Source organism: Paraherbaspirillum soli, from assembly GCF_042654985.1.
GTDB lineage: Bacteria > Pseudomonadota > Gammaproteobacteria > Burkholderiales > Burkholderiaceae_D > Paraherbaspirillum > Paraherbaspirillum soli.
This window is the reverse complement of the sequence record NZ_JBHSMT010000029.1, coordinates 396,952-454,622: the sequence shown is the minus strand read 5'-3', so window position 1 is coordinate 454,622 and position 57,671 is coordinate 396,952. Positions and strand designations below refer to the sequence as shown.

Annotated in this window: 54 protein-coding genes (2 of these 54 only partly in view); 40 read left to right on the top strand and 14 right to left on the bottom strand. The window is 53.5% G+C overall.

Translation table 11 applies throughout. The annotated features are described in order from the left end of the window. The 4 genes from tgt to secF all read left to right on the top strand — a co-directional run. A protein-coding gene (gene tgt / locus ACFPM8_RS19700; RefSeq protein WP_379000119.1) for a tRNA guanosine(34) transglycosylase Tgt crosses the window boundary here: on the top strand, nt 1-385 show its end. 755 nt of this gene lie to the left of the window's left edge; only the last 385 of its 1,140 coding nucleotides appear in the window; the start codon falls outside the window, past its left edge; the stop codon is at nt 383-385. A 225-nt stretch (nt 386-610) separates the two neighbouring features. Further along, on the top strand, nt 611-961 hold the full coding sequence (yajC, locus tag ACFPM8_RS19695; RefSeq protein WP_379000117.1) for a preprotein translocase subunit YajC: 351 nt from the start codon (nt 611-613) through the stop codon (nt 959-961). A gap of 167 nt (nt 962-1,128) precedes the next feature. Next, nucleotides 1,129-3,000, top strand: coding sequence for a protein translocase subunit SecD (gene secD / locus ACFPM8_RS19690; protein WP_379000114.1), 1,872 nt, complete (start codon nt 1,129-1,131; stop codon nt 2,998-3,000). Nucleotides 3,001-3,133: 133 nt separating this feature from the next. Next, nucleotides 3,134-4,078 carry a protein translocase subunit SecF gene (gene secF, locus ACFPM8_RS19685; RefSeq protein WP_379000112.1) on the top strand — a complete coding sequence of 315 codons (945 nt, stop codon included), beginning with the start codon at nt 3,134-3,136 and terminating at the stop codon, nt 4,076-4,078. A 294-nt stretch (nt 4,079-4,372) separates the two neighbouring features. On the opposite strand, the gene purB is transcribed toward secF, so the two are convergent. Then, the gene (purB, locus tag ACFPM8_RS19680; RefSeq protein WP_379000109.1) at nt 4,373-5,740 is read right to left on the bottom strand and encodes an adenylosuccinate lyase; all 1,368 of its coding nucleotides are present in this window, start codon (nt 5,738-5,740) and stop codon (nt 4,373-4,375) included. A gap of 246 nt (nt 5,741-5,986) precedes the next feature. Between purB and ACFPM8_RS19675 the strand changes: the two genes are divergently transcribed. Continuing rightward, nucleotides 5,987-6,595, top strand: coding sequence for a glutathione S-transferase C-terminal domain-containing protein (locus ACFPM8_RS19675; protein ID WP_379000107.1), 609 nt, complete (start codon nt 5,987-5,989; stop codon nt 6,593-6,595). Nucleotides 6,596-6,776: 181 nt separating this feature from the next. Then, entirely contained in the window at nt 6,777-8,015 is a 1,239-nt protein-coding gene (locus ACFPM8_RS19670) for an MFS transporter (protein ID WP_379000106.1), read from the top strand. Nucleotides 8,016-8,096: 81 nt separating this feature from the next. Here the strand turns inward: ACFPM8_RS19670 and ACFPM8_RS19665 are convergent, their stop codons facing one another. The 10 genes from ACFPM8_RS19665 to ACFPM8_RS19620 all read right to left on the bottom strand — a co-directional run bounded on the left by ACFPM8_RS19665 (nt 8,097) and on the right by ACFPM8_RS19620 (nt 16,407). Beyond that, a complete protein-coding gene (locus ACFPM8_RS19665; RefSeq protein ID WP_379000104.1) occupies nt 8,097-8,636 on the bottom strand; it encodes a peroxiredoxin in 540 nt (179 codons plus the stop codon). Between the two features lie 98 nt (nt 8,637-8,734). After that, nucleotides 8,735-8,956: a hypothetical protein gene (locus ACFPM8_RS19660; protein WP_379000102.1), complete on the bottom strand. Its 222-nt coding sequence runs from the start codon at nt 8,954-8,956 to the stop codon at nt 8,735-8,737. 208 nt (nt 8,957-9,164) lie between these two features. Then, nucleotides 9,165-10,097: a carbohydrate kinase family protein gene (locus ACFPM8_RS19655; protein WP_379000100.1), complete on the bottom strand. Its 933-nt coding sequence runs from the start codon at nt 10,095-10,097 to the stop codon at nt 9,165-9,167. 75 nt (nt 10,098-10,172) lie between these two features. Continuing rightward, nucleotides 10,173-11,621 (bottom strand): DUF3426 domain-containing protein, encoded by a 1,449-nt coding sequence (locus tag ACFPM8_RS19650; RefSeq protein ID WP_379000098.1) that lies wholly within the window; start codon nt 11,619-11,621, stop codon nt 10,173-10,175. A 22-nt stretch (nt 11,622-11,643) separates the two neighbouring features. After that, nucleotides 11,644-12,555 (bottom strand): 50S ribosomal protein L11 methyltransferase, encoded by a 912-nt coding sequence (gene prmA / locus ACFPM8_RS19645; RefSeq protein ID WP_379000097.1) that lies wholly within the window; start codon nt 12,553-12,555, stop codon nt 11,644-11,646. A 17-nt stretch (nt 12,556-12,572) separates the two neighbouring features. Then, nucleotides 12,573-13,955 (bottom strand): acetyl-CoA carboxylase biotin carboxylase subunit, encoded by a 1,383-nt coding sequence (accC, locus tag ACFPM8_RS19640; RefSeq protein ID WP_379000095.1) that lies wholly within the window; start codon nt 13,953-13,955, stop codon nt 12,573-12,575. Between the two features lie 169 nt (nt 13,956-14,124). Further along, complete coding sequence (gene accB / locus ACFPM8_RS19635) at nt 14,125-14,586, bottom strand: acetyl-CoA carboxylase biotin carboxyl carrier protein (RefSeq protein WP_379000093.1); 462 nt, start codon at nt 14,584-14,586, stop codon at nt 14,125-14,127. Nucleotides 14,587-14,736: 150 nt separating this feature from the next. After that, nucleotides 14,737-15,174, bottom strand: a complete 438-nt coding sequence (gene aroQ / locus ACFPM8_RS19630) for a type II 3-dehydroquinate dehydratase (RefSeq protein ID WP_379000092.1) — start codon at nt 15,172-15,174, stop codon at nt 14,737-14,739. Between the two features lie 82 nt (nt 15,175-15,256). Further along, nucleotides 15,257-15,778 (bottom strand): TlpA family protein disulfide reductase, encoded by a 522-nt coding sequence (locus tag ACFPM8_RS19625; RefSeq protein ID WP_379000090.1) that lies wholly within the window; start codon nt 15,776-15,778, stop codon nt 15,257-15,259. After that, on the bottom strand, nt 15,775-16,407 hold the full coding sequence (locus tag ACFPM8_RS19620; protein WP_379000272.1) for a hypothetical protein: 633 nt from the start codon (nt 16,405-16,407) through the stop codon (nt 15,775-15,777). Before ACFPM8_RS19620 ends, ACFPM8_RS19625 begins: the two co-directional genes overlap by 4 nt. A gap of 205 nt (nt 16,408-16,612) precedes the next feature. Here ACFPM8_RS19620 and mpl point away from each other — a divergent pair, with 205 nt between their 5' ends. The 7 genes from mpl (at nt 16,613) to mtgA (ending at nt 23,936) form a co-directional block, all read left to right on the top strand. Beyond that, a complete protein-coding gene (gene mpl, locus ACFPM8_RS19615; RefSeq protein ID WP_379000088.1) occupies nt 16,613-18,010 on the top strand; it encodes a UDP-N-acetylmuramate:L-alanyl-gamma-D-glutamyl-meso-diaminopimelate ligase in 1,398 nt (465 codons plus the stop codon). Then, complete coding sequence (locus ACFPM8_RS19610; RefSeq protein ID WP_379000087.1) at nt 18,007-18,606, top strand: YqiA/YcfP family alpha/beta fold hydrolase; 600 nt, start codon at nt 18,007-18,009, stop codon at nt 18,604-18,606. Before mpl ends, ACFPM8_RS19610 begins: the two co-directional genes overlap by 4 nt. After that, complete coding sequence (locus tag ACFPM8_RS19605) at nt 18,606-19,268, top strand: chorismate--pyruvate lyase family protein (RefSeq protein ID WP_379000085.1); 663 nt, start codon at nt 18,606-18,608, stop codon at nt 19,266-19,268. The genes ACFPM8_RS19610 and ACFPM8_RS19605 overlap by 1 nt, the downstream gene beginning before the upstream one ends. Nucleotides 19,269-19,318: 50 nt before the next feature. Continuing rightward, complete coding sequence (locus ACFPM8_RS19600) at nt 19,319-21,382, top strand: ribonuclease catalytic domain-containing protein (RefSeq protein WP_379000083.1); 2,064 nt, start codon at nt 19,319-19,321, stop codon at nt 21,380-21,382. 111 nt (nt 21,383-21,493) lie between these two features. Beyond that, nucleotides 21,494-22,390 (top strand): TonB C-terminal domain-containing protein, encoded by an 897-nt coding sequence (locus ACFPM8_RS19595; protein ID WP_379000081.1) that lies wholly within the window; start codon nt 21,494-21,496, stop codon nt 22,388-22,390. Further along, nucleotides 22,390-23,238, top strand: coding sequence for a shikimate dehydrogenase (aroE, locus tag ACFPM8_RS19590; RefSeq protein WP_379000079.1), 849 nt, complete (start codon nt 22,390-22,392; stop codon nt 23,236-23,238). Before ACFPM8_RS19595 ends, aroE begins: the two co-directional genes overlap by 1 nt. Nucleotides 23,239-23,240: 2 nt before the next feature. Continuing rightward, nucleotides 23,241-23,936, top strand: coding sequence for a monofunctional biosynthetic peptidoglycan transglycosylase (gene mtgA / locus ACFPM8_RS19585; protein WP_379000270.1), 696 nt, complete (start codon nt 23,241-23,243; stop codon nt 23,934-23,936). Nucleotides 23,937-24,056: 120 nt separating this feature from the next. On the opposite strand, the gene hemL is transcribed toward mtgA, so the two are convergent. Further along, on the bottom strand, nt 24,057-25,340 hold the full coding sequence (gene hemL, locus ACFPM8_RS19580; protein ID WP_379000076.1) for a glutamate-1-semialdehyde 2,1-aminomutase: 1,284 nt from the start codon (nt 25,338-25,340) through the stop codon (nt 24,057-24,059). Between the two features lie 67 nt (nt 25,341-25,407). Further along, nucleotides 25,408-26,262 (bottom strand): bifunctional hydroxymethylpyrimidine kinase/phosphomethylpyrimidine kinase, encoded by an 855-nt coding sequence (gene thiD, locus ACFPM8_RS19575; protein WP_379000074.1) that lies wholly within the window; start codon nt 26,260-26,262, stop codon nt 25,408-25,410. A 110-nt stretch (nt 26,263-26,372) separates the two neighbouring features. Here thiD and ACFPM8_RS19570 point away from each other — a divergent pair, with 110 nt between their 5' ends. The 12 genes from ACFPM8_RS19570 (at nt 26,373) to ACFPM8_RS19515 (ending at nt 41,622) form a co-directional block, all read left to right on the top strand. Beyond that, complete coding sequence (locus ACFPM8_RS19570; protein ID WP_379000268.1) at nt 26,373-26,525, top strand: rubredoxin; 153 nt, start codon at nt 26,373-26,375, stop codon at nt 26,523-26,525. A 171-nt stretch (nt 26,526-26,696) separates the two neighbouring features. Continuing rightward, a complete protein-coding gene (locus ACFPM8_RS19565) occupies nt 26,697-27,113 on the top strand; it encodes a response regulator (RefSeq protein ID WP_379000072.1) in 417 nt (138 codons plus the stop codon). A gap of 44 nt (nt 27,114-27,157) precedes the next feature. Continuing rightward, nucleotides 27,158-27,523, top strand: a complete 366-nt coding sequence (locus tag ACFPM8_RS19560) for a response regulator (RefSeq protein WP_379000071.1) — start codon at nt 27,158-27,160, stop codon at nt 27,521-27,523. A 30-nt stretch (nt 27,524-27,553) separates the two neighbouring features. Further along, entirely contained in the window at nt 27,554-28,162 is a 609-nt protein-coding gene (locus ACFPM8_RS19555; protein ID WP_379000069.1) for a chemotaxis protein CheW, read from the top strand. 66 nt (nt 28,163-28,228) lie between these two features. Then, nucleotides 28,229-30,616: a methyl-accepting chemotaxis protein gene (locus ACFPM8_RS19550; protein ID WP_379000067.1), complete on the top strand. Its 2,388-nt coding sequence runs from the start codon at nt 28,229-28,231 to the stop codon at nt 30,614-30,616. Between the two features lie 212 nt (nt 30,617-30,828). Continuing rightward, entirely contained in the window at nt 30,829-36,750 is a 5,922-nt protein-coding gene (locus ACFPM8_RS19545; RefSeq protein ID WP_379000064.1) for an Hpt domain-containing protein, read from the top strand. A gap of 152 nt (nt 36,751-36,902) precedes the next feature. Continuing rightward, nucleotides 36,903-37,568, top strand: coding sequence for a YqgE/AlgH family protein (locus ACFPM8_RS19540; protein WP_379000266.1), 666 nt, complete (start codon nt 36,903-36,905; stop codon nt 37,566-37,568). A gap of 51 nt (nt 37,569-37,619) precedes the next feature. Next, a complete protein-coding gene (gene ruvX / locus ACFPM8_RS19535; RefSeq protein ID WP_379000062.1) occupies nt 37,620-38,006 on the top strand; it encodes a Holliday junction resolvase RuvX in 387 nt (128 codons plus the stop codon). Nucleotides 38,007-38,035: 29 nt separating this feature from the next. Next, nucleotides 38,036-38,557, top strand: a complete 522-nt coding sequence (gene pyrR, locus ACFPM8_RS19530; protein WP_379000060.1) for a bifunctional pyr operon transcriptional regulator/uracil phosphoribosyltransferase PyrR — start codon at nt 38,036-38,038, stop codon at nt 38,555-38,557. Next, a complete protein-coding gene (locus tag ACFPM8_RS19525) occupies nt 38,550-39,509 on the top strand; it encodes an aspartate carbamoyltransferase catalytic subunit (protein WP_379000058.1) in 960 nt (319 codons plus the stop codon). The genes pyrR and ACFPM8_RS19525 overlap by 8 nt, the downstream gene beginning before the upstream one ends. Before the next feature lie 74 nt (nt 39,510-39,583). Next, nucleotides 39,584-40,873 (top strand): dihydroorotase, encoded by a 1,290-nt coding sequence (locus tag ACFPM8_RS19520; RefSeq protein ID WP_379000056.1) that lies wholly within the window; start codon nt 39,584-39,586, stop codon nt 40,871-40,873. Beyond that, complete coding sequence (locus ACFPM8_RS19515) at nt 40,870-41,622, top strand: lysophospholipid acyltransferase family protein (protein WP_379000054.1); 753 nt, start codon at nt 40,870-40,872, stop codon at nt 41,620-41,622. Before ACFPM8_RS19520 ends, ACFPM8_RS19515 begins: the two co-directional genes overlap by 4 nt. 32 nt (nt 41,623-41,654) lie before the next feature. On the opposite strand, the gene ACFPM8_RS19510 is transcribed toward ACFPM8_RS19515, so the two are convergent. Then, nucleotides 41,655-42,488: a symmetrical bis(5'-nucleosyl)-tetraphosphatase gene (locus ACFPM8_RS19510; protein ID WP_379000052.1), complete on the bottom strand. Its 834-nt coding sequence runs from the start codon at nt 42,486-42,488 to the stop codon at nt 41,655-41,657. 453 nt (nt 42,489-42,941) lie between these two features. Here ACFPM8_RS19510 and rfbB point away from each other — a divergent pair, with 453 nt between their 5' ends. From rfbB to ACFPM8_RS19435, 15 genes are all read left to right on the top strand, one after another. Beyond that, nucleotides 42,942-44,024: a dTDP-glucose 4,6-dehydratase gene (gene rfbB, locus ACFPM8_RS19505; protein WP_379000050.1), complete on the top strand. Its 1,083-nt coding sequence runs from the start codon at nt 42,942-42,944 to the stop codon at nt 44,022-44,024. After that, nucleotides 44,021-44,923, top strand: coding sequence for a glucose-1-phosphate thymidylyltransferase RfbA (gene rfbA, locus ACFPM8_RS19500; protein WP_379000049.1), 903 nt, complete (start codon nt 44,021-44,023; stop codon nt 44,921-44,923). The genes rfbB and rfbA overlap by 4 nt, the downstream gene beginning before the upstream one ends. After that, on the top strand, nt 44,920-45,465 hold the full coding sequence (rfbC, locus tag ACFPM8_RS19495; protein ID WP_379000047.1) for a dTDP-4-dehydrorhamnose 3,5-epimerase: 546 nt from the start codon (nt 44,920-44,922) through the stop codon (nt 45,463-45,465). Before rfbA ends, rfbC begins: the two co-directional genes overlap by 4 nt. Next, nucleotides 45,462-46,328: a dTDP-4-dehydrorhamnose reductase gene (gene rfbD, locus ACFPM8_RS19490; RefSeq protein WP_379000045.1), complete on the top strand. Its 867-nt coding sequence runs from the start codon at nt 45,462-45,464 to the stop codon at nt 46,326-46,328. Before rfbC ends, rfbD begins: the two co-directional genes overlap by 4 nt. A 51-nt stretch (nt 46,329-46,379) precedes the next feature. After that, nucleotides 46,380-47,105, top strand: a complete 726-nt coding sequence (locus ACFPM8_RS19485) for a GNAT family N-acetyltransferase (RefSeq protein WP_379000044.1) — start codon at nt 46,380-46,382, stop codon at nt 47,103-47,105. Then, complete coding sequence (rffA, locus tag ACFPM8_RS19480) at nt 47,105-48,244, top strand: dTDP-4-amino-4,6-dideoxygalactose transaminase (RefSeq protein ID WP_379000042.1); 1,140 nt, start codon at nt 47,105-47,107, stop codon at nt 48,242-48,244. The genes ACFPM8_RS19485 and rffA overlap by 1 nt, the downstream gene beginning before the upstream one ends. Further along, complete coding sequence (locus tag ACFPM8_RS19475) at nt 48,232-49,491, top strand: O-antigen translocase (RefSeq protein ID WP_379000040.1); 1,260 nt, start codon at nt 48,232-48,234, stop codon at nt 49,489-49,491. The genes rffA and ACFPM8_RS19475 overlap by 13 nt, the downstream gene beginning before the upstream one ends. Before the next feature lie 292 nt (nt 49,492-49,783). Further along, on the top strand, nt 49,784-51,022 hold the full coding sequence (locus ACFPM8_RS19470) for a glycosyltransferase family 4 protein (protein ID WP_379000039.1): 1,239 nt from the start codon (nt 49,784-49,786) through the stop codon (nt 51,020-51,022). A 9-nt stretch (nt 51,023-51,031) separates the two neighbouring features. Beyond that, entirely contained in the window at nt 51,032-52,117 is a 1,086-nt protein-coding gene (locus ACFPM8_RS19465) for an EpsG family protein (protein ID WP_379000037.1), read from the top strand. Between the two features lie 81 nt (nt 52,118-52,198). Further along, entirely contained in the window at nt 52,199-53,428 is a 1,230-nt protein-coding gene (locus tag ACFPM8_RS19460) for a glycosyltransferase family 4 protein (protein ID WP_379000035.1), read from the top strand. 69 nt (nt 53,429-53,497) lie between these two features. Continuing rightward, nucleotides 53,498-54,352 (top strand): dTDP-4-dehydrorhamnose reductase family protein, encoded by an 855-nt coding sequence (locus ACFPM8_RS19455; RefSeq protein ID WP_379000033.1) that lies wholly within the window; start codon nt 53,498-53,500, stop codon nt 54,350-54,352. Between the two features lie 14 nt (nt 54,353-54,366). Next, a complete protein-coding gene (locus ACFPM8_RS19450; protein ID WP_379000032.1) occupies nt 54,367-55,377 on the top strand; it encodes a polysaccharide biosynthesis protein in 1,011 nt (336 codons plus the stop codon). After that, nucleotides 55,370-56,494, top strand: a complete 1,125-nt coding sequence (gene wecB, locus ACFPM8_RS19445) for a non-hydrolyzing UDP-N-acetylglucosamine 2-epimerase (RefSeq protein ID WP_379000030.1) — start codon at nt 55,370-55,372, stop codon at nt 56,492-56,494. The genes ACFPM8_RS19450 and wecB overlap by 8 nt, the downstream gene beginning before the upstream one ends. Before the next feature lie 60 nt (nt 56,495-56,554). Then, entirely contained in the window at nt 56,555-57,493 is a 939-nt protein-coding gene (locus tag ACFPM8_RS19440; protein WP_379000028.1) for a UDP-glucose 4-epimerase family protein, read from the top strand. Nucleotides 57,494-57,504: 11 nt separating this feature from the next. Then, on the top strand, nt 57,505-57,671 hold the 5' end (the start) of the coding sequence (locus ACFPM8_RS19435) for a sugar transferase (RefSeq protein ID WP_379000026.1). Its footprint extends 394 nt past the window's final position; 167 of the gene's 561 nt are visible here — the first part of the coding sequence; the start codon lies at nt 57,505-57,507; its stop codon lies off the right edge, out of view.

Below are 57,671 nucleotides of genomic sequence, written 5' to 3'. Positions count from 1 at the left end.
CCTGATGGGCGTCGGCACTCCGGAAGACCTGGTGGCCGGGGTTGAAAGCGGCATCGACATGTTCGACTGCGTGATGCCGACCCGCAATGCGCGCAATGGCTGGTTGTTTACCCGTTTCGGCGATCTGAAAATCAAGAATGCGCGCTACAAGGAAGATGAAAAGCCGCTGGACGAAACCTGCGGCTGTTATGCCTGCCGCAATTTCTCGCGCGCTTACTTGCATCATTTGCATCGCACCGGCGAAATTCTCGGCGCGCGGCTGAACACCATCCACAACTTGCATTACTACCTGGATTTGATGAAAAATATCCGGGCCGCGCTGGATGTGGGGCAATTCGCTGCGTTTGTGGTGCAATTCCATGCGGAGCGCGCGCGCGGCGTGTAGGACATAGTCGGCAATTTTAAAATCGTTGAGAATCGGTGCTTTTTTACAATCAATGCGGTGTAATGTCGCCGTTGTCCGTCGGATAAGGCCGCGCAGTAGGTTGTTAGAAATATCCAACAGCCTGGCTTTCCGGCAATAAATAGCAACGGCCGGCAAGCGTGGCGGTTGTATGCGCCTACCCAATGCTAGAATGCTGGGCAATTTTCAAACTACCTGGAGCATCAAGTGTTCATTACCAATGCATATGCGCAAGTTGCGCCTGCCGCTACCGGCGCCGCCGGCCCACTCGGCTTGGGCGGCAATCTGTCCAGTTTCCTGCCGATTATCTTGATGTTCGTGGTGTTGTACTTCTTGATGATTCGTCCGCAAATGAAGCGTCAAAAAGAACAAAAATCCATGATGGAAGCGCTGGGCAAGGGCGACGAAGTGGTTACCGCCGGCGGCATGCTGGGCAAGATCACCAAAGTTACCGACGCTTACGTGACCCTGGAAATCGCCAGCGGCACCGAAGTCGTGGTGCAAAAAGGTTCGGTCACCACCTTGCTGCCAAAGGGCACAATCAAGACGGCACAGTAAGCTCCCTGTGCTTGAGCGAACCAGGGCATCCTCGCGGACGCTCTCTTCAAATGTGCATGCTGCCAATCGGAGCCCTGAGCCAGAAGCAATCAAGGCATCGGCAGTCTCAACTTACAGAAGCATGAGCCTCGCGCAAGAATGAGGCCAACTCAGAACGCTGAATCACTATGAATCGTTACCCCCTCTGGAAATATATTCTCATCGCCATCGCGCTGCTGTTCGGCGTGCTGTACACCCTGCCGAATTTCTTTGGCGAATCGCCTGCGGTGCAGGTCAGCAGCGACAAATCGACCTTGAAAGTGGACCGGTCCCTGGCCGATCGCGTTGAACAGGTCCTGCAGCAAGGCAATTTGAAGGCGGACAGCGTCGTGTTCGAAAACGCCGGCACGCAAGGTACGGTGCGCGCACGTTTCCACGATACCGACAGCCAGTTCAAGGCAAAGGCGCTGCTGGAGCAGACCCTGAATACCGATCCTAGCGATCCGAGCTATGTGCTTGCCTTTAACCTGGTGCCGAATACGCCGCACTGGTTGCAAAGCCTGCACGCATTCCCGATGTATCTGGGTCTCGATTTGCGCGGCGGCGTGCATTTCCTGATGCAGGTCGATACCAAGGCCGTGGTCAACAAGCGCCTGCAAGGTTTGCAAGCCAGCGTCCGCACTACGTTGAAAGACAAAGAGATTCGCTATAGCGGGCTGAGCCGCAACGGCGATGCGATCGACATCAGTTTCCGCGATCAGGACACCTTGACCAAGGCCCGCGATTTGCTGGTCTCGCAATTGCCGGAATTGCTGATCCAGGCCACGCCTGCAGGCGCCGGTGCGGAGGCGGAAGCAGCGCTGCATGCGACCTTGAAGCCGGAATCGCTGAAGCAGATTATCGATAACGGCGTTCAACAAAACATTACGACGCTGGCGAAACGGGTCAATGAATTAGGCGTCTCCGAGCCGGTCATTCAACGTCAGGGCGCGGACCGGATCGTGGTTCAGTTGCCTGGCGTGCAGGATGTCTCGCGCGCCAAAAATATCATCGGTCGTACCGCCACCCTGGAAGTGCGGATGGTGGACGAGTCGGTGACCCGCGGCACCGAAGCCACCGCGGCGGTGCCGTTCGGCTCCGAACTGTTCAAGGTCGGCAAGAACGCGCCGGTGATATTGATTAAAGAACCGGTGCTGACCGGCGACTATATTTCCAACGCCGCAGTCAGTTTTGACCAGAACCAGAATCCGGCAGTCAGCATCGACCTCAACGGCGACGGCGGCCGCAAGATGCGCGAAGCTACCCGCACCAAGGTCGGCAAGGCGATGGCGATCGTGCTGTTCGAAAAGGGCAAGGGCGAAGTATTGACGGTAGCGACGATCCAAAGCGAACTGGGCTCGCGCTTCCAGATCACCGGCATGGGTTCGGCTGAGAACGCGGCCGATTTGGCATTGCTGCTGCGCGCCGGTTCGCTGGCGGCGCCGATGGAGATCATCGAAGAGCGCACTATCGGGCCGCAACTGGGGGCCGACAATATCAAGAAGGGTTTCGACTCGACCATGTACGGCTTTGCCGTGATTGCGGTGTTCATGATCGCGTATTACATGCTGTTCGGTTTGTTCAGCGTGCTGGCCTTGTCGGTCAACCTGCTGCTGCTGGTGGCTGTGTTGTCGACTCTTCAGGCGACCCTGACCTTGCCGGGTATCGCGGCGATCGCGCTGACCCTGGGTATTGCGATCGACGCCAACGTGTTGGTCAACGAGCGCATCCGCGAAGAACTGCGTAACGGCAATTCGCCGCAAGCGGCGATTGCGATCGGCTTCGATCGTGCCTGGGCTACCATTCTCGACTCCAACGTGACGACGCTGATTGCCGGTCTGGCATTGCTGATTTTCGGCTCCGGTGCGATTCGCGGTTTTGCGGTGGTGCATTGCCTCGGCATCCTGACCTCGATTTTCTCGGCGGTATTCGTGTCGCGCGGCTTCGCCAACCTGTGGTACGGCCGCAAGAAGAAACTGACCAGCCTGTCGATCGGCCAGATCTGGAAGCCGGCCGACTGAGTGCCTGAATCTGCGGATGCAAAGCTTCGCAGCATGTGTAACTCAAGCAGGTATTGATATAACGTTGTGGCCGCGGCAGGCATCGAGTGATGCCAACACCGCGACCACACAGGTGTGAACCGAAAGGGATGTGATGGAGCTTTTCCGTATCAAAAGAGATATTCCGTTCATGCGCCATGCATTGATCTTCAATGCAATCTCGGCGCTGACGTTTGTGGCAGCAGTGTTTTTCCTGTTCTCGAAAGGCCTGCATTTTTCGATTGAATTCACCGGTGGTACGGTGGTTGAAGTCGCGTACAGCAAACCGGCCAATATCGAGAGTATTCGCAAGACGGTCGAGGGCCTCGGCTATACCGATAATCAAGTGACCAACTTCGGTACGGCGCAAGACGTGATGATTCGCCTGCCGGCCAAGAAGGGCGTCAATTCGAATCAGCAAAGTGCGCTGGTGCTTGAAGCACTGCAGAAGCAGGATGCCGACGTTCAGTTGAAGCGCACCGAGTTCGTCGGGCCGCAGGTCGGCGACGAACTGGCGCATGACGGCTTGATGGCGCTGCTGTTCGTGGTGATCGGCATCATGATTTACCTGGCCATCCGCTTCGAATGGAAATATGCGGTGGCGGCGATCATCGCCAACTTGCATGACGTGGTGATCATCCTGGGTTTCTTCGCCTTCTTCCAATGGGAATTCTCGCTGACGGTATTGGCGGCGATTCTGGCGGTATTGGGTTATTCGGTGAACGAATCGGTAGTGGTGTTCGATCGGGTGCGCGAGACTTTCCGTGATCGCCGCTTCGGCAAAATGGCGGTGTCGGATGTGATGAACCATGCGATCACCAGCACTATTTCACGCACCATCATTACCCACGGCAGCACGGAAATCATGGTGCTGTCGATGTTTGTATTCGGCGGCCCGGCGCTGCACTATTTTGCGCTGGCGCTGACCATCGGTATCTTGTTCGGTATTTATTCGTCGGTGTTTGTGGCCGCTGCGGTAGCGATGTGGCTGGGCGTCAAACGCGAAGACTTGATCAAGCCGGTCAAGGAAAAAGATGAGGCTGACGGCGCTGTGGTGTAAGCGTCTTCGGTAACAAAAAAACCAGCCTTCGGGCTGGTTTTTTGTTTTGTAGGGCGGATGAGCGCAGCGTTATCCGCCGATTGATGTGCCACCTGCGTTCGAGGCATCCGAGACGGCGGAAGAGTGAAGCAGGGGTTTCGGATGGCATGCCATCCGCCTGCTGAACGGTATCCGCCTGCCAGCGGATACGCACCCTGCAAGGGCTTCGCTTTTCCGCCCTACGTCGCTTCGGATTATTCAGGCGAAAAAAATGGCCGCCAAAACTGGCGGCCATTTTTTTGATTTGTCGCTTGCTCAGATTTCTTTCGCCAGACGCGCAGCATGCCCAATGTAATTGGACGGCGTCATCGCCAGCAAGTGATCCTTGGCTTCTTGCGGGATCGCCAGTTTGACGATGAACTCGCGCAGCGCATCTTTCGAGATGCCCTTGCCGCGCGTCAGCTCTTTCAATTGCTCGTAAGGGTTCTCGATGCCGTAGCGGCGCATCACGGTTTGCACCGGCTCGGCCAATACTTCCCAAGTTGCATCGAGGTCTTCCGCCAGCCGCACCGGATTGACTTCCAGTTTGTTCAGGCCGCGCAGGCAGCTATCGTAGGCCAGCACCGCGTAACCGAGGCCGACGCCGATGTTGCGCAGCACGGTCGAGTCGGTCAGGTCGCGCTGCCAGCGCGACAGCGGCAACTTTTCCGACATGTGCTTGAGCACGGCATTGGCCATGCCCAGATTGCCTTCGGAGTTTTCGAAATCAATCGGGTTGACCTTGTGCGGCATGGTCGAGGAACCGATTTCTCCGGCCTTGGTGCGCTGCTTGAAATAACCGAGCGAAATGTAGCCCCAGATATCGCGGTTAAGATCGAGCAAAATCGTGTTGCTGCGGCTGATCGCATCGAACAGTTCTGCCATGTAATCGTGCGGCTCGATCTGGATCGTGTACGGGTTGAAGCTCAGGCCCAGGCGCTGTTCGATCACATTCTTGGAGAAGGTTTCCCAATCGAAGTCGGGATAGGCCGACAGGTGCGCATTGTAATTGCCGACCGCGCCATTCATTTTGCCGAGGATTTCGACCGCGGCGATGCGCTTGGTCGCGCGTTGCAGACGTGCCACGACGTTGGCGATTTCCTTGCCTAGCGTGGTCGGGCTGGCCGGCTGGCCGTGGGTGCGCGACATCATCGGCAGTTCGGCATTGGCGTGCGCCAGCTCGGTCAGCTTGGCGATCACTTGCTGCAAGGCCGGCAGCAATACATTGTCGCGCGCCGCTTTCAGCATCATGCCGTGCGAGGTGTTGTTGATGTCTTCCGAGGTGCAGGCGAAGTGGATGAATTCGGAAGCGGCGATCAGTTCAGGCACGTCTTTGACCTGTTCCTTGAGCCAGTATTCGACCGCTTTGACGTCGTGATTGGTGACGGCTTCAATCGCTTTGATGCGCTCGGCGTCGGCTTCGCTGAATTCGGCGGCCAGTTTGTCCAGCAGTGCGGTGGCCGCGGCGGAGAACGGCTTGATTTCGGCAAAGCCGGCATTCGACAGCGCTTGCAGCCAGGCGATTTCGACCTTGACCCGATGGTGCATGAAACCGGCTTCGGACAGGATAGGGCGCAATTTGTCGGTTTTGGCGGCGTAGCGGCCATCCAGCGGGGACAGGGCGGAAAGCGTAGAAAGGGACATGGTCGTGATGATGGCTATAGGAGTGAGTGAAGATAAAACTAGCGTAAAGCTAATGCAGGCATAGCGATTATTTCTGCGCGGGAATTGCGCTTCGCATCAGTCTGCGGAGAAAACAGAATTTTACCATTTGCGCAGTGGGGGGAATCTGTTGCATATGCTGCTTTCTGCGCAACAGGCAGATTTTGATGCTTAAAGTCGGCTAGGCCGAATGCTATAATCAAGCACAATTTTTACTATAAATTACATATGAAACTGATCGGTTCCCTGGCTAGCCCCTTTGTTCGCAAAGTACGCATCGTGATGGCGGAAAAGAAGCTCGATTACGACTTCGTGCTGGACGATGTCTGGGCTCCGGACTCGACGATTCAGGCTTCCAATCCGCTGGCTAAAGTGCCCTGCCTGGTGATGGAAGATGGCGCTGCCATGTTTGATTCGCACGTGATCGTCGAGTATCTCGATACGCTGACGCCGGTCGGCAAATTGATCCCAAGTAATAGCCGTGAGCGGTCCGAAGTGAAGTGCTGGGAAGCGCTGGCCGATGGCGTGCTCGATGCCGGCGTATTGATTCGCCTGGAGCACACCCAGCGTCCGCCAGAGCTGCGTAGCCAGGCCTGGATCGACCGGCAGCAACGCAAGGTCGATGCCGGGTTGAAAGCGATGGCGGCCGGCTTGGGCGACAAGACATTTTGCAGCGGCAACCACTATTCGCTGGCCGATGTTGCGGTTGGCTGCGCATTGGGCTGGCTCAACTTCCGGTTCCCGGAAATCCAATGGCGCGAAGATTATCCTGCGCTGGCCAAATTATTCGAAAAGCTGTCCGAGCGTCCTTCGTTCAAGGACACCGTGCCGCAGTAAGGGCTTGTTCCATCCGATGAAAGCGCGATCGACGTCATGTCCATCGCGCTTTTTTCATGTCGATGATGGTGGCGATGCCCAATCCACGGGGCGAAATGGGCGGTGCTAAGACAGTTCAAACACAAAGGACTAAAATTAGCCTCCCGCCGTTTCCAATTGCTTTCTATCATCTCCGCTCGCCATGCAAACCGCCATTAATCAAGTTTCTCCTGCACTCCCCCAACAAGATGCTGAAAAAACCGGATTCCGCGTATTAGGCGCGATCAGTTTTGCGCACTTCCTGAACGACATGATTCAGTCGCTGCTGTTGTCGATTTATCCGCTGCTGAAAGGCAATTTCAGCCTCAGCTTTGTCCAGATCGGCTTGATTACACTGACCTATCAAATCACCGCATCGATTTTGCAGCCGGTGGTCGGCTTTTATACCGATAAACATCCGAAACCGTATTCGCTGGCGGTGGGAATGGGATTCACCTTGATTGGATTGTTGACCTTGTCGATGGCGCCCAGCTACGGCATGTTGCTATTCGCGGCGGCGCTGGTCGGTACCGGATCGTCGATCTTTCATCCCGAGTCGTCGCGGGTGGCGCGGATGGCATCGGGTGGGCGGCATGGGCTGGCGCAGTCGATTTTCCAGGTTGGCGGCAACGCCGGCAGTTCGGTGGGGCCGCTATTGGCTGCGTGGATCGTGATTCCGCATGGCCAATCCAGCATTGCCTGGTTTTCATTGGCGGCGTTGCTGGCGATTGCCGTGTTGTGGCAGATTGGCAATTGGTACAAGCGCAAGCGCATCGAGGCCAAAGGCAAGCCGGCCAAGGCTCGTCATACCTATCTGGACTTGCCGCGCAAGAAAGTCCTGTTTTCGATAGCCATCCTGCTGACGCTGATTTTCTCGAAATATTTTTACCTGGCCAGCCTCAGCAGCTACTTCACGTTTTATCTGATGAATAAATTCCAGTTGTCGGTGCAGTCGGCGCAGGTGCATTTGTTCGTCTTCCTGTTTGCGGTGGCTGCCGGCACCGTGTTGGGCGGTCCGATCGGCGACCGCGTCGGCCGTAAAGTCGTGATCTGGATATCGATCCTCGGCGTGGCCCCATTCACCTTGATGTTGCCCTACGCGAATCTGTTCTGGACTGGCGTGCTGTCGGTGATTATCGGCATGATCCTGGCCTCTGCATTCTCCGCGATCCTGGTGTATGCGCAAGAACTGGTGCCGGGCAAAGTCGGTACCGTGTCCGGTCTGTTTTTCGGATTCGCTTTCGGCATGGGCGGGATTGGGGCGGCTGCATTGGGCAAGCTGGCCGACATGACGGATATCAACTTCGTCTATCACGTGTGTTCATTCCTGCCGCTGATTGGATTGCTGGCGATATTCCTGCCTAGTCTCGATGCCCATCGACGCCAGGTTGCGGCCGCTTGATCAAGCCGAATCGCTAGCCGAAAAAAAGCCCGAATTCACGAAAGTGATTCGGGCTTTTTGCTGAGCCGGCGGTTTACCGCCTTATTTCTTTTGCCTGGCTTTCCATTGTTCCAATGCTTGCAGTGTGTTTTCGACATGCTGGTCGGGATTCATGCTGCTGTATTCGTAGATGATGTTGCCATTCGGCGCGATCACGTATGAAACGCGGTCGGCGTAATCAGTCTTGGACAGCAGTACCGAGTCATACGATTTCATGATGCTTTGATTGGTGTCGGCGGCGACCGCAAATTTGCTGCGGCACTCGCTGACGGAAAATTTGTTGAGCGTGTCGATATTGTCGTTCGAGACACCGATGACGGTGGCCCCGAGCGCCTTGTACTTGTCGATGGCCTCGGCAAACAAATGCGCCTCAATGGTGCAGCCTTTGGTGAACGCTGCCGGATAAAAATACAGGATGACCGGACCCTTTTTCAGTTCGTCGGCCAGGGAGTAAGTAAACACCTTGCCGCCCAGCGATGCCTGCGTTGTAAAAGCGGGGGCTTGGTCTCCGGCCTTGAGGGCAGCCAAGGCCGGCGCCGTGATCGATGCACAAACTATCAGAGTGGCAAGCAGTCGTTTCATGTGGGCTCCTTTAAAAGATACCCGTCATCATGCGTCGAGACGACTGACTTGTCCAATGGCATGTTTTCATGGTTGATGAGCGCTACCTGCTGTTTTTCTTAATGACCGCCATGCCAGCCTCTGCCGCCGCCCCAGCCGCGATGACCATAGCTGTAGTAACTAAAGCCCACGCCGACACTTGGTCCCACATAGTATGGCGCAGCTCCGTAATAGCCTGGCGCGCCATAATAGCCGCCGTAGTAAGGATCGCCGCCATACGGCACGGCAACGCAGCCACCGAGCAGCAAGGTTGCGCCTATTAGTAATAACAGCTTTTTCATGACGCTTTCTCCATCCGTTGATTCGATGAAAATTGGATGCAGGTGTATTTGAGAAGTTCAGGCCGGGGGAAGCCGATATGTATCGTCGTAGATACAGAGGGAACAGTGGGAGTATGTCTTAAAGGTCCAGGAATCCTGGGCGGGATTTGGAGTTTTTCTCCATACCCCGCCCAGTACCTTGGCTATACAGCGATTTCAGGCAAAGCTCTTACAATCGGTAACCAAATTCCTGATGGAAGCGCTCGTCGATTTCAGCGCGGCTTGGCGCATGGTTTTGCGGGCCTTGATGGGCGATCTTGATGCTGCCCATCAAGCTGGACAGGCGGCCAGTGGTGGCCCAGTCCATGCCATTGGTCAAGCCGTATAACATCCCGGCGCGGAACGCGTCGCCGCAGCCGGTCGGATCCAGCACGCGTTCGGCCTTGACGCAGGGGATATCGATTTTGCCGCCGGCGGTAAAAATCTCGGCACCGAGTTCGCCGCGCGTCACTACCAGCGCCGCTACCCGCTCGGCAATCTGCGCCAGGGTCAGACCGGTGCGCGCAGCCAGCATCTCTGCTTCGTAGTCATTCACGGCGATGTAAGTGGCCAGCTCGATAAAATGCTGCAACTCGGCGCCATTGAACATGGGCATGCCTTGGCCCGGATCAAAGATCAACGGAATATCGTGTGCGACGCAATCCTCCGCGTGCTGCAACATGCCGTCGCGGCCGTCCGGCGCCACGATGGCCAGTTTCACCGGGCCGGCGTCGGCCACCTTGTTTTCGTGCGAATAGGTCATTGCGCCCGGATGGAAGGCGGTGATCTGGTTGTTGTCGGCGTCGGTGGTGATGAAGCATTGCGCGGTGTAGATCGACTCTATGGTGCGGATGGTCCGGCGTGAAATTCCCAGTTGTTCGAGCCGATCCAGGTAAGTGGCGCCATCGTGACCGATGGTCGCCATGATCTGCGGATCGCCGCCCAACAGTTTCAGGTTGTAGCCGATATTGCCGGCGCATCCGCCAAAGTCGCGACGCATGGTCGGCACCAGGAATGAGACGCTGATTTTATGCAATTGATCGGCTAGCAGCGACTCCGAGAAACGCCCCGGGAATTGCATGATGACATCGTATGCCAGCGAACCGCAGATGAGAGAGCTCATGTTTGCCTTAGTGAATGAGTTAAATGGGGCGCTAGTTTGCAGTGCTTGAGACCGTGAAAAACGGTCGACTTATTGTCATGGATAAAACAGATACACCCGATAACCGGAGGCCTTCAACTGCAGCAACTCAAACGTCAGCTTGACCGCTTGTTCCTGGTCGCTGGCGAAGCCCTGGCCGACGTTGCTGGCAGCCGGCAAATAATCGTGCGGGGTAAACACGCGACGCACAAGCGCTTTGTCGCCGGCATCGTTCAAAGTCAATTCAACGCTAGGCCAAGCTTGTACCGTGTCGCTGCGATTACGCATCAACAGATTTAACGCAAAAATATTGTGTGCCGGATCGACTGTCTGCAATTCATTGGCATCGATCGAAATAGTCTCGATTTTCATTGGCAAGTCGACGCTGCATCCGATTTTTGCGCAAGCGCCGACCAGAATGGGTTTCAGTTGCGGCAAGCGCACCGCCAGTTGATCCCGGAACATATAGGTCGATTGTCCGACCAGTCCGATCATCAGCAGCAGGCTGCCGGCCCACATGCCGCCGCGCAGTAAGCCGCCCAGGCGCTGCTGGCGCCGCGCGGCGAGCACGAAGCCGGGTTCGTCGGTCGCTGCCGGTTCCGGCTCCTCGACTGTTTTTTTGCTTTTTTTCTTACCCTGGTTTTCAGTGAGGTCTATCGGGCTGGACGACGCATCCGGCGCGACGCTTTTTTTCACGCGCCATGGCTTGCGCTGCAATTCATCGATCAAACGATCCAGCTCATCGTCGTCGGGTGCCGCAGGCTGGTCGTCCGCGGCGGCGTTCGAATCGGTCTCGGACGTTGCGTAGTCTTGTCCGGCAACGTGCATCAAGGTCATGCGCGCCATCGGATTGGCGTCATCGTCGTCGGCGTGGCGATGCCACACATTCGGTGCCGCTTGCTTGCTTGAGTCTATGTGGTGCTCGCCGAGCGTCGCGTCGAATGGCTCGGCAGGTGTGGATGCAATGTTGAATTCGGACGCGAGGTCGGGTGTATCGGCGTGATCGGATAGCGCCGCCTGAGCAGCCTCTTCCTCGATGCGCAGATCCTCTTCAAAGCCGTCGATGGCTGCTTCGACCCGATCCGATACCGATGCTGTCGTTGCGGGCGCCGGCGCCTGGGGCAGTGAGATTAGCTCAATAGCTTCGATAGGCGGGAACAGATGCTCAGCAGCTGGCACCGCTACAGGATCCGGTTTGAGTTCCTGTTCTTCTTGTTCGAGGGGCACCGGCGGCACGGCAGCAATATGATTCTGCGCCGCCGGTGCGGAGTCGTCGTGGATTTCCGCGAGATGATTTTCAGGGGCAGGTGAGCTGACCAGATCGGCTGCCGCTGCCGCGGTTGGCTCAGGCGCTGGCGCCACCCGGTTCGGCCGCACCAGGTGTTCAATGCCGTTGAACACTTCGCGGCAACTGCCGCAGCGCACCAGGCCCGCACGCAGTTTCAGCTGGTCATTGGCGACCCGGAAGATGGTCTGACAATACGGACATTGAGTCGCTAGCGCCATGATGGAGTGATGGTGGTAATGGTTAGGCGCTTAATTTTCCGGACAGCGCAACCCAGCCATCCTGTTCTGCCCACACTGTCAGCGGGATCCATTGCGCATAGGCTGCGATCACGTCTTGCGCTTGTTCCGCCAGCACGCCCGACAAGGTCAGACTGCCGCCGGCGGCGATACGGGCGCACAACATGGGTGCCATTGATTGCAGTGGACCGGACAGGATGTTGGCCACTACGAAATCGAATACGCCGTCAGCGGTATGACTGACGAAGTCTTGCGGCAGGTAGTAGTCAATGCTGCAATGATTGCGTTCGCTGTTGCTGCGTGCCGACTCGATCGCTTGCGGATCGATATCGACGCCGACCACGCTGGCGGCTCCCAGCTTCTTGGCGACCATCGCGAGTATCCCTGAGCCACAGCCATAGTCGAGTACCGACTGCGGCTTTTGCAGCGGCACATTGAGCTCCAGCCACTCCATGCAGAGTCGCGTGGTCGGATGACTGCCGGTGCCGAAAGCCAGGCCTGGATCGAGTTCCAGAATCAAGCCATTGGCATCCGGGGCGTCGTGCCAGCTCGGCACGACCCAGATGTTCTTGCCGATATGAATCGGCTCGAATTGCGATTGCGTCAGCCGCACCCAGTCCTGATTGGCAACCGTGCGCAGGGAATAGGGCGGGGTGGCGATGCCACAGGCCTTGGCCGCAGCCGTCACGATGGCGGCAAAATCCGCATCGACGTCGGCCAAAGCCACTACCCGGCTGCGTTCCCATGCCGCTTCTTTCGGCTCCATGCCCGGCTCGCCGAACAACGGTTGTTCGGCGTCCGTGCCCAGGTCCGCATCTTCGACCGAGACCGACAGCGCGCCAGCATCCATCAACGCGTCGGATAAAGCCTCGGCGTGCGTCAGTGCTACTTCAACAACAATTTCGGTCCAGCTCATGGGGGCGTTGCCTCGTGTTATTTCTTGATTACCTTGTTCAGCTCTTTTGACAGATCTGGTCGTTCAGCGAGTTTGTTTTCCAGGTAATGGATGTTGGTGCCGCCTTCGATAAAGCGGGCATCGATCATCAATTCGCGGTGCAGCGGGATATTGGTCTGGATACCTTCGACCACCATCTCGGACAGCGCAATCTGCATCCGCTTGATTGCCTGTTCGCGGGTGGCGCCGTAGGAAATCACCTTGCCCACCATCGAATCGTAATGCGGCGGCACAAAGTAGCCGGCGTACGCATGCGAGTCGACCCGGATGCCAGGACCGCCGGGGGCATGCCACGACAGGATTTTGCCGGGAGATGGCGTAAATTTGAATGGATCTTCAGCGTTGATGCGGCATTCGATCGCATGCCCGGTGAGCTGGATATCGCGCTGGCGGAAGCGCAGTTTTTCACCGGCAGCAATCCGAATCTGTTCCTGGACGATGTCGATGCCGGTGATCATTTCGGTGATCGGATGTTCAACCTGGACCCGGGTATTCATTTCGATGAAGTAAAACTCACCGTTTTCATACAGGAATTCAAAGGTGCCCGCGCCGCGATAATCCATCTTGCGGCAGGCTTCGGCGCAACGATCGCCGATTTTTTCAATGATCTTGCGCGGGATACCCGGTGCCGGTGCTTCTTCCACCACCTTCTGGTGACGGCGCTGCATCGAGCAATCGCGCTCGCCCAGCCAGACGGCGTTTTTGAACTGGTCGGCCAGGATCTGGATTTCCACGTGACGCGGATTTTCCAGGTATTTCTCCATATAGACTTCCGGATTGCCGAAAGCGGCGCCGGCTTCGGTCTTGGTCATGACCACCGCATTGGCCAAGGCTGCTTCGGTATGCACCACGCGCATGCCGCGTCCGCCGCCGCCACCGGCCGCCTTGATAATGACCGGATAGCCGATTTTGCGGGCAATCTTGATGATTTCCTTTGGATCTTCCGGCAGAGCGCCTTCCGAACCCGGCACGCACGGCACGCCGGCGCGGATCATCGCCTGTTTGGCCGATACTTTGTCGCCCATCAGGCGGATATTGGCCGGCCGCGGGCCGATGAAGACGAAACCGGATTGTTCGACCCGTTCAGCGAAGTCCGCGTTTTCGGACAGAAAGCCGTAGCCGGGATGAATCGCCTCGGCATCGGTCACTTCTGCTGCGCTGATGATGGCGGGCATGTTGAGGTAGCTCAGGCTGGATGGGGCCGGGCCGATGCAGACCGATTCGTCTGCCAGCTTTACGTACTTGGCGTCGCGATCCGCTTCGGAATGGACCACCACGGTTTTGATGCCCATTTCACGGCAGGCGCGTTGAATGCGCAAGGCAATTTCGCCGCGATTGGCGATAAGGATTTTTTCAAACATAGTAAATGGTATGTGCGTCGCTAAGAGTCAGACGTTATCAAGCATTGGGCCGGCAATGCGGGCAAGCTGCGGTCGCGCTGGTGTGAGTCGTTGCAACCGAACCGGATGGCCTCGCATTGGCAACCAGAATGGAGATGTCCGAGCGGGCCGGACATCTCGTGGTGATTTGTTAGCCAATAATAAATAATGGCTGGCCGAATTCGACCGGCTGGCCGTTTTCAACCAGGATCTTCTTGACCACGCCGGATACTTCAGCGTCGATTTCATTCAGCAATTTCATTGCTTCGATTATGCAAAGCGTGCCGCCTTCCTTGATTTCCGAGCCGACTTCCACGAACGGCGGAGTGCCAGGCGCGGAAGAGCGGTAGAAGGTGCCGACCATAGGCGATTTGACGACATGGCCTTCCGGTACGGCCGGTGCTGCTGCCACCGGAGCTGCGGCGGCGACCGGCGCGGCCACCTGGATCGGCGCCGGCTGTTGTGCCTGTTGCGGCATCATGACAACCTGATGCTGCTGCGACGCCGAAGATTTGACGATACGGACCTTGCTCTCGCCTTCGGTCACTTCCAGCTCTTCGATATCCGATTCAGCGACCAGGTCGATCAGCGTTTTGAGTTTTCTCAAATCCATATGCAATCCTTCAATATATTTGTGTTCAACGAATGAAAATAACTGCCATTTTTGTTCTTTGGTTGGCAGATCAACGAAATAACGGTGAATTTATTTACTGCTTATTTACTTGATTATTGCTGGCTTATTGTTATTGCAATAAGGCCTTATTTATAGTTTTCTAAGAGCAAAATCGATTGCGGCGCGATAACCATCGACACCCAGGCCGCAAATGACGCCAACAGCGATATCCGATAAATAAGAATGATGACGGAATTGTTCACGCTGGTGGATATTCGAGATATGAACTTCCACAAAACGGATGGCGACGCCAGCCAGCGCATCGCGCAATGCGACGCTGGTATGCGTTAGCCCGCCGGGGTTGATCACAATCGCGTCGACGCCTTCTGTTTTGGCCGCATGGATGCGGTCTATCAGTGCGCCTTCATGATTGCTTTGGAAACATTCCAGCCGGGTGCCGGCAGCCGCTGCCTGTGCCTTGGCGGCTTGCTCGACATCGGCCAGCGTGGTCGATCCGTAGACTTCCGGCTCTCGTGTACCCAGCAAATTCAGGTTGGGTCCATTGAGTAGAAGTATATTTTTTGCCATGGAGATGGTGCTCCGTTTGACGACGATGGGCGCATTTTGCCGTCAAATGATATTGACTGGCAAGGAAAAATTGTTTCCGTGCTTATAGCAAGTCCATGTCTTTACGCAATTCATCAAATTTAATGCTGCCTAGATACAGTTTTTTTACAGCACCGTCGCGCCCGATCAAGACCGTGAAAGGCAGGCCGCCGGCTTGATTGCCGAATTGCCGCAGCAAGGCCGTCGCGCCGCTGCCGGCAACATATAGCGGATAGGCGATTTTGTATTTCTGCGCAAATTGGGCGATGTTGTCGTGGGAATCAATACCGATACCGATAATTTGAATCTTCTTGGCGGCGATCTCTGCTTGTAGCGCGTTCAGCTCCGGCATTTCCTCCACGCAAGGGGCGCACCAGGTTGCCCAGAAGTTAACGATCAAGGGTTTGCCCTTCCATTGCGACAAGGATTCTGTTTTGCCACTGGCTTCAGGCATGGCCTGTGTAAATAAATTGGCAACGGCAAGGTTTTCCGGGGTGGCCGGAGTATGCCGCTGGATGCCGAAATAAATGCCGATCGCGCAAAATAGGGCCGCGATCGGTATAAATAGTAATAATTTTCTTTTCATTGATTTTCTTCTTCAGTCATCAATAGTCGGACGGCGGATAAATCGGCCCGTTCCATTCGCTTGCCGGACGCGGTCCTGATACTACCGCGCAAGTCGTCGGTTTCATATAGCGTTAAATGGATCCCCTCTTTTCGATACATAAAACTCACGACTTCTACCGGATCGTTATTGCCGCGCTTATTAAGAGGGGAGCCTTCGGACAATTCAAATTGGACATTCTTGTTAAGAAGGTAAATTTCAACGTCTTTCGGGCTGTCGACAAACAGATGCAAATGAATGTCCGAGTGCTCGCCGGCCGTGCCATTCAGCACCGCCCCGGTCAGATGGGGATTGAATTGCGCCAATTCTTCCATCATATGCAGCGCCAGTTGCCGCAAATGCAAAAGTCTGGCCGGTTGCGTGTCGCCGAAGAACAGATCGTTATATATCCGCACTTCATCTTCGATTTGAGCGTTATCCGGCATGAATTCGCCGCGGATGCGTTTGTTGCCCAGGCATTGCTTTGCGGCTTTTTGTTTCGCGGTGCCATAATCGGCGCCGTCTTCCGCGATCATGCGGGCAGCGATTGCCGCAATTTCTGCGCGCAATTGGTCCAGTTCGGAGGAGGTGTTGGTTGCCATGGTCGGCATCATATGTTGATTTCGGGTGAACGCCAAATTACCACTAATAAGATAAATGCTGAGGATGTACTTCTTTTATGGATGTTAACCTTGCAACAACATCGCTCCGACCCCGGATCATTCGCAGCGGTTTTTAGCGGAGAGCTTGTGTGGCCTCGTCGCTGGCTCGGGTAAAATCGCGGTATTCCTTCTTCAAGAAATTAGAAACTCCAGCATGCATATTCATATTCTCGGCATTTGCGGCACCTTTATGGGCGGTTTGGCGGTGCTGGCCAAACAGGCCGGGCATAAAGTCACCGGCTGCGATGCCAACGTCTACCCACCGATGAGTACCCAGCTTGAGGCGCAAGGAATCGAACTGATCCAGGGCTTCGGCGCCGAGCAATTGGCATTGAAGCCGGATTTGTTTGTCATCGGCAACGTCGTGGTGCGCGGCAATCCCCTGATGGAAGAAATCCTGAACCGCGGCTTGCCCTATACCTCGGGCCCGCAATGGATAGGCGAGCACATCCTGCGTGATAAATGGGTGCTGGCGGTAGCGGGTACTCACGGCAAGACGACGACTTCGGCCATGCTGGCCTGGATCCTGGAGGACGCCGGCTACGATCCGGGTTTCCTGATCGGCGGCGTGCCGATGAATTTCGGCATCTCTGCGCGCCTGTCCGGCAAGGGCGCTGGGGCGGCGGCTTCTTCATTCTTCGTCATCGAGGCGGACGAGTATGACACCGCATTTTTCGACAAGCGCAGCAAGTTTGTCCATTACCACGCCAAAACCGCCATCCTGAATAACCTGGAATACGATCACGCCGATATTTTCCCGGATCTGGCGGCGATCGAAACCCAATTCCATCATTTGGTGCGTACCGTGCCGGGTGTCGGCCGCCTGGTCGTCAATGGCCGCGAACCCGCGTTGCAGCGGGTTCTGGAGCGTGGCTGCTGGAGCGAAAAGGAATTGTTCGGCACCGATCAGCATGGCTGGTCGCTGACCACGCATGCGGACGACAGCTTTGACGTGCGTTTTAACGGCGAGCTGCAAGGCACGGTGCATTGGTCCTTGAGCGGCGAGCACAACCGCATGAACGGATTGGCCGCGATTGCCGCCGCCCGTCACGTCGGCGTACCGCCGGCACAGGCGATTGCCGCTTTGGCCAGATTTGAAAACGTCAAGCGGCGCATGGAGTTGCGCGGCACGGTCAATCAGATCTCGGTATTTGACGATTTCGCCCATCACCCGACCGCGATTGCCACCACCGTCGCCGGCTTGCGCAAGAAAGTCGGCGACGCTCGCATCCTGGCCGTGCTGGAACCGCGCTCGAATACGATGAAGCTGGGCACCATGAAAGGCGCGTTGCCGGGCAGTCTGCACGAGGCGGACCTGGTGTTCGGCTACGGCGCCAAAGGCAGCGGCAAGGACGCGCTGGGCTGGAATCTGGCCGAGGCGCTGGCGCCCATGGGCAGCAAAGCGCGCACCTTCGATGAACTCGAATTATTGGTGGCAGCCATCGTGCAGGCGGCGCGGCCGGGGGATCAGGTGCTGGTGATGAGCAATGGCGGCTTCGGCGGCGTTCATCAAAAAATCCTGGCCGCATTGTCAGGACTGTTGCCGCCATGATTTTGTATTTGCACGGCTTTCGTTCCTCGCCGCAATCGTTCAAGGCGCGCTTGCTGGCCGAGCGCATGCAGCAATTGGGACGCGCCGCCGAATACCTGTGCCCGCAATTGCCGGCCTCGCCGGCGGCGGCCATTCGCCTGGCGCAAGACTGCCTGCGGACCTATGACGCAGCCGACATCACGCTGATCGGATCGTCGCTCGGCGGTTACTACGCCACCTGGCTGGCGGAACGGATCGGCTGCCGCGCGGTGCTGCTGAACCCGGCGGTCAAGCCGCCACGCGATCTGGAACAATATGTCGGCGTCAGCACCCAATACCATTCCGATGCGCCGTTTGAATTCAAGCGGGAATACATCGCCGAGCTGCAAGCATTGGCGATAGAAAAGATCACCCGTCCGGAACGTTATTTCCTGATTGCCGCCACCGGCGACGAAGTGCTCGATTGGCAAGAAATGGTGGGGCATTACCCGCAAGCCAAGCAGCTGGTGATAGCTGGCAGCGATCATGGGATCAGTGAATTTGCCGATTATGCCGATGCGGTCCTGGCATTTTGCGGCGTGGCTCCCGCTGCTAGCCAACCAGGATCGGGCGCGTAATGTCGCGTTCGCCTGCCTGCGCTCATTGGTTCGACCATGCGAACGGCGTGCAGCCGTCCGCTGCGATGCGCGACTGGTTGACCGACCGCGCATCGTTGACCTATAAATTGATGGCGCACTGTAATCAATTCCGGGTGCAGCGCCTGCGTCAGCAACGGGCCAGGTGCCTGGCTGAAGAGTGGGCTGTGATTGGCTTGCCGCGCCGCCTTCAGGTGCAGGAGCGCGATGTACTGCTGCGCTGCGACGAGCGTCCGATGGTGCTGGGGCATACCGTGCTGGCGCTGGATGCGACCGCTTCCGAGTGGCCGTTCTTCGGGACCCTGGGCGAGCGTTCGCTGGGGACCACTTTATTTGGCGACCCGCTGGTGGCGCGCGGACAGCTGCAATTTGCGCGTTTATATGGCAGTCATCCGCTGGTGCGGCGCATGTGTGCGGCGACCGGCGTCGAGGCTTTCCCTTATCCCTTATTTGCACGACGCTCGACTTTTCGTCGTAAAAGCGGCGTGATGTTGGTCACCGAGGTTTTTTTTCCGGCAATTGATGAACTGCGACGCTTAATGCCTGACAAAAGAACACCTGATAAAAACAAGGTAATTCCTTTTCCTATTGTTTCTCCCGCCGCTCACCTCGCCGCGCCCCTTATTATTAGCGCCGCAAAATAAATGCCAGCATTGGCCGCGGCATCACCAGAAATTCACACGTAAAGCATGCAATGAATCTATTTTTTGAAGAATCCGGCGACTTTAAAGCAGGCGTCGTGTTATCGCAGCAAGGTGAGGCCTATCAGGTCGAACTGCCATCGGGCAAACGCAGCAAAGTCAAATCCAAGGACGTGCTGGTGCAGTTCGCGGCGCCCGCACCGCAACAGCTACTGGAAGATGCTCAGCGAGTGGCGCAAGAGATCGAACTCGATTTCTTATGGGAAGTCGCCGGCCAGGAAGAATTCGGCTTTGCCGATCTCGGCATCGAATATTTCGGCCATGCGCCGCTGCCGACGGAAGCCGCCGGGTTGCTGCTATGCCTGCATACGGCGCCGATTTATTTCTACAAAAAAGGCCGGGGCCGCTACAAGGCCGCACCCGAGGCCTCATTGAAAGCGGCGCTGGCCGGGATTGAAAAGAAGAAGCAGCAAGCGCTGATTCAGGCGCAATACGTTGCACAGTTGACGGCCGGTCAACTGCCGGATGCGATGAAGCCGCTGGCCTTGCAATTGCTGTTCAAGCCGGACAAAAACAGTATCGAATACAAAGCATTGGAAACCGCCTGCAACGACCTGCACACGTCGCCGCAACGCTTGATGCTGGCGGTTGGCGGCATTGCGTCGCCGAAGGAGTTGCATCTTTCCAAATTCCTGTTCGAGTTTTTCCCGAAAGGCAGCGGCTTCCCGGCGATTACGCTGCCGTCGGTGGCGACTTTGCCGCTGGCCCAGGTGCAGGCATTTTCAATCGACGACGTGACCACCACTGAAATCGACGATGCCTTGTCGGTGCAGACGCTGGCGGATGGCAATGTGCGCATCGGCATCCACATTGCAGCACCGGGCTTGGGCATCAAGCGCGGTGATGCGCTGGATGCGATCGCGCGCCAGCGGATGTCGACCGTGTATATGCCGGGCGACAAGATCACCATGCTGCCGGACGAGCTGGTCGAAGAGTTCACCTTGGCCGAAGGCAAAAATTGTCCGGCGCTGTCGCTGTACGCGATCTTGAATCCACAGGACTGGAGCTTGATCGGTACCGAAACCAAAGCCGAGCTGGTGCCGATCGCGGCCAATTTGCGCCACAACACGCTGGATGAGCTGGTCACCGAAGAAAATCTCGCCAGCGATGCCGGCGATTATCCGCACAAGGCCGATATCGCGCTGCTATGGAAATGGGCGCAAGTGCTGGAGCAAGGGCGGATGGCCAAGCGCGAAAGTTTCGGTCTGCGGCCGGAGCAAGGTAATCGGGTCGATTTCAATTTTTATGTCGACGACGATATCGTCACCATCGCCCGCCGCAAGCGCGGCGCGCCGCTCGACAAGATCGTGGCTGAGCTGATGATTTTCGCCAACAGCAGCTGGGGCAAGTTGATGGCGGATCACGGCGTGCCCGGCATCTATCGGGCGCAGGGCGGCGGCAACGGCGGCTGGGCCGCAAAGATGCAGGTGCGGATGGTGACCCATGCCGCGCCGCATCAGGGCTTGGGCGTCGATCAATATGCGTGGAGCACCTCGCCGTTGCGGCGCTATACCGACCTGGTCAATCAATGGCAGATCCTGGCCTGCGTCGAAGGCGGCGTCGCCGCGCCGCTGGTGGCGCCGTTCAAGCCGCGCGATGCCGACCTGTATGCGATTGTGTCCGGCTTCGACGCCGCCTATTCCGGCTACGGCGATTTCCAGTCGAATATGGAACGCTACTGGTGCTTGCGCTGGCTGGGGCAGGAGCAGGCCAAGCAAGTCGATGCAGCGGTATTGAAAGACGAGATTTTGCGCTTGATGGAGATTCCGCTGGTCATCAAGCTGCCCGGCATGCAGCCACTGGCGCGCGGCACCCAGGTCAAGCTGGACGTGATCCGCTGGGATGAGGTCGAACTGACGGTGGAGGCGCGCTTGCTGGAAGTGTCTGCCGCGCCGGTGCCGGAGGCGGAGCAGATTGAGGAACCGGAAGACGACGAAGTGATCGAGGAGCTGGATGCGGCGATGGATATGCCGCACGAGGCGCCGGACGCCGCGGCCCCGGAGTCGACCGCCGATCCTGAAAATACCGATCAGGTGCCGACGCCGGACGCAGCATAAGGCCAAAAATAACGCCAGAAATAACGCTACATACAGGCGGATGCAAAATTACTCGTGCGCATCCCGCTTTGTCGTAGAATCCCTCTTTTTTACAACGACTGTTAGCTTACGTTGAAATCCTTTTTACAAAATCGCATCCTGGTCAGCGCTATCGCGGCCTCGGTAGTGGCGCATGCCGGATTGCTGGCGGTACGCTTTGCGGCGCCAGAAACCTTCAAGCTGAAGCCGACTGACCCCATGTTGGAAGTCATCCTGGTCAACGCCAAACACAACACCCGACCGGTGAAAGCCGAGGCCCTGGCGCAAGCGAATCTGGATGGCGGCGGCAACGCCGATGCCGGCCGCGCCAAGTCACCGTTGCCGGACATGCACCGATCCGAGGACGGCGACAGTGTGTTGGCCACCAAGCGCCGGATTGTCGAGTTGGAGCAGCAGCAGCAACAGATGCTGAGCCAGATGCGCAAGGACACGCCATTTACGGCGGCGACCATGCGGCCTCAGGACAAGCCGACCGATGCGACGCCGCAGTCGACCGGTACCGACGCAATGGAGAGCGCGAAAGCAATGGCGCGCAGGGAAGCTGAAATCGCCAAGAATATCGACGATTACAACAAGCGGCCAAAGAAGACGCAAATCACGCCGAGCACCCGCGCAGTCGGCTACGCCGCCTATTACAAGACCTTCCAGGACCGCGTCGAAAAATTGGGAACACTGAATTTCCCGAAACGGAATGGACAGAATCTGTATGGCAAGTTGGTGGTCTACATCCCGATTTATCAAGACGGTTCGCTCTACGTCAAAGAAGGCGGGCCACGGGTTGAACGTTCTTCCGGCAATGCCGATCTGGATAGCGCGACCTTGAAAATCATCGCGAACGCGGCGCCGTTCGGGCACTTCCCCGACAATATGCGGTCGCGCGGCAAGGATGATGTTTGGGAAGTGATCGCGACATTCGAATTTACCCGCGAAGGTCAGCTGCAGGCGCAGCTAACAGGCGGCAATAACTGATGAGCACAGCCGTGCAAGCCGCTCAATATGCGGTGATCGGCAACCCGGTCGCGCATAGCAAATCGCCCGAGATCCATGCGCGATTTGCGGCCGAGACCGCGCAGGATATGCAATATGCGCGTCTGCTGGCACCGCTCGATGGTTTCGCGGCGACGGTGCAAGAATTCATCGCCCAGGGCGGCAAAGGCGCCAACGTCACAGTGCCGTTCAAGCTGGAAGCGGTTGCGCTGGCCACGGCACTAACGGCGCGCGCCAAGGCGGCCGGTGCGGTGAACACTTTGAAGTTTGATGCGGCCGGGATTCTCGGCGATAACACCGATGGCGTCGGCCTGGTGACCGATATCGTACGCAACGCCGGGTTCGATCCGGGTGGGAAAAAAATCCTGCTGTTGGGCGCCGGCGGTGCCGCCCGTGGCGTGTTGCTGCCGCTGCTGGAATGCCGGCCGGCGCAACTGGTGATCGCCAACCGGACCCCGCTTAAGGCTGTGGAACTGGCGCAGCAATTCCAGCCCTACCTCGACGCTTCTTGCGAATTGGCCGGCTGTGGTTTCAGCGACGTGCAACAGCCGTTCGATCTCGTCATCAATGCCACCTCGGCCAGTTTGCAAGCCGAATTGCCGCCGATTGCCGCAAGTGTTTTCGGTCCGGCGACGCTGGCTTACGACATGATGTACGGCAAACAGGCGACCGTCTTCATGCAGTTCGCCGCGGCTCACGGTGCGCTGGTGCGCGACGGTTTGGGCATGCTGGTCGAGCAGGCCGCCGAATCGTTCTTCGTCTGGCGCGGAGTGCGCCCTAACACCGAGTCTGTGTTCGCCGCATTGCGCGCGCAACTTTTATCTGGATGAGAATCAAGTTCGTGGGCAAGCTATTGTTGCGTTTATTCATGCTGCTGATTGCCGCGATCCTGCTGCTGCAGTTGTATTTCTTTGTGCAGATCTGGTGGTGGGTCGACCACAATCCAGACTCGACCAGTTTCATGCGGCAACAGCTGTCGGTGCTGCAGGAAACCCATCCAAACGCCCAGTTGCAATTCAAGTGGGTGCCTTATGCGCGCATCTCCAGTAATCTGAAACGCGCGATTATCGCTTCCGAAGATGCCAACTTCTCCGAGCATGACGGCATCGACTGGAATGCGCTGGAAAAAGCCTACGAGAAAAATACCAAAAAGGGCAAAGTGGTTCGCGGCGGTTCAACCATCACTCAGCAACTGGCGAAGAATTTATTCCTGTCGGGAGAGCGCAGTTATCTGCGCAAAGGTCAGGAATTCATCATCACTTACATGCTTGAATTCTGGATGGATAAAGAGCGGATATTTGAAATTTACTTGAACGTGGTGGAGTGGGGCAATGGCGTGTTCGGCGCCGAAGCCGCCGCCCAGCATTACTACAGAACCTCGGCCGCCAATCTCGGCGCCAGCCAGGCCGCCCGGCTCGCGGTGATGCTGCCGCGACCGCGCTTTTACGACAAAAATCGCGGCTCCGGCTATTTGTCGCAACGCACCGCTTTGATTTTGCGGCGCATGGGGTCGGCTGAGTTGCCTTGAGGGCACCTCGAAAAACCTACTGCGCGGTCCAATCTCGGGCCGCTCGCTACGGTTTTTCGAGGTGCCCTTGAGTTCACGGGCGGATCAGTCGAAAGCTTGATCCGCCGTAGGTGCTCGGGATTAGCCTAGGGCCGCAAATGCGGTGCGTGCCGCCGCGATAGTCGCTTCTATCACCGCATCGTCATGCCGTGCCGAGACAAATCCTGCTTCAAACGCCGATGGCGCCAGATAGACGCCGGCGTCCAGCATCGCGTGGAAAAACTGGTTGAAACGGTTTTTGTCGGATGCCATCACTGCAGCAAAAGTGGTCGGAATCGCAGCCGCGAAATACACGCCGAACATGCCGCCGATGGCGTCGCCGCAGAAAGTCACGCCAGCCTCTTGCGCCGCGCTGCTCAAGCCCGTGACCAGCTTGCTGGTTTGCGCGCTGAGTGCGGCGTAGAAGCCGGGTTCTTGGATCAGTTTCAGGGTGGCCATGCCGGCCGCGACTGCGACTGGATTGCCGGACAGGGTACCGGCCTGATACACCGATCCCAGTGGCGCCATGTGGCTCATCAAATCAGCGCGGCCGCCGAACGCCGCCACCGGCAAGCCGCCGCCGATCACCTTGCCCAGCGCGGTGAGGTCCGGCGTGATGCCGTACAGCGCCTGGGCGCCGCCCAGGGCCACGCGGAAACCGCACATCACCTCGTCGAAAATCAGCACGGCGCCGTATTGCGTGCACAGGCGGCGCATGGTTTGCAGGAATTCCGGCGTGGCGCGCACCAGGTTCATGTTGCCGGCCACCGGCTCGACGATCACGCAGGCGATTTGATCGCCCATGTTTTTGAATGCGTCTTCCAGTTGCTGCGTGTTGTTGTAGTCGAGCACCAGCGTGTGCTTGACGAAATCTTCGGGCACCCCGGCTGAAGTCGGATTGCCGAAGGTCAGCAGGCCGCTGCCGGCCTTGACCAGCAGCGAATCGGCGTGACCGTGATAGCAGCCCTCAAACTTGACGATTTTGTCGCGTCCGGTGGCGCCGCGCGCCAGGCGCAGCGCGCTCATGGTGGCTTCGGTGCCGCTGGAGACCAGCCGTACCTGTTCGATCGACGGCAGCAGCTTGCAAATTTCTTCCGCAATCTCGACTTCTCCCTGGGTTGGCGCGCCGAAGCTGAGGCCGCGCGCGGCGGCGTCCTGCACCGCCTTGACCACGGTCGGGTGGGCGTGCCCCACAATCGCGGGACCCCAGGAGCCGATGTAATCGATGTAGCGGCGGTCGTCGGCATCCCAGAAATAAGGGCCTTCGGCGCGGGTAATAAAGCGTGGCGTGCCGCCCACCGAGCGGAACGCGCGTACCGGCGAATTGACGCCGCCTGGCGTGGTCAGTTGGGCGCGGGCAAACAGAGTGTCGTTGTTTGAGGTCATGTTGGTTTTCTTGGTGTCAAAAATATGTCTGATTTTGCAGCCGATTACTTCTAAGCCCGACAGGCTCCTAGGCAGATCCCGCATCGCCATCTTCCGGGAACGGCTCCAAACCCTCTTCCCTGGCCCAGAAATACCGATCGGGCACCAGTTTTCCCATGCCCAGCCGTTGGGCCGCGGAAACTGCCGCCAACGTGAATTCCTGCGCTTCCGAGACCGCCTCGGGTACATCCAGGCCGTTTGCCAGCATCGCTGCGATCGCGGCCGACAGCGTGCTGCCGGCGCCGTTAAACGAGCCGGAAATGCGCGGCCAGCTGTCTTGCCGCAGCACGCCGGTTTCGTCGAACAGCGTGTTGCTGACTTCCATCGTTGCGCCGGGAGTGCCGGTAACCAGCAGGTATTCGCAGCCGAGTTCGATCACGCGCATGGCATCGACGCTCAGCATGTCTTCTGTCGATGGTTCGCGCCAGGTTTCCGCCAGCCGCGATAATTCCACCGCCGACAGCAGCATGACGGTGGTTTGCGGGATCAGCAGTTCGCGGATGGCGGTCAGCAAGTCTTCACTGTCCTGGCCTTGATCCGGCATGGCGGACAGGAAAGGATCCAGGATCAGCGGGACTTCGGGGTAATCCGAAATGATCTCGGCGATCACCGACACGCTTTCGATGCTGCCGACGGCGCCGACTTTGAACGCCGCTACCGGCATGTCTTCCAGCAGCACGCGGGCTTGATCGGCGACCCAGTCGGCATCAATTTGCTGGGTGTCTTCGATGCGCGCAGTGTCGCTGATCAGGATAGAAGTGATGACCGACAGGCCATGACAGCCCATCGAGGAAAATGTGGCAAGGTCGGCTTGAATGCCGGTGGCGCCGACTGGGTCGGCCACGCCGAAGGTCAATATGAGAGGAGAAGTTTGGTTTTGCACGGCGGGTAGATTAAGATATCCGACTTTGCATTTTACTTGATTGAAGGATCGCCGCCGTGAGCAATAACGTAACCTCTAACGAAACAGCCAAGACTGCATTCAAAACCTGGATGTGCCTGATTTGCGGTTGGGTCTATGACGAAGAAGCCGGTTTGCCGGAAGAAGGCATCGCGCCGGGAACCCTGTGGGATGACGTGCCGATGAATTGGACTTGCCCGGAATGCGGCGCGCGCAAGGAAGACTTCGAAATGGTGGTAATTTAATTCCCGGTGTTAAATTTGTTGCTTGAATGTTAACGCCTGTTGGGAAGTTACAAAAAAAAGAGTGCATAAGTGACGTATTCTTGAGTGCCCCCTATGAAACATTGTTCTAAAGAATGTGTTTCTTTGTTACAGTGACGCCGTAGATTTATTCGGATTGAATGGGGTAGCTTCATGACAAACTCACTTGGTAACGTCAACCTGAAAGTAATGGTGATTGACGACAGCAGCACAATACGGCGTTCGGCAGAGATTTTCCTGACTCAAGCCGGTTATCAGGTGGTACTTGCAGAGGATGGTTTCGACGCTCTGGCGAAAGTCAACGATCACAAGCCGGCACTGATTTTTTGCGACATCCTGATGCCACGCCTGGACGGATATCAAACCTGTGCGCTGATTAAAAAGAGCGCCAAATTCCATGCCACACCGGTCATCATGTTGTCCTCCAAGGATGGCTTGTTCGACCGCGCGCGCGGCACGATGGTCGGCTCTGATGAATATCTGACAAAGCCATTTACCAAGGACAGTCTGTTGAAGACGGTGCGTCAGCACACCCAGGTGGCTGAAGCCGCTGGCACGATTCCTGCGTAGAAGATTTATTGAAGTAAATAATTTGAAGTAATTAAAGGTTGAAAATGGCCATACAAAAGATTCTTATCGTTGACGACTCGCCTACCGAGCGTTATTTCCTGACCGATATTCTGGTAAAGGCCGGCTATTCCGTGTCGACTTGCGAAAACGGCGAAGAGGCATTCACCAAGATCAAGGCCGACAAGCCGCAATTGATCCTGATGGACGTTGTTATGCCTGGTCAAAACGGTTTTCAGGTAACTCGGTCGATTACGAAGGACGACGAGACAAAGGACATCCCGATCATTATCTGCAGCAGCAAAGGGCTGGAAACCGACCGTATCTGGGGTTTGCGGCAAGGTGCGCGCGACTATCTGGTCAAGCCTATCGATCCGAAGGAATTGCTGGCCAAAATCGCCGCACTCGGTTAATCGAGTGCGAGATCTCATCGTCCAATCCATATGACCCAATCGACTTCGCATTTGACGGCCGAGCCGTCGTCGCTGTTACCACTGCAGCCTGTCAATAAAGGCGGCACCGATGCAGATTCTCGTCGCAATCGTCTGCGCGAATTTCAGTCGCACTTGTTGGAGCGGATGCAGGCCGCCCGCAGCGGTACCGAGGCGCAAGAGAGTCAGCTTGGACTCTTGATCGGGCACACGCGGTGGCTGCTCAATTTGCAGGAGGCCGGTGAGATCGTGGCGGTGGATAATATTGCCCGGGTGCCGTTGACGCATGATTGGTATCTGGGCTTGAGCAACATCCGCGGTTCCTTGGTCAGCGTGATCGACTTTGCCCGTTTTCAGGGGCAAGGATTGACGCAAATTGACAAGGAATGTCGGATTGTCGCGTTTGCGCCGACATTTTCTTTCAATAGCGGCTTATTGGTTTCGCGCGTGCTCGGCTTGCGCAACGTCGCGCAAATGACGTTGCAGCCGCAGGCAGAGACTTCCGCAGCTGTTGATGAGCTGCCGGCCAAGCGTTATCTCGATAGCGATTCCCAGGTTTGGACCGAGCTGAGCATGGCCCAAATCCTGCGGAATCCGCGGTTTTTACAAGTAGGTTTATGAGTCCCGGGTATTAGCGCGCAGCGCTAGTACCTGGCGGCAGCGAATGTGCAATTAGGAGATTCTGAAATGACGTTCAAACTACCGTCCTTATCCAAGGCGGCGAAGGAAGAGCAGGGCGAAGCAGGTGATCAGTTCGTACTGGAAGCATTAATGTCACACGACCCTGAACAAACTGTCATGGAAGAGCGTTTTGCGCCTGAGCCGGCCTACGTGCCGCCTGCCGCGCCTCCAGTGAGCATTATGCCGAAGCCTGCATATACTGCTCCATCAACGCCGGAACCAGCGCGGGAAATCCCGAAACCTGCTGCTGCCAGCCCTGCTGCCTTTGCTGCGCCTGCCAGTGTTGCGGTCGGTCCTGAAGCGCGGCCGTTGCCATTTATCGGCAAGCTGCCGCAGCAAAAGCAGATCCGGATTCTGCTGATCGTTCTGGGCGCGGCATTGTTCCTGACGGTCCTGTTCCTGTGGCTGAGCGCGAAGAGTTCTGCGCTGAGCTCGACCCAGACCCAGATCGCCGGCGATGCGCTGATGCACTCGCAGCGTATTGGTAAAGCGACGCCGAATGCGATTCAGGGTAATGCAGAGGCATTCAAACAATTGTCGGATAGCCGCACCGAATTCAATCACGACCTCAGCACCTTGATGAAAGGCGGCGACTATAAAGGCCGCGACATTTCTTCGCCAAGCGGTCAAATGAATTCAATGCTGCAAGATGTCAGCAAAGTCTGGTCGAATACCGACAAGGCTGCCGAGACGGTCCTGAAGCTGCAAAAGCAATTGACCAACTTTGGTGTGACTTTGCAAAAGTTGAATGGTATTTCGCCGACCTTGCTCGATCTGTCGGAACAGATTGCAACACTGAAAACCCAAGCCGGCGCGACCCCGCGCGAAATCGCAGCGTCCTCGCAGCTGGTCATGTTGACCCAACGTCTGGGCCGTAGCGCGAATGAATTCTTGACCTCGGAAGGTGTGAATCCGGAAACCGCGTTCTTGCTTGGTAAGGACACGAATACTTTCCGCGATATCGTCAGCGGCTTTTTGAACGGTAGCGATGTGCTGCGTTTGCCAGCCAGTAAAAACGAAGAAGAACGCAGCAAACTGGTTGAGCTGGAAAAGAGCTTTGCCGAATACCAGGAATCGGTCGCATCGATTCTGGGCAATATGCAGAATTTCGTTTCGGCGAAACAATCGGAACAGCTGATCTTTACCGAGAACGAATTGCTCAAGCAACGTCTGACCGGTTTGGAAGATGCCTATCGTAGCGCGCAAGATACGCAAAGCATCGCGTTCTGGCTGATGTTGTTGTCGGCGTTTGCCGCACTGCTGGCATCGGCAGGAATTGCCTGGGTGCAGGTGCAAGACGGTCGTCGCCGTACCCACGAAGCGGATGTGCGTCGTCTCGAAGCGGAAGAACAGCGCTTGCAGGCGATCAAGCTGGAAGAAGAAGCGAACAACGCGAATGACCAGAACCAGGCCGCGATTTTGCGCTTGATGAATGAATTGCAGGAAGTTGCGGACGGTGACTTGACCGTGCAGGCGACGGTGTCGGAAGACATTACCGGTGCGATTGCCGACTCGGTGAACTACACCGTGGAAGAGTTGCGCGGACTGGTCGGACGGGTTACCGCAACGGCGCAGCAGGTGACCATTGCATCCGATCAGGCGCAAAGCATCTCGATCGAACTGCTGGCCGCATCGCAAAGACAGTCGCGCGATATTCAGGAAACCACGCAAGCGGTTCTGGACATGGCGACGCAGATTACCAATGTTTCCAAGTCAGCCAATGAATCGGCCGAGGTGGCGCGGCAGTCGGTTAGCGCGGCTGAAGACGGCTCCAAGGCGGTGGAAAACGCGATTTCAGGCATGAACGAAATTCGCGAACACATCCAGGAAACTTCCAAGCGGATCAAGCGACTGGGTGAATCTTCACAAGAGATTGGTGAAATCACCGAACTGATTTCCGACATTACCGAACAGACCAACGTGCTGGCGCTGAACGCGGCGATTCAGGCGGCATCGGCCGGTGAAGCGGGACGCGGATTCTCGGTGGTTGCGGAAGAAGTTCAGCGGCTGGCGGAACGTTCCGGCGCCGCGACCAAGCAGATCGGTGCGCTGGTTCGTACCATTCAGACCGATACGCACGACGCGGTGGTCGCGATGGAACGCTCGACGCAAGGGGTGGTTGAAGGTGCAAAACTGTCCGATGCGGCCGGTGCTGCGCTGTCCGATATCCGACGCGTTTCGAACCGACTGGCGGAACTGATTCAAAGTATTTCCTCCACTACCGAGCAGCAAGCGAACTCGGCAAATGGCGTTGCTACCAACATTCAGAACATTCTTTCAGTGACTGAAAAGACCCGGGAAGGTACGCGTCAGACAGCGTTGTCGATTCGCGAACTCTCCAAGCTGGCAGAAGATCTGAAAAGTTCGGTATCACGTTTCCGCGTATCCAATTGAACCACTGCTGCCAACCTGACTGCGCTTCAGATTTCTTGAAGGCCGGCCGGGTTGGCGTTAGCTTATTTGGCAAGCTTATTTACCAAGCTTATTTGCCAAGCTTATTTGTCAAGATTAAGCGCCAAGATAAATGTGCGCCGAGTCCGTTCGGCCCAATTTTGACGCATCGTGGTCGATTTCGATTGACCACTATTTGAACCCATGAGGCTGTCATGACCACCGATTTTTCCAGCACCGCTGAAGCCACGCGGGCGCATCTTGATACCGGACCATTGTCATGGGTAATGAACGAAATCCGCGAGGCGCTAGGCCAATCCGGCGCGGCTTTGTTGCAGGCGGCAGAGCAAGCCGCCGACTCCCAAAATGAAGAACACCTGACCGCCATCCGGCATGCCAAAACCTATTTGCATCAGGCGCACGGCGCGTTGCAGATGGTGGACATCGACGGCGTCACCATCATCACCGAAACGGTTGAGGATTTACTGGAGCGTGCCGAATCGGGGCAGGCTCAACTGACTGCGCAGCATGCGCAGATCATCAAGAATGCCTACCAGGCATTGATCGAATATCTGGACGAGTTGTTGGCCGGCAGTGCGCATCAACCGGTCCGCTTATTCCCGTATTACCAGGCGCTGCTGGAAATCCGCGGCGCGGAAAGAATCCATCCGGCCGACCTGTTCTTCCCCGACCTGACGATACGCCCGCACTTTCCTGCAGCAGACAATGCAGCGCCGGTTGAGGTAGATGCCTATCTGCCGTTGCGCAAACGATTTGAGCGCGCGTTGCTGCCATTCCTAAAAAACGCCGACAAGGCGGCCGAACTGGAAAATGCATCTGCCATGCAAGCGGTCGTGGCGGAAGTCGAGCAGATGCAGCGCAACCAGCAAGCCAGGGGATTCTGGTGGGTGATGCACGGCCTCGCCGAAGCGGTGGCCACTGCGCAGGTGCCGAACGAGCTGTACGTCAAACAATTATTCGCCCGCATCAATTTGCAACTGCGGCGCCTGAGCCAGGGATCGTCAAGCATCTCCGAGCGCCTGTTGCGCGACGCCTTGTTTTTTATTGCCGGGGTTTCTCAAGCATCGGCGGAAGTCTCCAAACGCATCGTCCAGATCCGTGCGGCTTATCGCCTGAACGGCGTGGTGCCGACCGACTACAGCACGCGCCACTACGGGCAGATCAGCCTGGACGCGCTGAGTGCGGCCAAAGAGCGGCTGACGCAAGCAAAAAATATGTGGGATCGACTGGCTGGCGGCGACGCCGGGCCGGCATCTGCATTCGAACAGGAAATGCACGGCTTGAGCGAAGCGGGTGCTCAGCTGAACGCGCCTTCGCTATCGAAGTTGCTGCGCGAGCTGAACGGCATTGCGCGCCACGCGGCGCATTCGCGGCCGGGCGATGCTATCAGCATGGAAATCGCGACCAGCCTGCTGTTTGTTGAAAATACCCTGAACCATATCAATCGCTTGCCGGAGAATTTTTCCGAGCGGGCGGATGCGATGACGGCGCGTCTGCTGTCTGTCGTCTCGGGCGAGACGCTGAACAAGCCGGCGCAATGGATCGACGATATTTATCGCGAAGCGCAGCAGCGTCAAACAGTCAAAATGCTGGCTTCGGAAATGTTGTCGAGCTTGCGCCAGGTCGAAAAAATGCTGGACGAGTTCTTTAGCGACCCATCCCGGCGTGAAGTGCTGGCGCAGATCGAGCAAGTGCTGTATCAGATCCAGGGCGCATTGGCGATTCAGGATCAGACCGATGCCTTGCGCGTGGTCGAACATACGCGCGCCACGTTGCAGCGCTTTACCGCTGCCGAACAAGCGGAAGAGCCGGAGCAGAAAGACTTCGAACGCATCGCGCAGAACATCGGCGCGTTGAGCTTCTTCATCGAAACCTTGCAGCACCAGTCGGACACGCAAAACAACCACTTTACTTTCGACGAGGAGTCGGGCGTATTCCGCGTCAATTTGCTGGAGCGCCGCGCCTTGACGCCGGCGCCGCAGCCTGATCCGGTGGTGCAACCGCTCGATTCGGATGTCAGCATTGTTGCAAGTGCAGCCGACGGCGACAGCTTGCCGTCTTTTCCCGAGCTGGCAACAGTCGAAGATGAGTTGCTGCAGCATCAGCAGGAAGCCACCGAACTCGCACTGTCCTTGACCGCGCAGCCGCACAATCCGGCCTTGCAGGAACAACTGAAAGAGTCGCTGGCGCAGATGCGTGTCGATGCTGCATTGAGCGATGACCGGGCCGCAACCGATCGTGCGCAGGCAGCGATCGACATTCTGAATCACCCCGATTTCTCCGCTTCGCAGCAATCGCTGGCGGAAATCGTGACCAAGATCGTACCTGTTCACACCGAAGAAGTAGCGTCAATCGCGACGCCGTCGGTGACGGATGAAGAAGCCGACGCCGAATTGCGCGAGATTTTTCTGTCCGAGGCCGAGGAGGTATTGACGACCGCTCGCCAGACCATGCCGCAATTGCGCGATGCGGCAGGCAAGCAAGAACCCCTGACCGTGTTGCGCCGCGCCTTCCATACCTTGAAGGGCAGCAGCCGGATGATAGGCCTGAATGCTTTCGGCGAAGCGGCCTGGAGCATTGAGCAGGTACTCAATCTGTGGTTGTCGGAGTCGCGTGCGGTCAGCGCCGACCTGACTGCTTTGCTGGATCATGCGGTCACGCTGCTGGATGCATGGGTCCAAGAAATTCAGGTCAACGGGCAATCGCAACGGACGCCGCAAGGATTGACCGAGAGCGCCGAGCGCGTGAGGAACGGCGGGGCATTTGTCGCGCCGGTGTCGGCCCCTGAAGCCGAAGCGAATAATGTTGCAGCAGCCGTAGAGTTGACGGAATTGCCTGAGCTGCCTCCAGTGCAGGCTCAAGCCGAAGAAATACAATTGTCGGATAGCGATCTGGCCCTGTTCGGCGATAGCCACGAGTTTCAATCGTTCTCCGCTACTGAGACGGCGACGCTCGACGCAGAACCCGAGGTAGAAGCACCGCACCTTGCCGAGCCGGTACCCGCGGTCGACGCCGAGGTAATCGCGTTCCCGGGCATGCAGGAAATACGGCATGACGATAGCACCAAGCAAGTCGGCGATCTGGTGATCGGCCTGCCGCTTTACAACATCTATCTGGCCGAGACCGATCAACTGGTGCGCCATTTGTCGCACGACTTTGCCGAGTGGCGGCACGAGCCGGAGCGTCAGGTAACGACGCAGTCGGTACATGCCGCGCATTCTCTGGCAGGCAGCTCCGCCACGGTAGGCTTTAAATCATTGCAAGAAGTGGCGCATGCGATGGAAATGGCCTTGCAGCGCATCGCGTTGCAACCAGCGCCATTGCGGGCGCAGGATTTCGAGATATTGCAACAGGGCGTAGAGCGCGCCAAGTGGATGCTGCAACAGTTCACGCAGGGCGACATGCCTTATTACGAACCGGCATTGGTCAGCGCCCTGGACAGCTTGTGGCAAGGACAAGAGCCGCGTGCCGTCGAGGTCGTTGAGGCAGCTGCATTAGCTGAGCCGCTTGATGCTGGCGACGCCGTCGAATCCATCGAACCGATTGCAGCAGTCGAAGCGATAGAAGCGATCGAAGAACTCCCAGTGGTCGAGCCGGTTGTCGTGGCGTCGGATGCATGGGATGAGGCGCCGGCAGCGGCGCCCGAGCCGGTGGCTTTCGAAGCGCCCGCAGCGCCGTCGGAACTGTCGCTGGTAGCGCCGGTGATGGTGGAGACGCCTCATTTGTTCGAATCGACCGCGGCCGAAATCGATCCATCACTGGTGCTCAGGGACGACCTGGATGCCGACCTGTTGCCGGTGTTCCTGGAAGAAGGTCGCGACATGTTGCCGCAAATCGGCAGCGCGTTGCGCACTTGGCAGCAAAGCCCGGCCGATGCGACTGCTTCGCAGTCTATCCTGCGTCATTTGCACACCATCAAGGGCAGTGCCCGCATGGCCGGTGCGATGGTGCTCGGCCAGCACATGCACGAGATGGAAAGTCATATCGAGACGATTCTGCACACTGGTGGGGCTTCGCGTCACACCATTGACGAATTGCTCGCGCATTACGACCACGGCGTGCAGATGTTCGAGAACTTGCAAAATCCGACTGCGCCAAAACCAGTGGATCAAGCAACGCCTGCTGTCGTCGATGCGGTGCAGCCGCAAGCGCTGAACAATCCTCCAAGCGTGAGGCCAGCGCCGGCTGCGGCGACGCTGGCGCCAGCACCGGCGAACGCGGCAACGCAGGTGCAGGTAGCGCAAGTGCGCGTCAATGCGGACATTCTGGATCGCCTGGTGAATCAGGCCGGTGAAGTTTCCATCGCCCGTTCACGGTTGGAAGCCGGGGTCGGCACCTTGCAGCAGTCTTTGGGCGAGTTGACGGAAAACATTGATCGTCTCCGCAGTCAGCTGCGCGAAATCGAAATTCAGGCAGAAGCGCAAATCAGCTCGCGGATGACATTGGCCGGCGAGCGTGAATTCGACCCGTTGGAGTTCGACCGTTTTACCCGACTGCAAGAGTTGACGCGGATGATGGCGGAGAGCGTCAATGACGTCGCCTCGCTGCAAAAGAATCTGACCAGCACGGTGGAGGATGCCAACGTCGACTTGGCGACCCAAGGTCGTTTGACCCGCGATTTGCAGCAAGATCTGATGCATGTGCGGATGGTGCAGTTCGCCAGCGTTGCGGAACGTTTGTACCGGCTGACGCGTCAGGTTTCCAAAGAGCTCGACAAGCGGGTCAATCTGGATATTCTCGGCAGCCATGTCGAAATCGATCGCGGCGTACTGGAAAAGATGGTCGGTCCGTTTGAGCACTTGCTGCGTAACGCCATCGTGCACGGCATCGAGTCGCGTGAGGCGCGTCGCGCTGCCGGCAAGAGCGAGACCGGCGAACTGAAGATTGAAATCCGCCAGGACGGCAATGAAGTGCTGATCCAATTGTCGGACGACGGCCAAGGCTTGAATCTGTCCAGAATTCGCGACAAGGCGCGCAGCGTCGGCCTGCTGGAAAGTGATCAGGAAATCTCCGATGTTGAGACCACCGACCTGATTTTCCGGCCCGGCTTTTCTACCAGCGCGGAAGTAACCGAACTGGCCGGCCGTGGCGTCGGCATGGACGTGGTGCGCTCCGAGGCAGCATCGCTGGGGGGCCGTGTTGCGGTCGCCAGCGATCCGGGCCAGGGCACCCGCTTTACGATTCACTTGCCGTTGACGCTGGCGGTGACGCAGGTAGTGCTCCTGACGACCGGCGGCAATACTTATGCGGTGCCCTCGGCGCTGGTGGAGCAGGTGCAGCAGCTGAAGTCGACTGCGCTGGCCAGCGCCTACAACGACGGCGTGCTGATGTTGCAAGGACAGCCGGTACCGCTGCAGTATCTGTCGACACTGCTGGGCGATACCCATTCGACCCCGGTAGCGCAGCAATATTCGCCAGTGATGATCTTGAGAAGCGGCAATGATCGCGTCGCGCTGCACGTCGATGAGATTGTCGGCAATCGAGAAGTCGTGGTTAAAAATATCGGCCCGCAGTTATCGCGGATGATCGGGGTGGCCGGCGCCACGGTGCTGGGTTCCGGCGATATCGTTCTGATCCTGAATCCGGTGCCGCTGGTGCTGCGTTTTGGACACGAACAGCGGGCTCCGCTGCTCACACCGTTGGCTACCCACGATGTGATGGGGGCGGTCGCAGAAATGACGGCTACCGACATCAGCGTGAAACCGCCGGCGCAGACAGTGCAAGGCCTGCGTACGCAAAATATCGTGATGGTGGTCGACGATTCGCTGACAGTGCGCCGGGTCACCCAGCGTCTGTTGTCGCGCGAAGGCTATCAGGTGGTATTGGCCAAGGACGGTGTCGATGCGCTGGAACAGATGCAGGCAATCACACCGGACGTGATGCTGGTCGATATTGAAATGCCGCGTATGGATGGCTTCGACCTGGCGCGCAATATTCGCAATGACGACCGGACCCGCCATATTCCGATCATCATGATTACTTCGCGCACCGCCGCCAAACACCGTAGCTATGCGATGGAGTTGGGCGTCAACGAATATTTCGGCAAGCCATATCAGGAAGACCAATTGATCAGCGCAATTGCATCTTTCGTCCCCAGGGCATCCGCCCTCCAGTAAGCGCCATTAGCAACAGCTGCCGACATATAACTCGCTTGATTTATATGTCGGCATTTTTTTTGCGCTAGCCCATTTTCATCGTGGTTTGGCAAGACATTTGCCAGAGGCAAACCTCTTCTCAAAGCCGGATTGCCAGATTCAAAACTGATAAAATGTCGGGCATGGCCAAGCAAGACACCCCCCCTGAAGATCCCGCCTCGCGTAAAAGCACTGCCGGCGCATCGAAAGACTCAGATTTCTCATCGTTGAATCTGACTAATCATTTCCTTATCGCAATGCCATCCATGCTGGATCCCATATTCGGCGGGGCCGTAGTCTATTTGTGTGAACACAATGCCAATGGCGCACTCGGCGTGGTGATCAATAAGCCGACCGACATGACGATGCAAGTGCTATTCGACCGCATCGATCTCAAGCTTGAAATCAGTCCCGAACTCCACTCTGCGGTCCCGATGGCCGAGCGCCCTGTCATGTTCGGCGGGCCGGTGCAGGTCGAGCGCGGCTTTGTGCTGCATTCCCCGATCAAAGACTATTCCTCCAGTCTGAAAGTGACCGAATTGATTGCCATGACCACGTCCAAGGATGTGCTGGAAGAGGTTGCACTAGGGACCGGCCCGCAGCAAATATTGGTCAGTCTAGGTTGCTCCGGCTGGGGCGCTGGTCAATTGGAAGATGAAATTGCCCGCAACGGCTGGCTGACGGTTGCTGCCGAACCGTCGATTATTTTCGAATTGCCGATTGAGGAACGGTTCGCCGCTGCCCTCAACTTGCTGGGGATTTCCCCGTTCATGCTGACCACGGAATCCGGTCGTGCGTGAATTTTTTATTGACTGTGGCATGGATAATGCTTTTGGGACCGGAGCAGCCTGATGGAAACAGTATTGGGTTTCGATTTCGGTCTCAAGCGGGTCGGCGTTGCCGTTGGCAACACCATGCTGAAGCAGGCCCAGCCATTGCTGGTGATCAGCGCCGCCACCAACGATGCCAAATTCGCCGAGATTTCCACCTTGATGCAGGAATGGCAGCCAACCCGCTGCGTGGTCGGCTTGCCCTTGCATCCGGACGGCGCGACGCATGAAATGAGCGTCCGCTGCCGACGTTTCGCGAATCAGCTGCATGGCCGCTACGGCGTTGTCACGGTATTGGTCGATGAACGCTATTCATCTGCCGTGATCAAGCATCAGCGCGGTGAAGTTATAGACGACCAAGCTGCGGCAATCATATTGCAGCAATATTTTGACGATCTATCCGAATGATTTTGTATTGATTTTGCGATGAAGATGTAATGACTACAACCACGCCACAATTCGATGCCGAAGCGCTGTACGCAGCGCTCGAGGCACAAGTAAAAGCAGGTCTGGCGCAAGCCGAAAACGTTGCCGTGATCGGTATTTATTCCGGCGGCGCATGGGTCGCCGAGCGTCTGGCCGCCGCGCTGCAGCTGACCGAGAGTAATCGCCTGGGCTTTGTCGACGTGTCGTTCTACCGGGACGATTTTTCCAAAAAAGGCTTGCGTGCCGAGGTCAAGCCCACGCACATTCCGTTTGACGTCAACGGCGCGACGATCCTGCTGGTGGATGACGTGCTCTACACCGGCCGCACCACGCGCGCCGCAATCAACGAGCTGTTCGACTACGGCCGTCCGGCCAAAGTCATGCTGGCGGCGCTGGTCGATCGTGAAGAGCGGGAACTGCCGATCGTCGCCGACTTCGTCGCGGATGTGGCCGCGCTTGGTGCGGATCAGACCCTGCAACTCGAACGCGCTGACGACGGCCGATTTACCCTGACGGTACTCCACAATGCATAACCCACAACTCAATAAAAACGGCGAACTGCAACACCTGTTGACCATCGAAGGATTGCCGACTTCGGTAGTGACGCATATCCTGGACACCGCGTCATCGTTTGTCGGCGTCAGCGACCGCGAGGTGAAAAAGGTGCCGCTGATGCGCGGTAAAAGCGTGTTCAACCTGTTCTTCGAAAACTCCACCCGTACCCGCACCACCTTCGAAATCGCATCGAAGCGTTTGTCGGCAGATGTGATCAACCTGAACATTTCGGCCTCCAGCGCCAGCAAGGGCGAATCGCTGCTGGATACGATCGACAATCTGTCGGCGATGCACGCCGATATGTTCGTGGTGCGTCATGCCCAGTCCGGTGCGCCGTATCTGATCGCCAAGCACCTGACCGACACCCAGCAGTCGCATGTCCATGTGGTGAATGCCGGCGACGGCCGCCATGCGCACCCGACCCAGGGTTTGCTCGACATGTACACGATTCGCCATTACAAAAAAGACTTCACCAATTTGACGGTGGCGATCGTCGGCGACATCCTGCATAGCCGAGTTGCGCGCTCGGACATCCATGGCTTGACCACGCTGGGCGTGCCGGAAGTACGTGCGATCGGTCCGCGCACCCTGCTGCCGAGCGGGTTGGAACAGATGGGTGTGCGGGTCTTCACCGATATGAATGAAGGCCTGAAAGGTGTCGACGTGATCATCATGTTGCGCTTGCAAAACGAGCGCATGAGCGGCGCGTTGCTGCCATCGGCGCAGGAGTTTTTCAAGAGCTACGGCCTGACGCCGGAGCGCCTGGCGCTGGCCAAGCCGGACGCGATCGTGATGCATCCGGGGCCGATGAATCGCGGCGTGGAAATCGACTCCGCAGTGGCTGACGGCGCGCAGGCGGTGATCCTGCCGCAGGTGACTTTCGGCATCGCGGTGCGGATGGCGGTCATGAGCATCCTGGCTGGGAATTGAGTTTTCCGACGGAATCGCTGCCTGAGTCGTCCAGAGAATATTGAATATAGAATCGCCCCAGAAAAAATTAACAGATGAAACTTCACATCAAAAATGGTCGCTTGATCGATCCGGCAAACGGCATCGACGGCCAGCAAGATCTGTATGTCGCCGCGGGCAAGATCGTTGGCATCGGCCAGCCGCCCGCCGACTTTTCCGCCAGCAAGACCATCGACGCCAGCGGGCTGGTAGTGATGCCGGGATTGGTTGACCTGAGCGCGCGTTTGCGTGAGCCGGGCTACGAATATAAGGCGACGCTGGAATCCGAAATGCAGGCGGCAATGCAGGGCGGCGTCACCAGCCTGGTATGCCCGCCCGATACCGATCCGGTGCTGGATGAACCCGGCCTGGTACAGATGCTGAAACATCGGGCCAAGGGCTTGAATCAAGCGCATGTCTATCCGCTGGGTGCATTGACAGTCGGCCTCAAGGGGCAAGAGCTGACCGAAATGGCGCAGTTGACCGATGCCGGCTGCATCGGATTTGCGCAAGCGGAACAGCCGATCCTGGATACCACGGTGTTGCTGCGCGCGCTGCAATACGCGCGGACCTTTGAATACACCGTCTGGTTGCATCCGCAGGATCCGTATCTGGGGCGCGGCGGGATTGCTCATAGCGGACCGGTAGCATCGCGCCTGGGTTTGTCCGGTGTGCCGACCATGGCCGAAACCATCCGCTTGCACACGATTTTCGAATTGGTGCGTGCCACCGGTGCGCGCGTGCATTTGTGCCGGATCTCCTCCGCTGCCGGTCTGGAGTTGGTGCGGGCTGCCAAGAAAGAAGGCTTGCCTATCACTTGCGACGTCGGCGCCCACCACATCCATATGACCGATGTCGATATCGGCTTTTTTGATTCCAATGCGCGGATGACGCCGCCGTTCCGTTCGCAACGTGATCGCGATGCGATTCGGCAGGGACTGCTGGACGGCACTATCGATGCGATTTGCTCGGACCATACGCCGGTCGACGATGATGAAAAATTGCTGCCGTTTGGCGAAGCAACGCCAGGCGCTACGGGTCTCGAACTGCTGCTGTCGCTGGCGCTGAAGTGGGCCGACGAGTGCGTCGATCCGGATCAGCAACCGTTCAGCCGTGCGATCGCAAAAATTTCCAGCGATGCGGCCCGCGTGGCCGGCCTGCCGGCCGGTCAATTGTCTGTCGGCAGCACTGCCGATATTTGCCTGTTCGATCCCGCCGTGCGCTGGAAGGTGGAAGCGAAAGCCTTGGCCAGCCAGGGCAAGCACACGCCGTTTCTCGGATACGAGCTGGGCGGACGTGTCAGGACGACGATAGTGGCCGGTCAAATCGCTTTTGAGCGGGCATGATCGCCTATCGATTGTTGCGCGTGTTCGTGCACCTGTTTGTCGGGTTGTGGACTTGCGCCTTCGTGTTTCCGCTGACCGACGCGGCTGGCCGCCAACGGCGTATTCGGCAATGGTCGATCAAATTGCTGGTCATTTGCCGGGTCCGACTTGAACTCAGGAATCCATCGGGAGCAGAGGCCGCGGCGCGCGCATTGATCGTGGCCAATCATGTGTCGTGGCTGGATATCTTTGTCATCAACTCGTTGCAGTCGTGCCGGTTTGTGGCGAAATCGGATATCCGGGATTGGCCGCTGGTCGGCTGGCTGTGCGAAAAGAGCGGCACGATTTTTATCGCGCGTGGCAAGCAACGCGATGTGCGGCGGATTTTTCAAGGGCTGGTAACCAGTATCCAGGCCGGTGAACGTGTCGCCTTCTTCCCGGAAGGGACGACTGCGGCGCAGGGAGGCGTCCTTCCTTTTCACGCCAATCTGTTTGAGGCGGCGCTGGATGCCAAGGTGCCGGTGCAGCCCTATGCGCTGCGCTACCTGGATGCCGATGGCGCCCTACATCCCGCCGCGGATTTTATCGGCGACATGACTTTTGCTCAAAGCATGATTGCCATTCTGAAAGCACGCCCGATGATTGCCGAGCTGATTCAGTTGGCGCCGATTGAAACTGCCGGCGTGCATCGACGCGCATTGGCGGTCACTACGCGAGCGGCGATTGCAGGTGCGTTGGGACAGACTCAGTCAGTCGTCGCTTCCGAGTAAGATCCCGGCGTTCTTGTCAGCCCAGGCATGTTCTATCCGGGACGTTGCGACTGCGGGCATTCGACCTGAAACAAGGCGCGATCCGACAGGCGTACAGCGGTTAATTTTCCGCCCCAGACACAACCGGTATCCAGCCCAATCAGATGTGGCCGAAGGGTCAATCCCAATGTCGACCAATGACCGAACACAACGGTCACATCGGCGGTCTGCCGTTGCGGGACGTCGAACCACGGCAGGTAGCCGGGCAGGGAAGTGCCGGCACTTTCTTTGGCGGTAAATTCCATCGTGCCGTCTTCGGTGCAAAAGCGCACTCGGGTCAGCGCATTGACGATGCAGCGCAAGCGGTCGTTGCCTTGCAAGGTGTCTTCCCAGCGCGCCGGTTGATTGCCGTACATCGAGCGTAAGAAATCGACCCAGTGCGGACCGCGCAGCGCTTCTTCAACTTCGTGGGCCAGTGCCAGCGTTTTGACGGCCGACCATTGCGGCACTACGCCAGCATGCACCAGCAAATGACTGTCTTCCATCAGCGCCAGCGGACAGCGCCGCAGCCAGTTCAGCAATTCATCGCAATCAGGCGCATCCAGCACTTGGTCGAGCGTGTCGCTGCGATGCAGTTTGCGGATGCTATGCGCTGCCGCTAATAAATGTAGATCGTGATTGCCGAGCACTGCTTGCGCACGATCGCCGAGTGAGCGAATCAGCCTTAAAGTCGTCAGCGAATTTGGCCCCCTATTTACCAAGTCCCCAACAAAAATCAATCGGGCGTCGGGAGTTTCTGCATCAATCTTTGCGAGCAGCGCCTGCAGACTTTGATGGCAGCCTTGCAAATCGCCGATGGCATATACGTTAGAACTAACAGGCATCATGGGAGCTTGTGGCCGGGTAAACTAGAATTCTCTATTCTAGTGGACTGTAACAATAGATTCGATAGCGCCTGTCGCGCATCCGAATCTATTGCTACAGTCCACCAGACGGCAAGCGATGTTTCCGAGAGAATGATATTGGGAAGCGGCGATATCGGGTATCAAATTATTGCCGTCATTCATTTAACTTTGATTTAATTTGATCGTTGTCGCACTTTAACAATCCACGATGGTCTGACCTCGTCATTCCGAGAAACGCGTGGCTTTATAACAAAATGTTACATTGCTTACCATTTAAGCTCTTGATAAAGAACGACAATTGCAATGTTGATCATTTATTTGTGCCGACAATAGAGGATAATCTAAGGTTAGTCGTAAATTTAGTGTGTTAAGTAAGCGGGTAATCTTTAACGCTCGCGCCACACTCTTTTTCGGAACTGCATCTAGGACAATCATATGATTTTTATTACAGGCGGAGCCGGGTTTATTGGTTCTAATTTCGTACTGGACTGGTTGGCGCAACATGATGAACCGGTAATTAACTTCGATAAGCTCACTTACGCAGGTAATATCAACAACCTGGCGAGTCTCACCCATGATCCTCGTCATATTTTTGTCCAGGGCGATATTGGCGATACTGCGCAAGTCGCAGCTTTGCTGGAGCAATACAAACCGCGCGCGATCGTCCACTTTGCCGCAGAAAGTCACGTTGATCGCTCGATCCTGGGGCCTGCCGCATTCGTGCAGACCAACGTAAATGGCACTTTTGGTTTGCTGGAAGCGACACGTGCGTTCTGGAGCAATTTACCTGAATCCGAAAAAGCGGCTTTCCGCTTCCTGCATGTGTCGACCGACGAGGTGTACGGCACTCTCGGTCCAAATGACGCACCGTTTACTGAAACCACACAATATGCGCCGAACAGCCCATATTCGGCATCCAAGGCCGCTTCAGACCACCTGGTTCGCTCCTATCACCACACCTACGGTTTGCCAACCCTGACAACCAATTGTTCAAATAACTACGGTCCATATCACTTCCCGGAAAAGCTGATCCCATTAATGATTACCAATGCCCGAGCTGGCAAGCCATTACCGATTTATGGCGATGGACAGCAAGTGCGCGACTGGCTGTACGTAAGTGACCACTGCGCGGCAATTCGCCGTACGCTGGAAGCCGGCGTGCCGGGTGAGGTCTATAACATCGGTGGCTGGAATGAGAAAGCCAACCTTGAAGTTGTGCATGCTCTTTGCGACATACTGGATAAGCTCGATCCAAAGAGCAGCGGAAGTTATCGCGACCAGATCGCCTACGTTACCGATCGCCCTGGTCATGACCGGCGCTATGCGATCGACGCCCGCAAGATTGAGCGGGAGCTGGGATGGAAGCCGGCCGAGACCTTTGAAACAGGTATTCGCAAGACAGTTCAGTGGTATCTGGATCATCAAGATTGGGTGAGTAATGTCCAGTCCGGCGATTACCTGAAATGGGTGGAACAGAACTATAGCCAGCGCCAGACCCCGGCGGGAGTGCAGCAATGAACGGATCATCTTCAGCGCGCAAAGGCATCATCCTGGCAGGCGGCTCAGGTACACGTCTTTATCCGGTGACAATGGCGGTTTCCAAGCAATTGCTGCCGGTATACGACAAGCCGATGATTTATTACCCGCTGACGACTTTGATGTTGGCAGGTATTCGCGAGATATTGATTATTTCGACGCCGCAGGACACGCCGCGCTTTAAAGAATTACTGGGTGATGGTCGGCAGTGGGGCATTGAGCTGACTTACGCCGTGCAGCCGACCCCCGATGGGCTGGCCCAGGCGTTCATCATTGGCCGTGATTTTGTCGGCGACGCGCCGTCTGCCTTGATTTTGGGCGACAACATTTTTTACGGCAGTAATTTTGAACAGAGTTTGCTGAAGGCATCCGCAAGAACGTCTGGCGCAACTGTTTTTGCCTATCACGTACAGGACCCTGAGCGTTATGGGGTGGTTGAATTTGACGCCAAGCGACAGGTTTTGTCGCTTGAAGAAAAGCCAGTCAAGCCAAAGTCGAATTATGCGGTCACCGGCCTTTATTTTTATGATGCGGCTGTAGTCGACATTGCTGCCGAGGTCAAACCATCGGCCCGAGGTGAGCTTGAAATCACCGACGTCAATCGGGAGTATCTATTCCGGGGCGCTTTAAATGTAGAGTTAATGGGTCGCGGAATGGCTTGGCTCGATACCGGGACGCATGAATCCTTGTTGGACGCGGCGCAATTTATTGCGACTATTGAAAAACGACAAGGATTGAAAGTCGCCTGCCCGGAAGAAATTGCATATCGCCGAGGTTATATCGATGCGCAGCAATTGGAAAAACTTGCGCAGCCATTAATAAAAAATGAATATGGCCAATATCTCTTACGCTTGCTGTCGGAGCAGGTTTTTAAGCCATGAAGGCTGTTGCAACAGATATCCCGGAAGTACTGATTTTTCAACCTCAAATTTTCAGCGACGCACGTGGGTTGTTCTGGGAAAGTTTCAATGAGCGTCGATTTTTTGAATTAACAGGGATAAAGACCGCCTTCGTTCAGGATAATCACACCAAATCGGTGAAAGATTCGTTGCGCGGTCTACATTATCAATTGCATCAACCGCAAGGTAAGCTGGTCCGCGTGGTTAGCGGAGAGATATTCGATGTGGCGGTCGATTTGCGCAAAAGTTCTCCAACCTTTGGGCGCTGGGTTGGCGCAGTCCTATCCGCCGAGAATAGACAGCAGATGTGGGTACCTGCCGGATTTGCTCATGGCTTTGTTGTGCAAAGCGAATCCGCCGAAATTTTGTACAAAGTGACCGATTTTTACGCGCCGGAATACGAGCGCACCATTCGCTGGAATGACCCGAGTATCGGCATTGAATGGCCCATTGGAATATCTCCGTTGTTGTCCGCTAAGGATCAAGCCGCAGGCTCGCTGACTAATGCTGAAGTTTTTGCATGAAGATCTTATTAACCGGAAAAAATGGCCAGGTTGGTTACGAGCTTGAGCGTAGCCTGCAAGGACTGGGTCAAGTCATGGCCGTGGATCGCACGCAAATGGATCTTGCCGATTTGATGCAGGTACGGGATGTTATCCGTACCCTTAAGCCCGATCTGATTGTGAATGCTGCGGCTTATACCGCGGTGGATAAGGCTGAAAGTGAGCCTGCACTTGCCATGCGTATCAATGCGGATGCCCCGGGGGTGATGGCAGAAGAGGCTAAAAGGCTCGGTGCAATCATGATTCATTACTCAAGTGATTATGTATTCGACGGCAGCAAAGACACGCCATATGTCGAGAGTGACCAGCCATGCCCTTTAAATGTCTATGGCACCACCAAATTGATGGGGGAGCGCGCTATTCAAGCAGTCGGCATTCCGCATTTAATCTTGCGTACCAGTTGGGTGTATGGAATGAGGGGACGGAATTTTTTACTGTCAATCTTGCATCAAGCGGAAATTAATGCCGAGTTGCGTGTCGTTACCGATCAACATGGTGCGCCGACTTGGTGTAGAACAATTGCGGATGCCACAGCAAGAATAGTGAAGAAAAATCCAACCCGTGATAGTGAATGGAAGCAAAAAACCGGCGTATATCATCTTGCGGCGCAAGGACAGACAACTTGGTACGACTTCGCCAAAGCGATATTGACGCAGTCCTATGTCGAAAGCCAGCCCGTCATCACAGCAATACATACAGAAGACAGGGTGAGTCTTGCCCGCCGTCCGCACAATTCAATGATGTCATGCAATAAATTTATTCAAGGTTTTTTCGAGTTGCCACAATGGGATAGTGAATTAATGCACTGCTTCAGTTGTAAATAGCAGTATTGTTTTAATATATTGTCTAATATCCATTTCAAATTTCAATGAAACATGAAAATTGCTCTATCCGAACTAGATCGAATCAGATTTGGTATCACAGTGGCCAAAGCGGCTTTGGATGCTAAAGACGATGTTGATGCCATTATGAAATGGTGTGGCGATAACAAAGTGAAAATGTTAATCGCACGTTGTGCTTGCGAAGATATCCAGATTACCCAGAAATTGGAAGCATTCAATAGCTATCTTATGGATACTCTTGTCTACTTTCAGAACAAAAGGATAGTTGCAGCTGAAAATCTTCTTGATGGCCGATATAGTTGGCGAATTGCAACCGAGAGCGATGCAGATATGGTCGAAGAATTAGCTGGGGAGGTATTTGAAGGATATTCCGGGCATTATCACGCAGATTCAAGATTGAACAAAAAAGATTCTGATCTGGTCTATTCATCCTGGGCGAAGAATTCATGTTATGGAGGATCTTTCTCCGATGTGGTATTTCTAATTTTATATGATGAGAAAATTGTAGGATTTCTTACTGTGAAAAAACAGGATCCGACAAGCTGTGAAATCATATTAAACGGTGTCTCCCCTCGTCATCAAAATAATGGACTGTATTCATTTCTTGTTTCTTTGACCAAAAATTGGGCATTGAATCAAAAAATAAAAACTGTAACTATTTCAACACAAATAACAAACATTGCCGTACAGAAAGTATGGTGCCGGCAAGGTTTTGAGCCTCTTAAGAGTTATTACACTTTTCATAAATGGTTTAACTAATGATCCCATTCAATCGCCCATATCTAACCGGTAACGAGAAAGATAATATCGCTGAAGCACTTGCTAGTCGAAAGCTTGCAGGTGACGGTATGTTTACTAAAAAGTGTCATGCATGGTTTGAAAAAAAATATGGCTTCAAGAAAGCATTATTGACGACCTCGTGCACAGATGCCTTAGAAATGTGTGCTTTGCTGCTGGATATTAAAGTTGGCGATGAGGTTATTATTCCCTCTTATACTTTTGTTTCAACCGCTAATGCGTTTGCATTGCGCGGGGCAACAATAAAGTTCGCAGATAGCCAAGCTGATAATCCGAATATTGATCCGGCGGAGATAGAACGCTTAATTACCACCCGAACACGAGCTATTGTTGTCGTTCATTATGCGGGTGTGGCATGCGATATGGATCGTATTCTGGCACTTGCAAGCATGCATAATCTTGTCGTTGTCGAAGATGCCGCCCAAGCCATTGATTCTTACCACAACGGACTTCCGCTGGGTTCATTAGGCGCATTATCGGCCTTTTCATTTCATGAAACCAAGAATATTATCTGCGGTGAAGGCGGCTTACTTGCTATTAACGACCAAAGATATGTTGTGCGAGCAGAAATTATTAGGGAAAAAGGGACAAATCGCTCCTCTTTCTTCCGCGGCGAGGTGGATAAATATGGCTGGGTAGATGTAGGATCGTCTTTTTTACCCTCAGATATGCTTGCGGCTTTCCTTTATGCGCAAATCGAATCACTTGATCAAATACAAAATGAGCGGCGACGTGTTTGGGACCGATATTATCAAAATCTTGTAGATGGAGCTAAGCGAGGGTGGTTCGATATTCCCTTTATTCCTCAATATGCAACTAATAATGCACATATGTTTTATCTCGTTTGCCGAAATATCGATGAGCGAACCAAATTGATAGATACGTTGAAGTTGAATGGTATATCTGCAGTATTTCATTATCTTTCGTTACATAGTAGCCCTTATTTTTCCAAAGTGCACGATGGGCAAAAATTAGCGAATAGTGATCGATATACAGATTGCCTAGTTCGATTGCCTCTATTCTCTGAACTTGCTGATAATCAGGTTGATATGATATCTGACCTCATTATGACTTTATATTCAAAAGCATGCATTTCCTGAAGGTTGGCCTGTTATTTTCTGCTTCCACTCTGAGTAAACTTCTGGCGGGATTGATAGTTGTAAAGATCATCGCTGTTTATATTGGCGCTAGCGGGTTAGGTAGACTTGGTCAATTCATGAGCCTGACGTCAATGGTTGCCATCATGGCGGGTGGTGGTATTACAACTGGTGTTGTCAAATATGTTGCAGAATTTAAAGATAATGGTCAGGAACTGAAAGAGTATCTGGCCGCAGCAAGCCTAGTGACGATTTTGGCCTCACTGCTTCTTGGTGCCGTTTTGATACTTTTAGCCCCAGTTATTTCAGAGTGGCTTCTCAAAACATCGGCTTATGCTGATGTAATTCGAGTGTTGGCAGTAGCCCAATTCTCAATTGCTTGCACTAATCTGCTAATGGGTTTAGTTAATGGCCATAAGAGAGTTAATGCATTTGCAATTATTAATACACTCGGGGTGGCAATAGGAGCTGCAGGGGTGGCAATCGGATGCACTTTTTATGGGATCAAGGGTGCAATGTACGGCCTGATCTGGATGCCTGCCTGTCCCATTTTATTACTGCTGCCTTGGTACAGATTAGGTTTGCAGTTTGAATGGCGCTGGCTATTACCTGTATGGGATCGGGGGAAAGTCAGGAAATTCATGGGCTTTTCGTTGATGTTGCTAGTGACCGTGTTCTCCATGCAAATGGCTCAAATTGTGATTCGATACATTATTGAAGCGCGAAATAGCTGGGTTGAAGTTGGATATTGGCAAGCTGTAACCAGGATATCTGAGGCATATCTGCAATTCATTACTGTCGTACTTGCAAACTATTATTTGCCGAGACTTGCTGAATTACGGCAGCGGAGTGAAATCAAAAAAGAAGTCAATTTGGTTTATAAATACGCAATGCCTGTATTAGTGCTAATGGGGAGTTTAGTTTTCTTCTGCCGCGATTGGATAATTTTATTGTTATTCTCTCGTGAGTTTTTACCGATGAAAGAATTTTTTACTTGGCAGCTAGTCGGAGACGCGTTCAAGGTTGCAGCTTATATTGGGGCCTATGTTGCTGTGGCCAGAGCAAAGACCGTAATCTATATAACTGCCGAGATCTACCAGGCTGGAATGTTAGTGTCACTTTGCTATTTCTTGGTTGGCAAGTACGGCGCAGTAGGTGCGACCTATGCATACTGTATTAATTATATTCTGTATTTTGTTATTGTTCAGTTAGTGCTTCGCACTTATTTACACAAAGCTGATAACGTCTGAATTACTTCAATATTAAATCTGTCCGCAATTGCATTTCCCATTGAATAATTCAAGTTTGGCTTTTCATATGTCAATGTGAGCTAGAAATCATAATTTTCTTTATGGGTCTTGTTTGATGTTTGATGCATAGAATCATTGATAAGATAAGTTTTTTAGTGCTGAATGCCATCAACCATATGTGAGACATAAAATATGTCAATAAAAATTCATAACTCTCATTCTTGCTGCAACTATTTGAAGTGTGTTTGGTGAAATTTCAAATATATTCCAGAAATTTTAATTAGGTATAGATGTGAAAAAGAGATGTCTTATTGTATTGTGCGGTTTGAAAATTGGCGGCGTGGAAACGTACGTTTGCCGATTGTCGAAAGCCTTAGCGAATAATAATATTGAACCAACTGTTTTAATATTGTCACGTAAGAGTGATCAATCTATAGTTTCAAATTTGGAAGGTTATGCCAATCTAGTCTGGATTGATGAAGTGCAAAAAATTCGAGGTTATACCAGTTGGCTAAATGCCTTTATTCCTCTTAAGGATAATTTCAGAGCAGATCTCAATGAATTTTTTGACTACGTACATGTAGTAGATAGCCTTAGTCTTCATTTCTTCGTTTTGAATAGAAATAAATTCAACTTTGGTAAAGTTACTATTGGCGCATATCATGAGCAAGAATTCTTTTGGTGGAGAAATGATAATGTTCTTTTTAGAGAAGAGCAAATTTCTATCGCAAAACTGAATGCAACATCAATATTGTTTCCGAATGAAATTATGAGGGATCATTTTGCATTAGCTAATAATATGACTGCTGAGTCATTGCCTCTTTTGCCTCTCGGAGTTGATATGCCAGAATATCAAATAATGGCAAATAAAAGGACATTGAAAATTGTTTCTATTGGTCGATTGGTTGATTTTAAAACATACAATGAAGGCGTTATTTCTGTGTTGCCTGCTTTAAGAATGATTGCCGATTTTCGATATGAAATCTATGGTTCTGGACCGCTGGAAAAGAAATTGAAGACTATGGTTTCTGATTTGAAACTGGATGGAATTGTCACATTTAAAGGAAATGTGGCACCGGAATCGCTAGGAAACGTCCTTAATGAGGCTTTTTGTTTTGTCGGAAGTGGTACCACAATAATTACGTCAGCGTCGTACGGAGTACCTTCAATCGTTGGAATAGAGTCAAATTTAGATACAACGTGCGGGGGGCTATTTTGTGATGTTCCAGGCTACTCATATAATGAGTCTAGTTGTCATGACCATAAGATATCAATATACGATTCGATTGTAGATCTTCACAAAAAATCTGATGTTGAATATCAGCATGTTTGTGAATTACATATTAAGAAGGCAAACGAATTTAATATAAAAAACACAATTAATGTTTTTTTGAATTATTTTACTTCTTCAATTAAAGTACCTGCGAAGTTGCATACAAGATTAAGGTGTGCTTTTTCAGCTATATGTTCTCTTATACCAATAGTTGGGCCGGGAATTTTCAGCTTTAAGAGTCGTTATTACAAAAAGTAATAAAATTCTATGGGTGATTACTTTAATTTTTACATCATATATTTTTTCGTTGCAGTAATGGCGATTTTGGATGCATTTTTTTTATCATTGAATAAAGCAAGAGTAGTTTGTTTTTTTTTAGTGCTATGTCTGTTTGTAGTAATAGGATTCAGGGGGGAATTTGATTCAGACTATGCTGCATATTCCGGGATTTACGACGCAGTAATATTTTATGATTTTGATTCATTTATCTCGTCGTTCAGGCTAAATGTTGAGCCATTATTCGTATTGACGATCATTTTTTTAAAATTCTTTACGTTTGGACCTCAGGCCATTTTTATAGTTTGTGCATTTTTCTCGCTGTCGATTAATTGGTATTATTGTCTTAGATGGGTTCCATATCCGTCGCTGGTAATTTTGGGCTTGCTATCTCATTCATTTTTGTATCGGGAATTTACTGAAATTAGACATGGTGTAGCTGGTGCTCTCTGTGTAGCTAGTTTTTTCCTGTTGAGTAGTGGCAGAACCCGCAAGGCTTTTGTCTTGCAGCTAATTGCACTTTTGTTCCATTCTGCTTCTTTATTTGTAATCTCATTTTCAATATTATTCTGTTCTACTTCCAGAAAAAACTTTATATTAATATGTACTGGTCTTGGTGCTATTTTATTTTTTCTGGGAATTCATAATTTATTGGAAATTGCAAACAATTTAATGAGTTTGCCAGGTAGTGTTACGATTTATTTTCAGAGTGAATATGATTACAATCTTGGATTGTTGAATCCAACTTTTATTAAGCAATCTATTCTTATAGTTTTCTTTTTTGCGTGCTCTAAATATTTGAAAATTAAAGAAGAAAGGTATCTTAACTTTTTGTGTTTTTATTATGTGTCCGTCATGTGGTTGTTTGGGGCTAATGAATTCGCAATGTTTGCAGGAAGATTGGCTTCATTTTTCGGAGTGTTGGAAGTTTATTTGTTTTCTATGACATTGCCATATATTAGAAGTAAGGCATTGAAATTAAGCTATATTTTTCTTGTGATTTTTGTTTATGCTTTCCAATTCTATTTGAATATTGAGTATAAAAACATATTCCTCGGCGATTACATTTTTTTTTAAAGTGCATATAAATCTCTGAGCTTGCGGTTTCCGTATTCATTTTTTCGAATTGTTGAAAATTCAAATTATGGTAACTAAGTTATGAAATTAGTTGTATTTAGTCAATACTTTTGGCCTGAGAATTTCCGAATTAACGACTTGGTCAATGCAATATTGGCTAAAAACGTACAAGTTGACGTTGTCACTGGTCAGCCAAATTATCCGCAAGGTCAAACATATGATGGTTATCGGTCCTGGAAAATCGCTCGACAAAATTTTGGTGGCGCAACGGTACACCGTTTGCCGATCGTCCCGCGCGGCAGCGGCTCCGCTATCCGGTTAATATTAAATTATTTGTCATTTGTAATGAGCGGTATATTGTTTGCTCCTATGGTTTTGCGGCGCAAGCGGGTGGATGTGGTGCTCGTATATGCTATTTCTCCAATATTGCAAGCAATTCCGGCAATCGTGTTGAAGTGGATCAAGGGGGCGAAATTGGTGATCTGGGTGCAGGACTTGTGGCCCGAGAGCCTAGAGGCAACTGGCTTTGTGCGCAATCGTTGGATTTTGAAGGCCGTAAGAATTGTGGTGCGCTGGATTTATCGGAATGCTGATTTGATTTTGGTGCAATCTGAAGCATTTGTGGATCCAGTGGCTGCTCTGGCGAACCGTGAAAAAATTTGCTATTACCCTAATTCCGCTGACAATATCTTTTCATCATCAGCTGCAGCAACAGAAAACTGCCCAATTGCAGGACTTGGTGAAGGTTTCTCAGTTGTTTTCGCTGGGAACTTGGGTGCTGCGCAGGCCGTTGAGACGATTATCAATGCAGCCGAGTTACTGAAAGATATACCTAACATTCATATCTTTTTAGTAGGTGATGGTAGTCGCGCCAATTGGATTCGCAACGCAATCCAAATGCGTGGTTTGACGAATGTAATCATGGGTGGCCAGCATCCGATTGAGGCTATGCCTGCAATATTGAGTCGGGCCGATGCTTTATTGGTGACATTAAAAGATGAACCGATTTTTTATCATACGGTACCTAGCAAAGTACAAGTGTATTTGGCGATGGGGCGTCCAATTATAGCCAGCTTGAATGGCGAGGGCGCGAGAATTGTAAAACAAGCCGATGCCGGCATAAGCTGTCCTGCAGAAAACGCTGTGTCCTTGGCAGAGGCGATTCTGCACTTATCAAGTATGTCTTCAGCTGAGAGGAGTAGACTTGGTGAAAATGGACAGCAATATTTTAATACACACTATGATGGTGATACTTTGGTAACGGAATTACTTTCTCATTTTGAAAATTTGCTTAGTAAGTCTTCTCATTAATATCATTGCAGCAACCGTCGTAATGCAAAATGTTGCCATGAATACGCAAATATAATTAAAAGGATTTGTATGAGAGTTTTGATTTTGGGTGTATCTGGTATGTTGGGAAATACTGTCTTTCGCTACTTTTCCGAGGACAGTAGATATGAGGTATTTGGTTCCGCGCGCAGTGCCGGAGTTCGAGAAGCATTTCCACCATCCCAGTCCGAACGAATTATAGCTGGCGTAGATGTTGAGAATCAGGACTCTCTTGCTCTGCTGTTTTCGAAAGTGAGGCCCGACGTTGTGATCAATTGTATCGGCTTGATTAAGCAGTTGGCGGAGGCTAATGATCCATTGCAGGCAATCCCTATCAATGCGCTTTTGCCACATCGTTTGGCTCGCTTATGTCAGATAGCCGACGCAAGACTGGTGCATATCAGTACAGATTGTGTCTTTTCGGGAACAAAGGGCAATTACAAAGAATCCGACGTTTCGGATGCGAAGGACTTATATGGCCGTTCAAAGTTTTTGGGAGAAGTAGATTATGCAAATTCAATTACACTGCGGACTTCGATCATTGGTCACGAATTGCATAGCGCAAATGGATTGATTGGCTGGTTCTTGGCACAACAAGGCACCGTACAAGGTTTTGCGAAAGCTATATTTTCAGGGTTGCCAACAGTAGAGTTGGCGCATATTATTCGCGAATTTGTAGTGCCGCGTGCTGAATTGTCTGGCTTGTACCATGTCGCTTCTCAACCGATCTCAAAATTTGACTTACTTGAATTGGTGGCCGGGATTTACAAGAAAGATATCGAGATAGTACCGGATGTGCAGTTTACGATTGATCGTTCGCTTAATGCCGATAAATTTCACGCGGCTTCAGGTTACCTTGCCCCGGCTTGGCCTGAGTTGGTGAAAAAGATGTCTGATTTCAAATAATGATGGAGTACTAGATGTTTGCAGATAAAGTATTGATGATTACAGGCGGCACCGGGTCGTTTGGCAATGCAGTTTTGAGGCGGTTTTTATCTACGGATGTTTCTGAAATCAGAATTTTCAGCCGTGATGAAAAAAAACAGGAAGATATGCGGATTGCGTTGAATAATCCAAAATTGAAATTTTATATTGGAGATATCCGTAATTACGATAGCATTTATGAAGCCATGAAAGGTGTGAATTATATCTTTCATGCAGCGGCTTTAAAGCAAGTCCCATCTTGTGAGTTCTATCCGATGGAAGCTGTTCGTACAAATGTACTTGGTACGGAAAATGTCTTGAACGCAGCGGTGGCGAATAACGTTGAGCGCTTGGTCGTGCTAAGTACTGATAAAGCCGTATATCCAATTAATGCCATGGGGATATCTAAGGCTATGATGGAAAAATTAATGGTGGCTAAATCAAGGATGCGTGCTCCCGGTGAAACTGTGATATGTGCTACGCGGTATGGTAATGTGATGGCTTCGCGAGGTTCTGTTATTCCTTTATTTGTTGGGCAATTAAAAGATGGAAAGCCGCTGACAGTCACAGATCCGCATATGACTCGTTTTTTGATGTCTTTGGAAGATTCTGTTGATTTGGTTTTGCACGCCTTCGAACATGGGAAGCAAGGTGATATTTTTATACAAAAAGCACCCGCTTCAACAGTAGAGGATCTTGCGATTGCCTTGAAAGAAGTCTTTTCTAAAGATAATCCTATTCGTGTGATTGGCACCCGGCATGGTGAAAAATTGTATGAATCTTTAGTGTCTCGTGAGGAAATGGCAAAGGCTGAAGACATGGGGCGATATTTCCGAATACCAGCGGATAATCGGGACCTTAATTACAATAAGTATTTTGTCGAAGGTGAGACTAAGATTTCCGAAATAGATGACTACACCTCGCATAACACGGAGCGGCTTACCGTCGCTCAAGTAAAGAATATTTTATTAAATTTGGATTTTGTAAAAGAGCAATTAAATGCGTAAAGTAATGACTATAGTCGGGACGCGCCCGGAGCTTATTAAAATGAGCCGCGTCATCGCAGAATTGGAAAAACATACGCAGCATATATTGGTTCATACAGGTCAGAATTATGATTATGAATTAAATCAGATTTTTTTTGATGATCTAGAAATTCGCAAGCCGGATTATTTCTTGAATGCTGCAGGGGTGAATGCCGCACAGACAATAGCGCAGGTCATCATGAAAGCGGATGAGGTTTTTGAGATAGAGAAGCCGGATGCAGTTTTGCTTTATGGCGACACAAATTCTTGCTTATCAATTATCGCCGCGAAGCGTCGCAAAATCCCCGTGTTTCATATGGAAGCAGGAAATCGCTGTTTTGATCAACGTGTGCCTGAAGAACTTAATCGAAAGGTGTTGGATCATTTGTCCGATATTAATATGGTGCTGACTGAGCATGCGCGTCGTTATTTGATTGCCGAAGGTATTAAAGCTGAGACAATCATCAAAACAGGTTCGCACATGCGTGAGGTACTTGATTTTTATATGCCAAAAATTGAGCAATCCGATGTTGTTGCACGTTTGTCATTAAATGCTAGGGAATTCTTTTTGGTTAGTGCGCATCGGGAGGAGAATGTTGATTCGCCTGAGGCACTGCGCGATTTGCTCGACACTCTCGAAGCATTGGTTAGTAAATACAATTACCCTGTTCTTGTTTCCACGCATCCAAGAACGCTGAAGCGGTTAGAGGAGATTGGCTATGACTCCGTGGATAAAAGGATAATTTTCTCCAAACCATTTGGTTTTGTTGATTACATTAAGTTGCAAATGGAGGCGTTTTGCGTACTTTCTGATAGCGGCACCATCACGGAAGAAGCGTCGTTGTTGAATTTATCGGCAATCACCATACGCAATGCGCATGAGCGTCCTGAGGGTATGGATGTCGGAACTTTGATCATGTGCGGCTTGAAGAAGGAGCGTGTGATTGAAGCTATTGAAATTGTTACTTCACAATATAGCAAAAACCCTTCCGCTGTTCTGCCTGTCGCAGACTATGAGAATCCGAACGTATCGAAACAGGTGTTAAGGATTGTTGCTAGCTACATTGATTATATTAATCGTGTTGTCTGGTCAAAATAGGTGTGGAGTTATTGCAATCCTGTAGATTTCGTTGTCTTTGAGTGAATATTTAAATTTTGAATGACTAAAATTCTTGTTACGGGTGCAAATGGTTTTGTGGGAAATGCTCTTTGTGATGCATTACGTGCACGAGGTATAAATTTTATACCAGCCGTACGCCTAGCCAAGCAGGATGAGCAATTTGCAGTCGGTGAATTAAGCGGCAGCACAAAATGGGCCGATGCTTTAGCCGGATGTGATGTCGTTATACATTTGGCCGCGCGCGTTCATGTAATGAATGACAAGTCAAATGATCCACTTGCAGCTTTTCGAGCGGTGAATGTTGACGCGACATTAAATTTGGCAAGGCAAGCTGTTCTGAGCGGTGTAAGACGTTTTGTTTTTGTCAGTAGTGTCAAGGTGAACGGCGAGGAAACTACCGCTAAGCCTTTTACCGCTTTCGATGAGCCTGCGCCAGTTGATCCATATGGACAATCAAAACTTGAAGCCGAAATTGCGCTCAAGGATCTGTCACGTGCCACAGGCCTTGAGGTCGTCATTGTTCGACCGCCGCTAGTGTATGGCCCCGGAGTGCGAGCAAACTTTCTCAGATTGATGCAACTCGTCAGGTTGGGCGTACCATTGCCTTTGGGAGCTATTCACAATCGTAGAAGTATGGTGTCGTTAAATAATCTTGTCGATCTGTTGATTGCTTGTAGTCAACACCCTAATGCTCCAGGGCAGACGTTTATGGTATCGGATGATAACGATGTGAGTATTTCAGAACTGCTTCGTATGCTTTCTGATGCGATGGGAAAAAAGGCGTTATTGCTACCCGTGCCTGCTAAGGTTATCGCTGGCGTAGCCGGATTGTTGGGTAAGGCAGATGTTGCGAGTCGATTATTAGGTTCGCTACAGGTAGACATTACCCATACTAAATCCACAATGAATTGGAAGCCCGTGGCGGATATGCAAATTTCAGTAAATGAAACGGTTGCATATTTCCAGGCTCAACACTGATTGGTTTTTGCATGAAAAGATTATTTGATTTTGTCTTGGCTTCAATTGCCACAATTATTTTACTGGCCCCAGGGATAGTAGTTGCTTTTTTTGTTAAATTAACTTCAAAGGGGCCAATTGTCTATTGGTCAGACCGAGTTGGCAAAAACAATATGATCTTCAAGATGCCCAAATTCCG

Bases quoted from the DNA above. Each gene is read 5' to 3' on its own strand.
- secD (WP_379000114.1), top strand. From the start codon at position 1,129: ATGAATCGTTACCCCCTCTGGAAATATATTCTCATCGCCATCGCGCTG.
- secF (WP_379000112.1), top strand. From the start codon at position 3,134: ATGGAGCTTTTCCGTATCAAAAGAGATATTCCGTTCATGCGCCATGCA.
- purB (WP_379000109.1), bottom strand. From the start codon at position 5,740: ATGTCCCTTTCTACGCTTTCCGCCCTGTCCCCGCTGGATGGCCGCTAC.
- ACFPM8_RS19675 (WP_379000107.1), top strand. From the start codon at position 5,987: ATGAAACTGATCGGTTCCCTGGCTAGCCCCTTTGTTCGCAAAGTACGC.
- ACFPM8_RS19670 (WP_379000106.1), top strand. From the start codon at position 6,777: ATGCAAACCGCCATTAATCAAGTTTCTCCTGCACTCCCCCAACAAGAT.
- ACFPM8_RS19665 (WP_379000104.1), bottom strand. From the start codon at position 8,636: ATGAAACGACTGCTTGCCACTCTGATAGTTTGTGCATCGATCACGGCG.
- ACFPM8_RS19660 (WP_379000102.1), bottom strand. From the start codon at position 8,956: ATGAAAAAGCTGTTATTACTAATAGGCGCAACCTTGCTGCTCGGTGGC.
- ACFPM8_RS19655 (WP_379000100.1), bottom strand. From the start codon at position 10,097: ATGAGCTCTCTCATCTGCGGTTCGCTGGCATACGATGTCATCATGCAA.
- ACFPM8_RS19650 (WP_379000098.1), bottom strand. From the start codon at position 11,621: ATGGCGCTAGCGACTCAATGTCCGTATTGTCAGACCATCTTCCGGGTC.
- prmA (WP_379000097.1), bottom strand. From the start codon at position 12,555: ATGAGCTGGACCGAAATTGTTGTTGAAGTAGCACTGACGCACGCCGAG.
- accC (WP_379000095.1), bottom strand. From the start codon at position 13,955: ATGTTTGAAAAAATCCTTATCGCCAATCGCGGCGAAATTGCCTTGCGC.
- accB (WP_379000093.1), bottom strand. From the start codon at position 14,586: ATGGATTTGAGAAAACTCAAAACGCTGATCGACCTGGTCGCTGAATCG.
- aroQ (WP_379000092.1), bottom strand. From the start codon at position 15,174: ATGGCAAAAAATATACTTCTACTCAATGGACCCAACCTGAATTTGCTG.
- ACFPM8_RS19625 (WP_379000090.1), bottom strand. From the start codon at position 15,778: ATGAAAAGAAAATTATTACTATTTATACCGATCGCGGCCCTATTTTGC.
- ACFPM8_RS19620 (WP_379000272.1), bottom strand. From the start codon at position 16,407: ATGCCGACCATGGCAACCAACACCTCCTCCGAACTGGACCAATTGCGC.
- mpl (WP_379000088.1), top strand. From the start codon at position 16,613: ATGCATATTCATATTCTCGGCATTTGCGGCACCTTTATGGGCGGTTTG.
- ACFPM8_RS19610 (WP_379000087.1), top strand. From the start codon at position 18,007: ATGATTTTGTATTTGCACGGCTTTCGTTCCTCGCCGCAATCGTTCAAG.
- ACFPM8_RS19605 (WP_379000085.1), top strand. From the start codon at position 18,606: ATGTCGCGTTCGCCTGCCTGCGCTCATTGGTTCGACCATGCGAACGGC.
- ACFPM8_RS19600 (WP_379000083.1), top strand. From the start codon at position 19,319: ATGAATCTATTTTTTGAAGAATCCGGCGACTTTAAAGCAGGCGTCGTG.
- aroE (WP_379000079.1), top strand. From the start codon at position 22,390: ATGAGCACAGCCGTGCAAGCCGCTCAATATGCGGTGATCGGCAACCCG.
- hemL (WP_379000076.1), bottom strand. From the start codon at position 25,340: ATGACCTCAAACAACGACACTCTGTTTGCCCGCGCCCAACTGACCACG.
- ACFPM8_RS19570 (WP_379000268.1), top strand. From the start codon at position 26,373: ATGTGCCTGATTTGCGGTTGGGTCTATGACGAAGAAGCCGGTTTGCCG.
- ACFPM8_RS19565 (WP_379000072.1), top strand. From the start codon at position 26,697: ATGACAAACTCACTTGGTAACGTCAACCTGAAAGTAATGGTGATTGAC.
- ACFPM8_RS19560 (WP_379000071.1), top strand. From the start codon at position 27,158: ATGGCCATACAAAAGATTCTTATCGTTGACGACTCGCCTACCGAGCGT.
- ACFPM8_RS19555 (WP_379000069.1), top strand. From the start codon at position 27,554: ATGACCCAATCGACTTCGCATTTGACGGCCGAGCCGTCGTCGCTGTTA.
- ACFPM8_RS19550 (WP_379000067.1), top strand. From the start codon at position 28,229: ATGACGTTCAAACTACCGTCCTTATCCAAGGCGGCGAAGGAAGAGCAG.
- ACFPM8_RS19545 (WP_379000064.1), top strand. From the start codon at position 30,829: ATGACCACCGATTTTTCCAGCACCGCTGAAGCCACGCGGGCGCATCTT.
- ACFPM8_RS19540 (WP_379000266.1), top strand. From the start codon at position 36,903: ATGTCGGGCATGGCCAAGCAAGACACCCCCCCTGAAGATCCCGCCTCG.
- ruvX (WP_379000062.1), top strand. From the start codon at position 37,620: ATGGAAACAGTATTGGGTTTCGATTTCGGTCTCAAGCGGGTCGGCGTT.
- pyrR (WP_379000060.1), top strand. From the start codon at position 38,036: ATGACTACAACCACGCCACAATTCGATGCCGAAGCGCTGTACGCAGCG.
- ACFPM8_RS19525 (WP_379000058.1), top strand. From the start codon at position 38,550: ATGCATAACCCACAACTCAATAAAAACGGCGAACTGCAACACCTGTTG.
- ACFPM8_RS19520 (WP_379000056.1), top strand. From the start codon at position 39,584: ATGAAACTTCACATCAAAAATGGTCGCTTGATCGATCCGGCAAACGGC.
- ACFPM8_RS19515 (WP_379000054.1), top strand. From the start codon at position 40,870: ATGATCGCCTATCGATTGTTGCGCGTGTTCGTGCACCTGTTTGTCGGG.
- ACFPM8_RS19510 (WP_379000052.1), bottom strand. From the start codon at position 42,488: ATGATGCCTGTTAGTTCTAACGTATATGCCATCGGCGATTTGCAAGGC.
- rfbB (WP_379000050.1), top strand. From the start codon at position 42,942: ATGATTTTTATTACAGGCGGAGCCGGGTTTATTGGTTCTAATTTCGTA.
- rfbA (WP_379000049.1), top strand. From the start codon at position 44,021: ATGAACGGATCATCTTCAGCGCGCAAAGGCATCATCCTGGCAGGCGGC.
- rfbC (WP_379000047.1), top strand. From the start codon at position 44,920: ATGAAGGCTGTTGCAACAGATATCCCGGAAGTACTGATTTTTCAACCT.
- rfbD (WP_379000045.1), top strand. From the start codon at position 45,462: ATGAAGATCTTATTAACCGGAAAAAATGGCCAGGTTGGTTACGAGCTT.
- ACFPM8_RS19485 (WP_379000044.1), top strand. From the start codon at position 46,380: ATGAAAATTGCTCTATCCGAACTAGATCGAATCAGATTTGGTATCACA.
- rffA (WP_379000042.1), top strand. From the start codon at position 47,105: ATGATCCCATTCAATCGCCCATATCTAACCGGTAACGAGAAAGATAAT.
- ACFPM8_RS19475 (WP_379000040.1), top strand. From the start codon at position 48,232: ATGCATTTCCTGAAGGTTGGCCTGTTATTTTCTGCTTCCACTCTGAGT.
- ACFPM8_RS19465 (WP_379000037.1), top strand. From the start codon at position 51,032: ATGGGTGATTACTTTAATTTTTACATCATATATTTTTTCGTTGCAGTA.
- ACFPM8_RS19460 (WP_379000035.1), top strand. From the start codon at position 52,199: ATGAAATTAGTTGTATTTAGTCAATACTTTTGGCCTGAGAATTTCCGA.
- ACFPM8_RS19455 (WP_379000033.1), top strand. From the start codon at position 53,498: ATGAGAGTTTTGATTTTGGGTGTATCTGGTATGTTGGGAAATACTGTC.
- ACFPM8_RS19450 (WP_379000032.1), top strand. From the start codon at position 54,367: ATGTTTGCAGATAAAGTATTGATGATTACAGGCGGCACCGGGTCGTTT.
- wecB (WP_379000030.1), top strand. From the start codon at position 55,370: ATGCGTAAAGTAATGACTATAGTCGGGACGCGCCCGGAGCTTATTAAA.
- ACFPM8_RS19440 (WP_379000028.1), top strand. From the start codon at position 56,555: ATGACTAAAATTCTTGTTACGGGTGCAAATGGTTTTGTGGGAAATGCT.